Raw genomic sequence first — 56,926 nt, 5'->3', positions numbered from 1 at the left:
CCGCGCAATTGTGCCAGCGCGCCGCGATCGAGCTTGGTAAGGTCGCACTCGCCCACCCGGATAGACCCTTCCGCGATCTTCGCCCCAGGCCTGGCATGGCCCAGCAGCGTCAGCGCGATCGTCGTCTTGCCCGATCCGCTCTCGCCGATCAGCGCCAGCACTTCGCCGCGATTCAGCGCGAAATCAATGTTGCTGACGATCGGGAATATCTCGCCCGCGCCATTGCGCGCGGTAACGGTCAGGCCCTTTACCTCGACATGGGGCGTCGCGCTCATTGGCCTTTGCCCTTGCCTGAAAAGCCGATCGCATCGATCAACAGGTTCACGCCTACCGTCAGCGTCGCAATCGCAACGGCTGGCGCTATGATCGCAAGCGCGCCTTCGCCCAGCCCGGAGATATTCTCGCGCACCAGCGATCCCAGATCAGCGTCGGGGGCTGCACGCCAAGGCCAAGGAAGGACAGGCCCGACAGCAGCAGCACGATGAACACGAAGCGCAGGCCGAAATCGGCCAGAAGCGGGTGGATCATATTGGGCAATATTTCAGCGATCGCGATGTAGAAGCGCCGTTCGCCGCGCGCCTTCGCCACCTGCACATAATCCATCTGCGCCAGATTGACGGCCAGTGCCCGCGCGATCCGGTAATTGCCGGGGATATAGGTGAAGGCCGCGATCAGCAGCAGCAGCCCCAGCGAGGACCCGAATGCAGCGACCAGCACCAGAGAGAATATCTTGGAGGGGATCGAAATCAGCATATCCATGAAGCGCGAAAGCGGCTCATCGACCTTGGCCCCGCCCACTGCCGCCGTCAGCGCCAGCGCCGTCCCGCTGGTGCTCGCCAGCAGGGCCGCCGCCGCCGCCAGCCCCACCGTATAGCGCGCGCCCGACATCAGCCGGCTCAGCACATCGCGGCCCAGATAGTCGCTGCCCAGCCAATACTTCGCTGATTGGCCGTCAAACACGTCATAGGCGACGAACGCGCCGACCGGATAGGGGGCCAGCATGGGTCCGAACAGCGCGACAGCCAGCCAGAAGATGACCAGGGCCAACCCCAGCTTGCCCGACAGCGGTAGGGCTTTGGCCCGTTGAAAGATATCGCCCATCATTGCGACCGCAGCCTTGGGTTGGCCAGGATCGCGGTAACGTCCGCGATCAGCATCAGGATGAGATAGGCGGCGCAGAATATCATGGCGCACGCCTGCAATAACGGCATGTCGCGACTGGTGACCGCATTGACCATCAGGCTGGCAAGCCCCGGATAGTTGAAGATGGTTTCCACGATCACCGCCCCTCCCAGCAGGTAGGACAGGCTCAATGCCATGGCGTTCACGATCGGCGCGATGGCGTTGGGCATGATGTGCCGCAATATGACACGCACCGGCGCAACGCCCTTCAGCACCGCCATTTCGACATAGGGCCGGTCCATCTGGTCGATCACTGCCGCGCGCGTCATCCGCGCCATCTGCGCGATAACGATCACGCATAATGTCAGGACCGGCATGGCCACACCGCGCAGATATTCGCCCCATCCCATGTCGCTTGAAGCCAACGCGATCGACGGCAGCCAGCGCAGCTTCACCGAAAAGATCAGCACGGCGATGGTCGCGACCAGAAATTCGGGTACCGCCACCATGGCGAGCGTCACGACGTTGAGCGCCCGGTCTATCCGCCCGCCGCGGTTCATGGCGGATCCGATGCCGATGGACAGGGCGACGGGGATTGCGACCATGGCGGCCAGAGCGGCGAGCAGCAGGCTGTTGGGCAAGCGCTCCTCAATGACTTCGCCGACCGGCATGTTCGCGACCATCGATTGACCGGGATCGCCCGTCAGCATGCCGCCAAGCCAGCTCACATAACGTACATGGGCCGGGCGATCGAGGCCCATTTCATGGCGCAATGCCGCGACCTGTTCCGGCGTGGCGCTCTGCCCCAGCGCTTCCTGCGCCGCGTCGCCGGGCAATAATTGGGCGATCACGAAGATGGTCATCGACACCAGCAACAGCGTCAGCAAAGATGATGCGAACCGCTTGCCGATCAATGTCAGCGCGGCGCTCATGCCGCTGCGGGAGGATGCGCCCGCCATCAGCCTTCCCACCAGACATGTTCGGCAAATTGGTAACCCATCATGCCCCCAATGGCGATTGGATACATGCCCTTTAACCGCCGGTCATGGGCATCGATCAGGTTGATGAAAACCGGAATGGAAACCCCGCAATAGTCGCGGACCAGCTCTTGCATCTCGCCATAAAGCTGTTTGCGCTTTGCCTGGTTGGCTTCGCCGCGTGCTTCCACCAGCAGGCGGTCGAAGCGCGGATTTTTCCAGCCGCTCTCATTCCACGCCGCATCCGACTTGTAGAACAGGCTGAACATCAGATCGGCGGTCGGACGCGGGTTGGTGTTGCCAAAGCCCATTGGATGTTTCATCCAGTGGGTCGACCAATAGCCGTCGGCGGGCACGCGATTGACGGCCAGATTTAGGCCGATGCGCGATCCATATTCCTGCAGGACCGATGCCATATCGACCGATCCTTCCGCCGCGGGTGACGCATAGATCGGCAGCCGCGTTCCCTTCAATCCTGCCCGTTGTAGGTGCCAGCGCGCCTTGTCCAGGTCGAGCGCCCGCTGCGGCAGATCGGCGCGATAATAGGGGTGGAAAGGCGGGATCGGGTGATCGTTGGCGATCGTTGCATAGCCGCGGAAAAGCGCTCGTTTTATGAGGGGGCGGTCGAACAGATATTTGATCGCTGCAACGAAATGCGGGTTTCCGGTCGGCAGCCGATCCTGTCGCATGATCAGGTTGGTGTGCAGCCCCGATGGTGTCACCATCAGATTGTGGCGGGGCGAGGCATGGATGCGCTTGCTCGATCGCGGGTTGACCGCCAGGATGATGTGGACGTCGCCCGACAGCAATGCGTTGACCCGACTGGTCTCGTCGGGAATGCTGATGAGCTCGATTTCATCCAGATAGGGTTTGCCCGGCTTCCAGAAATTGGGATTGCGCCGCGCCAGCGTACGGACGCCGGGGCGAAATTGTGCGCACAAAAACGGGCCGGTGCCGTTGGCGGTACGGAAATCGCTCGTCCCTTCGCGCAATATCCCGAAATGCGTTTGTGCAAGAATGGCGGGCAGATCGGCATTGGGGCCGGTCAGGCGAATGAACACATCCTGTTTGCTCGTGGCCCGAATCTGGGCAAACTGCTCGGCAATTTGCGCCATTTTCGATCCGGTCGCCGGATTTTTGTGTCGCATCAGGGTCCAGACGACATCCTGCGCCGTCAGCGTTGCGCCATCATGAAATGTGATGCCCTTGCGCAGCCTGATATGCCAGTTGATCTGGTCGCTGCTCTCGATCCGTTCGGCCAGTTCCAACTGGGGGATCAGGTTGCGGTCCAGCTGGGTCAGCAGGCTGTAGAACATGTAGTGACGGATATAATCGCTTGAATTCGCACCTTTGGCGGGATCAAGCGTATCGGCGGTCGATGCCGTCATCCCGGCGGCGCGGATGCGTCCACCCCGACGGGGGCGGCTGGCGGACATCGCGCTATCGGGCAGCAACAGTCCAGCGCCAACGCCAAGGCCAGCGCCGATCAGGCCGCGGCGGGAATAGGGGGACAAGATATCGGTCAATGGATCACATCCTGCCATTTATACCATAGCCCAACCAGCGGCAGGAACCATGGCTTGCCAAAATGCCCCGGCACGCTCGGCCAGTCCAGTTCGGCCCAAGGGTTGGCGTCGGGCTCGCCGCTCATCACGCGCGCCATCTGCTGCCCCATATGGGTCGCCATCTGCACGCCATGGCCGCTGTAGCCCATCGAATAATAAAGGCCGCCCGTCTCGCCCGCGCGGGGCAGGCGGTCGGCGGTCAGGTCCACCATCCCGCCCCACACATGGTCGACGCCCACGCCCTTGAGCGCTGGGAATATCTGCCCCAGCGTCTCTTCCAGAATACGTCCGCTTTTCAAATCCGATCGGGCATCGCTGATGGCAAAGCGCGCCCGCCCGCCGAAGATCAGGCGATTGTCGGGCGCCAGACGGAAATAATTGCCGATATTCTTGCTGGTCACATAATTGCGGCGTCCTGGCAGCAACGTTTCGATCAGCGCGTCGTCCAGCGGCTCGGTCGCGATTACGAAGCTGCCGACCGACACGATCCGGCGACGGAAGAAGCCGAACGGTGCAGCGGCAGGCGCACCGCCCGTGGCGACCAGCACCTGCTTTGCATCGACGGACCCGCGTGAAGAGACAACCCGCCAACCGGTCTGTGTCCGGTCAAGCCCTGTGACCTCGGCCCCTTCGAAAATATGTGCGCCGGCCCTCGTTGCTGCTTCAGCAAGACCCACCCCGAAACGGGCAGGGTGGATTTGCGCGCTTGTGGTCTGGATCAGCGCACCATGAAAGGCGTCGGACCCAACCTCGTCACCGATCCGCGCCGGGGGCACCAGCCGCACATGCTCATCGACTTCCGCGGCCAGCAGGTCATGCGCCCGCGCCAGCTTGTCATAATGTTTGGGCTTGGCCGCCAGCTTTACCCGGCCGCAGCGGGTAAAATTGCAGGCAATCCCTTCCTCGCGAGCCAGCCGCTCGACCGTATCGACCGCGTCGCAATGCGCCCTGTACCAGGCTTTGGCGACCGGCTTGCCGAACCTTGCCGACAATGCGCCATAGTCATGCGCGGTGCCGTTGTTGCACTGGCCGCCATTGCGCCCGGATGCCTCGCCCACGACCTTCCCCGCCTCCAGCAGAACGATGCTTGCGCCGCGCTTCGCCAGCGCTAGGGCCGCCGACAGGCCGGTGAAGCCACCACCGATGATGGCGATGTCAGCCGACCCTTCGACCCCGCCCTTCGCACCGCCCATGAAGGGCGGCGCGCTGGCAAGCCAGTAGGAGAGGGGGGAGGCGTTCATCGAACGATCAGAGGCCCACAACCGCCGGCAGGCAGCCGATATGGGGAATTTCTACGTCGCGGTAGAAGGGGTTGGACGGCTCATGCCCACGCCCCACGAACACGCGGCAGCCAAAATGCAGGTCGGTCGCCGTATTCTGATCGTAGCGGAAGCTGGATGATACGTGCATCATATCTTCCGGATTTGCGCCCAGCTGGTCGAACATATATTCGAACGCCTGCATCCGCGGCTTGTAGGCCTGCGCCATCTGCGCGGTATAGACCGCATGGAAAGGCGCGCCCAGCATCCCCACATTATGATGGATCTGGTCGTTCATCGCGTTGGAGAGGATGACGAGCGGAATCTTGTCGCCGATCTTGGACAGACCGCCAACGACGTCGTCATGCGGACCCCATGTCGGCACCGTGTTGTACACAGCATCGGCATCAGCCTCATTATAGGCCACGCCCCATTTCTTGCACGTCCGGCGCAACGAGTTGCGGATGACCTCCTGATAGGGCTGCCAATCGCCCATCACCTGATCGAACCGATAGGCGCTCCAGTCCTTGCAAAAGGCGGGCAGCTTTTCCGCATCGATGCGATCGGCCATGAAGGCGGTCGCCATTTCGGTCATGCGAAAACGGGTGAGCGTGCCATAGCAGTCGAAGCTGATATATTTGGGCCGGAAATTGGGCATCGGCTGATCATCCTTTGCAGGTTCTTGAAGCGCGGCCTGGCGGCCATGTGACAGGCACATTACGACATGGGCGCGCCGGAACATGAAGCCCATTTCTAAGGGCGCGAACGCATATATCGGGCTTTTATCGCGGCCCATTCGGCATAGATTGCTGCGCTCTCAATAGCCCTTGTCGCGTGCGACCTCCCCCTCCATGGTCGCCCCCGACACGTGGCGGCGGATATTGGCGATCAACGCGCGCGCAGCGCTGTCCGCCCGCGTCATGCTGGCGACATGGGGGGTCATGATGATGCGGGGATGCGCCCACAATGCATGGCCCTGAGGCAACGGTTCGGGGTCGAATACATCCAGCACCGCCCCTGAAAGATGACCTTCGTCCAGCAGCGACAGCAGATCCTGCTCCACCAGATGCCCACCCCGCCCGACATTGATCAGGCCCGCCCCGCGCGGCAGTTGCGACAGCGTTTCGCGGCACAAAATGCCGCGAGTCTCGGTGGTGAGCGGGAGCAGGCAGATCAATATGTCGCATCCCGAAAGGAAGGCGGGCAACGCCGCCGCGCCGGCAAAGCAATCGACCCCTTCCACGGCATGGGCCGACCGGCTCCACCCTGACAGTGGAAAGCCGAACGGTCGCAACGCGCCAAGCACCGCCTGACCCAGAATGCCAAGGCCCATCACGCCGATCCGTCGCTGGCTGGCGGGCGTCAGTTTGATCGGTGCCCAACGACCCTCGCGCTGGGCGATACCATGGTCGATCAGGTTGCGATGCAGCGCCAGCACCGCCATCGTCGCATATTCGACCATGCCCTGCGCGATGCCCGGCTCGATCATTCGCACGACGCGGACATGGGGCGGCAGGCGACTCATGTCGAACTGGTCGATACCGGCGCCGATGGAAAACAATATCTCCAGTGCGGGCAGTGTGGCGATCAGTTCGACTGACGGGTTCCACGCGGCGAGGTAGCGGATCGTGGCGGGGTCATGCGGGTCGGTCGGATCGACAAAGCCGATATCCGCAGCCTCAGCCGCGAAAACATCGCGCCAGGTGCGGCCGCGTTCAGGATCGGAGGTATAAAGCAGGGTCATCATACAGACTTTCTGGCGGGGGCAGGGCGGCGGGCGCGCCTGGCCTGCCACCACATGACTAATCCGGAAACACACAGCGCAGCCAGCGCCAGTGCGGTGATCAGCAATAGGGGCTGGCCGATCGGACCAAAGGCATCGCCCGCATGCAATGGCAGCACGGTCATCCACGAGGCGGGATTGTTCTGCGCACGCATGGCGCTAACGATGCGGGGCTGCGCCAGCGTTACGATGACCCTGTGGATCGCGCGCGCATTATGTTCAGGGGCATTGAAATTGACGATCAGCCGATCGCCATCGATCCGCAGGTCGCGCAGCGTGGCATCGGGGAAGGCCGATTGCGCCAGCATCAGGCTGCGGTCGATCGTGGCGGCCGATGCGGCGGACGGCGCATTGGCGGCACCCTTGCTCAGCAATTCGGGCACCACCAGCAGCAATCCCGTCGTCGCCATGAACAGCAGAAACGCGCTCAGCAAGACAGCTGCCGTGCGATGACATTGGCGCAGAACCAGCTTGGGCGACAATGTCCAGCGTATCGCCAGCGCCTTGCCCATCTTGCCGCGCTTGGGCCACCAATAGGCCAGCCCGCTCGCGACCATGGCCAAAAGGGCGAGGCCGTTCAGGCCGATGACGGCTATGCCGACCGTGCCGGCCATCAACCGATAATGGATTTGTAACGCCGCTTCGACCGGAAAGGCCAGGACATTGCCCGACCGCAGCACCGCGCCGCCCGCGGGATCGACCGACGCATAGCGCACCGCGCCGTCACGATTGCCCATTTGCGCGAAATAGGTGGCCCCATCGGCATCGGGCGCAAACAGCCGCGTTACCGCATAGCCTGCCGTCGTCCGGTTCGCTGTCATGATCACCTCGCCCACCGAAACTGCAGGTCCGGCTTTTCCGCTGGTCATCGCCACCGGATCGATCAGCCGCGCCAGCGGCCCGCGATAGACCAACATCGCGCCGCTCAACGCCTGCACCAGCAGCAATGCCGCCACGGCCAGGCCGATTGTCCGATGCAGGCGCAACATCAGCGCGCGGTTCATGGGGTAGCCCTCAAAAACGAAAAGGGCCGCCAACGACAGGAGGAGGAGGTGTCGTTGACGGCCCGAAGAGGGAGGCGCGAAAGCCTCCCCGGCACCTGTTCTAGAAGTTGAACGTACCTCGTATCGTAAAGGAACGGGGCATGCCTGGCTGTATCCACAGGGCTGCGTAAGAGCTGGCATAATATTTCTTGTCGAACAGATTATCGACATTGGCCGACAGCTTGAACTGGTCGTTGATCGTGACCGATCCCATCAGCTTGGCGATCGTATAGCTGGGCAGGAAGAAGGTCGTTGCCGTCTCGCCCAGACGCTTGCCGACATGGTTTACGCCACCGCCCAGCATGGCTTGATGATCGCCGATCGAAAAATTCTTGAACAGCAGGATATTGCCCTGATGCTTGGGAATGTTGATCAGCGGATCGCCCTTCAGGATCGGCAGGCCGAAATTGGGGTCGAACACGTTGGTGGCCCAGCCCGCATCGGTATAGGCATAGGTCAGGAATAGTTCAAACCCGGCTGGCAGCTTGGCATTGACGTCAAACTCCACGCCCTTGCTGTCGGCGGAACCGACCGGCTTGGAGAAGCCGGGGTTGGCCGGGTCGGTCGACAGCACATTGCTCTTCTTCATTTTGTAGAGCGAAATCGTGCTGGTCAGGCGACCATCTGGGGTAATGAACTTTGCACCGACTTCATAGGATGTGCTGATTTCAGGCTCAAATGGCTGCCCGTCGAAACCAACGCCGCTGTTGGGACGGAAGCCTTTGCCATAGCTGGCATAGAGCGACACGCTGCTGGTCGGTTCGAACACCAGGCCTGCCATCGGGCTGAACTTGCTGTAGCTTTTCTTGGGGTTGGTATTGTTCAGGCGCAGGTCGATATTCTGGCTGAAATGGTCGTAGCGGCCACCAAAGCGCACCTTGAACTGTTCGGTGATCTCGATCTGGTCCTGCGCATAAACGCCCCAGGCCTTCTGCACTTCGTCGGCGTTCTGGATCACGACGTTGGGAACGGGTGCCGGGATGGTATAATCGGGATTGAAGATGTCGATCGAATAGGACTGGTCCGCCGCCACGGGGCGATATCGGGTCTGGAACGTGTCGATCTCGAACTTGTCCCAGTCCGCCCCGACGCGGATATTGTGAACGATCGATCCGGTCTGCGCCTTGCCGCTGATTTCGCCGCGGAAAACCATATGGGTCGTGCTATAATCGCGGTAGCGACGCTGGCGGGTAAGGGTACGGCCGTCATTGTCGATCCGCTGCCGACCAAGGACCAGTTCAGGATCGCTCGAAAAGCCCTTAAACGACGTGTCCTTGTAACCAGCACCCAGCATGACAACCCAATCGTCGCTCAAGTCATGCTGCAACTGCGCCTGGTGGCCCAGCACTTCGACCTTGGTCGGGCCATCATTTGGGTTACCCAGGAAACGGGTATTGGGAATTGCGCCCAGATCATAGGTGATGCCATTGGCCGTTACGGTCGGGATCGCCACCACGCCACGCTCAAACGGCACTTCCTGGTTCACATATTCCAGTTCGTAGGTGAAGATCGTCTTGTCCGACAGCTTCGCCAGGAAGGACGGGTTCAGCACATATTTGCGCGTTTTCACCGTGTCACGGAAGCTTTCCGCATCTTCCACCGCACCAGTCAGGCGGACCGCGACCATGTCGGTGATGGGCAGGTTATAGTCGCCCTCGACGCGGTAGGTATTCCATTTGCCACCGGCGACGGAAAAGCTGCCGCCCTCCTTGAAGGTCGGCTTTTTGCTGACGATGTTGATCGTGCCGCCCGGCTCACCGCGCCCGAACAGCGCGGAATTGGGGCCTTTGAGCACTTCGATGCGCTCGACATTCGATGCGTCGCGCGGGCCACCATAACCGCGGCCACCATTAGAGCGGTTTTCGATCATTCTGGTTCATAGCCGCACGATCTGAAGTAGTTGGCGCATTCCTGAGGCTGGAAGATATCGACGAGTTTGCCGATCAAGCTCCACAGGCCGCTGACCGTTCGCTCGCCCGCTTTGCGGAGCATGGCCTTGAGGCGGGAGAACGCTTTCTCGATCGGGTTGAAGTCGGGGCTGTAGGGCGGGAGAAAGCGCAGGGTTGCGCCTGCGGCCTCGATGAGCACTTGCACCGATGCGCGCTTGTGGCTCGATAGGTTGTCCATGATGACGACGTCGCCGGGCCGCAGTTCCGGGACGAGGACCTGAGCGACGTAGGCTTCGAACCAGTCGCCGTTGATCGGTCCATCGAGCACCATAGGCGCGACCATGCCGGTCATGCGCAGGCCAGCGACCAGGGTGGTGGTCTTGCGGTGGCCGTGCGGGAAGCCCATCCGCAACCGCTCGCCTTTCGGGCAACGACCGTGGCTGCGGGTCATGTTGGTGGCGGTCCAGGTTTCGTCGATGAAGACCAGGCGCTCCGGTTCGAGATCGAGTTGCCCCTCGAACCAGTCCTGACGCTGTTTCAGGACGTCTGGTCGATCTTGCTCTATCGCATGGCCTGTCTTTTTTTGCGCGTCAGGCCACGGCGAACAAAAAAGCGATGTAGCCCGGCCACGGAAACGGCCATGCCCTTGTCCGCAAGCGCCAGACGTAGTTCTTCGAGGGTGATGTCCCTACGCTCCTCCCAAATGGCCAGAATGTCCACTGCCCGCTCTTCCACCCGCCGCGAGCGCATATCCCCGCCGCGCGGCTTTGGGGCAATGTCACCCGTCTCGCGCTGCTGTGCCCGCCAACGGACCGCCGTTGATGGTGCAACACCGAACCGGGCCGCCGCAGCACGGCAACTCGATCCACTGTCCACCGCTGCCAACAGCCGAGTGCGCAAATCCATCGAAAGAGCCATCCATGCCGGCCTCCTTCACCAGCACGGATTCTGAATCAGAAATCGCGCCCGAAGGGAATCCCAGACCGATTCAGAACGGTCGAAAACCGCTCTAAAGCCATTGACCAGAAAGCCACTCGGAAAATTCTCATCCCCCGCAAAGCCGCGGATCGCAAAACTGTCCCACAGACCACCAAAATTATTCTGCTTCGACACACCGCTCGCCAGTTCCAGCGCGGTGTCCAGCCGGGTGATGTTCAAATCATCCAGCAACTCGCCTTCCAGAAATTGAACAGCCTGCGGGATTTCCTTGACCGGCGTGTCACCGAAATATTGGCGCTTCAGACCGGTGACGACGATGTCGCTGGACTCGGCGGCCGGTGCCTGCGCAATCGCGGCAGACGGCAACGCGATAGTGGCGGTGCTGGCGATCAGTGCCAGCCGGAGGGTGGAGAATGGTCGCATGATGAAATCCCCTTTAAAAAATCGCTGTTCTGAACGTCCTGCGAACGGGGCCGACGGGTTTTCATTTCCGACGCGAACTGTTGCTCCTGTCATCGGACGCCGGCCATTGGGTGTTTATTCCACCTCTTCTTGAGTTCGAGGCTAGGATGAGTTCCAGAAATAATCCGTCAAACTTGGCACATCGGACGGCGCAAAATTGTGAATCGGCGGTTGTTACGGCATGAAAATGCTGCGCCCGATCCTTGCAGTAAAGAGGTAAAAATGCCCCGGAAATAGCCGCCTCCAAGGGGGAGGCGACGAGTTGTCGCCTTTACAGATATTTCAGCCACCATATGTCCTTGCGCCGCTGCTTGAGCTGCGCGAACCAGCGGGTGGGAAAGTAAAGCGGCAGGATCAATAGAGCGACCCAAATCCACACCGTGGAAAGATTGTCGACCCCGAACACCGTTCCTTTGGTCGGTCCGTATAGGGCGAGCGCCACATTGTAGATCAGCTTCAGCACATAGAGATGCAGAATATAGAAGAACATCGGCGCCCCGCCCAGCAACGCCAGATGCGGCATGACCGCGCTGTCCTCATATTTCTCGAACAGGGCGAGCAACAGGCAACCGGTGCCCACGGTCGGCATCAGGAACAGTAGGGACGGCGGATATTTGGTCAGTGCCAGGAAACTCATCACCGTACGCAAGGGCGTTTCCCCGACAAACCAGGGCTTGTCGCCGTAAATGTTGAGATAGCGGATCGCAACAAAGCCCAGGATCAGCCCAAGGCCGGTCATCAGCAGGCGGCGCATACGCCGCTGCGGATCGCTGCCCTTGGCAAACCAGGGTCCACAGGCATAGCCCAGCAGGATGACGCCGATCCATGGCAGCACCGGATAGGTGGTCTTGATCGCCGCCCCGCCAAATTCTATGAGCGACCGCTGATGCAAAATCGCCCAGGCGACATAGCCTGGCTGGTCTGCGGTCAGCCGAATGGGATCGAGCAGATTATGCAGTCCCACGATCGCCAGTCCCACCCCAAATTGCGCGGCCCGCGGCAAATGCAGCAGGGCGGCCAGCGCGACCATCGAAATGCCGATCGCCCAGATCACCTGCAACCAGATCGCCGTCGGGGGGAAAGCGGGAGCCTGGGTCGGCCAGGCATAGCCGACCACAGTCACTTCCAGAAAGATCAGGAAAAGCCCCCGCTTGAGCAGAAATTCCGAAACCTGCCCCTTGCTGTGCGACTGGCCATAGAGCCAGGCTGACAGGCCGGTCAGCGCAACGAAGGTCGGCGCGCAGAAGGTGGATAGCAGCCGGGTGAAGAACAGGCCGGGATCGGTCGTGTTGGCATCGACCGGATCGGTCACCTGCATGTAGAGGAAAAAAGTCTCGCGCACATGATCGACCAGCATGAACAGCATGACGAGGCCGCGGAGCGCGTCGATCGCTATCAATCGCGTGCGCGCTTTGGCGGCTGCGACCGGTGGTGGCGCGCTTGTAGTAAATTGGGTGAGGGGCGCGTGGCCTGCAATGCTGCTCATCGTCTGTCCTTCTTTTCCCTGGGTTACTCGCCCTCTGGCGGACGCAGGGTGGAAGCTGTCATGTTGCGATCCGCCGCACGTCTGAGTAGCAAGACTGGCGGCGGATCGCGCTACGCATTTTCCGGCTCCTTACTTCGCCTGGAAGGTGGCGAAAGTCTTGGCGCCGCTTTTGTCGATCAGAGCGACGACAAGCTTCGCGTCTTTGGCGGCTTTGAAGCCCGGTGCGGAGAGTCTGTTGCCACCCGCCGGCGTCAAGACGGCCTCGGTCTTTGCCCCTGCGACAGTTTGGATAAGCTTTGCGGTATAGCCCACTGCTGCCAGCGGTTCATCCTCTTCGCTCAGATAGACGTCCACGCCCTTCGGCCCCGCGACCAGTTCGAACACGGTTTCGCCGGTCATCTGGACCATGCCGCCATGCTGCGGTTTCATGCTGCCATGGGCTTGCAGCATCGCAGGTGCAGCAATCAGGGCGAGTGCGGCGATGCCGCTGCGGATATACTGGATATTCACGGCAAATCTCCGAACAGAATGATGTTATTCCGGCACGTGCGGCAGGACGAAACTCAGCGAAGCGCTATGCTCTATATGGTCCGCCTTCTTGTCATCGGATTTTGCGACATAGATCGCCATCAGCACATTATTGCCCTGGTTGCGGACCTTGATCGTCGCAGTCCCGTCGGCAGCGGTCTTGGCGGGATTAACCTCGTCAGGATCGTTGACATAATCCTGCATTACGGTCGCACCGGCAATCGGCTGGCCCTTATAATAGACCCGCACCTTCATCGGTTCGCCCATCTTCTGCGGAATGGCGGTGCCCACCGGCACGACCTGCAACGTGTGGCCTTCATACAGCGGGATCTGCTTGGTCGGCATCTGCGTCAGATAGACGGCATATTTGAAATTATGTTCGGCCAATGTCGCATTGGGCACTTCGTCGCGGCCCTTATTGTGCCATTCGCCATCCGGCGTCTTGCTCCAATAGCCATAGTCCATAACTGCCGCGACGACGGCGATCGGTTCGTCGCTGTCGACCACCGGAATAGCCCCAGCCGCGCGCAGCGACGTATTGACTGGCGCACCGTCGGAGTCATAGCCGGTCACTGACTTGACCAGCGGCAGGCGCTTGACCATGTCCAGATCGTCTGCGCCAACGCCGTAGATCAACGCGGTCTGCTTGGCGCGCTGCGCGAACCAGATGGCATGCGCGCCAGCGGGTGCCGTGGCGATGATCAGGGTAGATGCCGCAACAGCGGCTGTAACCATATGGGAAAAACGCATCGGGCAGGTTCCTCGACAAAGGGGGCCAATTCCTGGATCGAGGCTATGCTGACGGCACGAACGAAAATTTTGAAAACGTCATTGATGCGACGTAAAAATGTCAAAAAGTTAGGGCCGGAGGAGCGATGTGCTTCTCCGGCCCTTTTTACGACCCGTCGGGATAATGATCAGGCGTCGGCAAATTCCACTGAATTGACGATATGCGCCTGGGTATATTCCAGCAGCCCCGCCTCGCCCAGTTCCGCGCCCAGCCCGGACTGTTTCACGCCCCGGAACGGAATATTGGCATCGATCGCCAGATGCTGGTTCACCCAGACGGTGCCTGTGTCGATCTTCATCGCGACATCCGTGGCGCGGGCCAGATCCTTGCCCCACACCGTGCCGCCCAGCCCATATTCGCTGTCATTGGCGCGGGCGATCACATCCTCAATATCGTCATATTTCAGCACCGGCAGCACCGGACCGAACTGTTCTTCGCGCACCAGGGGCGCATCATCGTCCAGATCGCGAACGATCGTGGGGGGAATGAAATAGCCTGCCCGGTCGAGCGGCGCGCCGCCGGTCATCACCGTGCCACGCGAACGCGCATCCTCGATCAAGGCATTGACCTTGTCGAACTGCATCTTGTTCTGCACCGGACCGATCGTCGTGCCCTGCTTGGCCCCGTCATCGACGATCGCTTCATTGGCAAGCCGGGCCAACTCATCGCAAAATTCGTCATACATCGGGGTGGGGACATAGGCGCGCTTGATGGCGACGCAGATCTGGCCAGCATTGGTCATCGCGCCCTGATAGACTTTCTTCGCCGCCTGCTTGGCGTCGACATCGTCCATCACGATCGCGGCATCATTGCCGCCCAGTTCCAGCGTAACCCGCTTCACCGTGCTGGCCGAGGACGCCATCACCTTCTTGCCGGTCGCGGTCGATCCGGTGAAAGCGACCTTGGCAATGTCGGGATGCCCGGTGATCAGCGCGCCCAGCTCATTCTGGTCGCACACGATGTTGAACACGCCGGGCGGCAGGATGGCCTGCGCCAGTTCGCCGAACAGCAGTGTGGTGAGCGGCGTCGTCGGCGCAGGCTTGGCGATCATCGTGTTGCCGGTCATCAATGCTGGCCCCAGCTTGTTCATCAGCAGAATTACCGGGAAATTCCATGGCGTGATCGACGCAACGACGCCCAGCGGCGTGCGATGTTCGACAACGCGGTTGCCACCTTCGTCCTTCAGCACCTTGGGTTCGATCCGCATCGCGGCAAATCCGCGCAGCGTGAACACGCTGCCCATGATCTCATAGCCAGCCTGATCGAGTGGCTTGCCCTGTTCAGCGGTCAGCAGGCTTGCAAACTCACCGATTCGCGCTTCCAGTGTGTCGGCCAGCTTGTTGACCAGCGCGGCCCGTTCATCGACCGGCAGCGCCGACCATGCAGGCTGGGCGCGTTTCGCGGCGGCGACGGCGCGCTCCAGCATCGCCTCGTCGGCCTTGGGCGCGGAAGCAAAGGCCGCGCCGGTCGCCGGGTTCACCACGTCGAAGGCGCTGACGCCCGGCACAAGTTCACCATCGATCAACAGGCGGTATTCATGATCCATTGTCGCTCTCCTTGAATGCAAGTCCTGATTTCGATCGGCTTTGCCTATCGCTTTGTGCGATGCGAGCCTGTAGCATGTATTTGTGCGCCTGTGATACAATTTTGGCAAGAGGGTAAAGGCAACGATGAAACAGGGGGCGGATCTTCGTGGACTGGTTGGTTATCAGGTCCAGCGTGCGCATCTCTTGATTGATACGGACGCGCGCGCCGCCATGGCGGCGCACGACCTCTCGCCCGCCAAGCTGACGGCGCTCATCCTGATCCGCGACAATCCCGGCTGCGACCAGACTGCCCTGGGTCGGGCACTCAGCATCAACCGGTCGAGCGCGATGAAGCTGGTCAACATATTGGCGGAACGCGGGCTTGTCGAACGGCGGCCGGGTCGCGACTTGCGTACCAACGCGCTGTGGTTGACGGCCGAAGGGGAAGCGAAAGTGCCGGTCATGGTCGATGCGCTGCGCGTATCCGACGCGCGGATGACGGCCCGGCTGAGCGCCGAGGAAGTCCGCACGCTCAGTGCCTTGCTGCGCAAGCTTGGCCCAGTGCCGCGCGCCGCCAGCGCTGACTGACGGCCAAGGTGACGCAAAAGCGGTTGCGTAAATTGTATCACAGGCGCACAATGTTGGCGCGAAACAGCGGTTGATTCGAGCCGCTTCTACTGAAGAATTTCTGGGGAGAGACACGCTTGACCGACATGATCGACCTCGACCGGCCGGCAGTATCCATGGCAGCCCCCTCGCTCGACCGGTTGCTGCGGCCCCGGTCCGTCGCGATCGTGGGTGCGTCGGACAAGCCGGGCGCTCTGGGTGCGTCGGTGCTGGCCAATCTGGTGCGGCAGGGCTTTGCTGGCGACATCCATCTGGTCAATCCCAAGCGTGCGGAAATCGGCGGCCGCCCCTGCGTCGCATCGGTTGATGATCTGCCCGAAGGTGTCGATGCCGCTGTTCTTGCCATCCCGCGCGCGGGCGTGCTCGACACGATGCGCGGCCTTGCCCGTCGCCATGTCGGCGCGGCCGTGATCTTTTCCGCCGGCTTTGCCGAGGATGGCCCGCAAGGTCTCGCCGACCAGCAGGAAATCGCGCGCATCGCCCGCGAAGCCGGTATGGTGGTCGAAGGGCCCAATTGCCTCGGCCTCGTCAACTTCCGCGACAATGTTTCGCTGACCTTCATCGAAATGCCGGAGGCGACGGCCCAGGGTGACCGCCGGGTGGGCATCGTTTCGCAATCGGGCGCCATGGCGGCTGTGCTGGCGACGACGATGATTCATCGCGACGTGCCGCTCAGCTGCTACATCTCCACCGGCAATGAAGCGGCCAGTGGGATCGAGGATTATCTTGCCCATCTGGTAGACGAGCCCGAAACCGCGGTGATCGCGATGATCGCCGAACATGTCCGCGATCCCGCCCGTTTCCTTGCCGCCGCCCGCGCGGCAAGGCTGGCCGGCAAGCAGGTGGTGCTGCTCCACCCAGGCCGCAGCGCGGCGGGCGCGGCCAGCGCTGCCACGCATACGGGCGCGATGGCGGGCGATCATGCCGTCATGGCGGTCCATGTCGAACGGGCGGGCGTCATCCTGGTCGACTCGCTGGAAGAATTGGGTGACGTGGCTGAAATGCTGGCGCGCAACGCGGCAATCGGCGCGGGCGGCACCGGCATCATCGCTGAATCGGGCGCATTCAAGGCGATGATGCTGGACCTCTCCGAAGCGGTCGTGCTTGACCTGCCGACGCTGACCGACGCCGACAGCCCGGCGCTGCGCGCGGCGCTGCCCGATTTCGTTCCCGTCACCAATCCGCTCGATGTCACGGCGCAGGGGCTGGTCGATCCGGGCCTTTACGGTCGCACGCTTGCCGCTCTGGTCGAAGATCAGCGTATCGCCACAATCCTTTTGACCCTGATCCAGACCGACACCGGCACATCCCATGTCAAATTCACCGCCGTGCTGAATGCGCTCGCCACCCTCCGGCCAGACAAGCCCATCATAGTGGGCGGCGTTGATGAAGGCGGCGCAGTGTTTGCGGACGATCTTTCCGCTCTCCGTCAGGCAGGCGTCACCTATCTGCCGACTGCCGAACGCGCCGTGCGCGCGCTCGCCCGGATCAGCGCCGCTGCTGCGCGCGATTTCACGGCGGCCCCGCTGGACGCCGCTCCGGTTGCCGATCTGGCGCAGGTCGGCCATTCTATCCCGGAATATCGATCCAAGGCGATCATGGCGGAACATGGTATCGCCTTCCCTCGCTTCGCCATGGCGCAGAGCGTGGAAGAGGCGATCGCCGCTGCCGAGACGCTGGGCTATCCTGTCGTTCTAAAGGCGCAGTCGCCAGACCTGCCGCACAAGAGCGACGCGGGCGGCGTTATCGTCGACCTTAAAAATCGCGACGAACTGGCCGAAGGCTGGGACAGGCTAGCCGCCAATATCGCAGCGTCCCGCCCCGATCTCGTGCTCGACGGCGTGCTGGTGGAGGGGATGGCCGACAAGGGTGTCGAACTCATTGTCGGTGCGCGGAACGATCCGCACTGGGGCGCGACCGTCCTGGTCGGTTTTGGTGGCGTCGCGGCGGAATTGCTGCATGACGTCTGTCTGCTTCCGCCTGACCTGCCGCGCGACGCCATCATCGCCCGCATCCGCACGCTGCGCATGGCACCCTTGCTCGACGGCTTTCGCGGTGCGCCGGTCATGGACATCGGCGCTGTCGCCGACGTCGTCCAGCGCCTGGGCCGCATGGTCGCCGCAACGCCTGCCATTCGCGAGGTCGATCTCAACCCCGTCATTGTCTATCCCGAAGGACAGGGCGCGTTGGCGCTGGACGCTCTGATCTCGCTCTGATCCTGCCTCTGATCGCTGCGAGTGAAGTCGAAAAACGCCAGGGACTGCCCTGAACGCCTTTCGACTTCGCTCGCAGCGGATGGGTGACGCTGTATTTATGTCAGCGCATAATAGCGCAACACATTGCCATCGGCCCGCCGTTCACCAACGCCTATGAACACATGTTTGGTCAGCCAGTCATGCTTGCCGACAGGACATTCGAAAGTCGGATTGCCGCGCAGATAATAGTCCTGCTGCTCGACAGGTTGCCCTTCGCCAAAGGCCCAGTCCCGCAACTTCGTCATCGTATCGGGCTTGCGCCCCCACAGGAAGCCGCGATTGTTGAGCAGGATCAGCGTGCCGTCCTCCTCCTCCAGCATATAGCGTGCATCGAACACCGCGACATCGTCAGGCCGGAAATAGGCATAATCGCCGCCCGATCCCGGAACGGCCTTGCCCCTGATCCTTGGCCCCTCGAACGTGCCGCCATCGACATAGACGGCGCTGCGATTGCCGCCCATCGGCGTATTCACGATCGTCTGCACCCGCGGAAATTGCAGCCGTACCTCCATCGCAAATTCCAGTCGCGGATTATCCAGCGTCGAAAACATATCCGTCATCCCAATTCTCCATCATCCCAGTTCAAGCGTACCGCCATCGACGAAAAGGTTAGCCGCGGTGATAAAGCTCGCCTCGTCCGACGCCAGGAACAGCACCGCGCGGGCGACTTCCTCCGGTCGGCCCATCCGCTTCATTGGTACGGCATTGATCATCGCCTCGCGCATCGCTGCCACATCGGCCTCGCTCATCCCCGGATTGCGGTGGAGCAGGGGCGTTTCGATGGGACCGGGACTGACCAGATTGACGCGGATACCCTCGCTTACCAACTCGCCGGCAATCACCTTCATCGCTGCATAAAGCCCGCCCTTGGCCGCCGCATAGGCCGTATTGCCCGGTACGAACGCATGGCCCCCGATGGAACCGGTCGCGACGATCGATCCGCCCCGGCGCATCAGTCGCAACGCCTTCTGGATGGCGAACACGCAGCCGCGCAGATTAACGCCATGGACATGATCCCAGTCTGCTGGCGTCATATCGCGCAAGCGGGCAAAGCCGCCGACGCCGGCATTCACGAACAATGTATCGATCCGCCCGTCCTGTGCCGCGATGTCGGCCATCATCGCGTCCATCGCGTCCGGATCGGCAATGTCCGCGCGATAGCCTTTTGCGCCGGGGATGGTTGCCACCGCCGCGTCGATCGTCGCCTGATCGCGTCCGCTTATCCGCACGATCGCGCCCTCGGCGGCAAAGGCCTGGGCGCTTGCCAGACCGATGCCGCTATTGCCGCCGACAACCAGTATGATCTTGTCGCTGAACCGCATCTCGCGCTCCGTCAAAAGGGGGAATTGGGATTGGGGCTGTCGGCCGGTACATCCTGCACCACATCCCAATGCTCGGCGATCAGCCCGTTTTCGACGCGAAAAATGTCGATCACGGCAAAACCAGGATCACCCGGCCGTCGCCGTACATGATAATGGACGATCACATGATCGTCCTCGACAAAGCAGCGCTTGATGTCGTGGACCGCGTCGGGGTTTTCCCCGCGCATCTGCCGCAAAAACGCTTTGAGCGGCTCAGTCCCGGTATCGACCCATTGGTTGTGCTGGATATAATCAGGGGCCAGATAGCGGTCGACCGCGTCGGCATCCATGGGTTTGAGCACATGGTCGAACATCGCCATGACGAGTTTGAGATTGCGCTCTTCCTGCTCTGTGCGGGCCATATCATCCTCATCCCATCTTTTCGCTGGCGTTTGATCGCCCTTTGCCATTACGATAACGATCGTTATTAATATGGCAAGCGGGCAGGCGAAAAATCGCAGTCCCGAAAAGTGGAGAGGCCGATATGAACCGCGCCGATTATGAGCGTTACGCGCACGCCTTCAACCATCGCGATTATGACACGGTGTTCGATTTTTACGCACCCGACGCGAAAATCCAGTTCTTCGGCGTAGACTTGGGCACGCGCGAAGCATTCAAGCGCTTCTACAGTTTCCTCCACGCCCATGTGATCGAAACGCTGACGATCGAACGCTTCGCTGCCAGCGAAAATCTGGTCGCGCTGGAAGGGATCATCCGGGTTGAAGGGATCCGTGACCTGACCGCTGAGGCTTTGCGCGAACAGGGGTTGGATCAATTTGCTCCGATCCGCAAAGGCGAGGTGCAGGAGATGCGCCAATATATCCATTATCATGTCGCCAACGGACACTTCACCAGCGTCGGCTGCGCGATTGTTCCTGCCGCCTGAGCGCGCCTTCTCCCATGCCCGGCTTGACTTGAGGCCCGGCAAATGTCCTATCGGAAAGTCATGTCGAACAGTCCTGCGCCCAAAAGCCCGACCGCATCGCGCAAGTCGCCCCGGTCACGAGCTGACGAAGTCAGCCAATCCGATACGTTGCATCGGATATTGCGGCTGGCCAACAAATTGATGGCGCCCTTCTCCACATATCTGGAGCATCGCTACAAGATCAGCCTCAATGAATTTCGGCTGCTGATGCTGATCGGCCGCTTCCCTGATTCGGCCAGCCATGAACTGGCCGAAATGACCGGGGTGAACCCGATGAGCGTCTCGCGCGCGGTCGCCGCCTTGCAAAAGCATGGCCGTATCACCGTCGAGCGTGACGCCAGCAACAAGCGGCGCAAGACGCTGGTGCTGACAGAAGAAGGCCAGCGCCTCTATGGGCTGATGCGCCCGCAGACCGACAAGGTTGCAGACTATCTGGTGTCCGGCTTGGAAGCGGCGCAGGTCGATACGCTCAACCATTTCCTCGACACGCTGGTTGAAACACTCGAAGCGAAAGACGAGGCTGGCAATAGCCGGTTCCTCGAATCCACCCGCCCGGACGAGGCGGACCTTTAGATTGATCAGGCCCGCGCCTGTCGCGGACCGATCAACCCGGCCGTCACCCACATGATGGCGAAGGCGCCGCCCAGCACACTGACGAGCGGCAATATGGAAAGGGATGGCAGCAGCGACACGATCCCGCTGGCCAGCGCCGTGATCGCCAGTTGCAGCGTGCCTAGCAGGCCTGCCGCCGCGCCCGCGCCACCCGCTGCCGCATCCAGCGCCGAAATCGCAGCTGGCGTAAGGATCAGGCCCGCTATCGCAAATAGCAACATGGAATAGAGCTGGAAAAGCGGCAGCGCGACGGGCTGTTTCATCGCCGCCAGCGCAATCGCAGCGGTGGCGACAAGGGCAATCGTCGCTACGGTCAGCACAAGTCGCCTTGCGCCCAAACGCTTCATCAGGCCCGGCGCGAATTGCGTCGCGATGATCGATGTGCCGGCGTTGAGGGCCAGCAACAGGCTATATTCATGCGCGCTCAGGGCAAAGCCAAGGCTGAATATGAAAGGCGCGGCCGTTACGAAGGCGAAGGGGATGGTCGTCGCTAGCCCGGCGACCAGGGTCCAGCCAATAAAGGCGGGCGTCGCCAGCAAATCCCCATAGGATCGAAGCATCGACTGGCGCGCCTGCCGCCGCTCCGGTGGCAGCGTTTCACGCAGGAACAGCAGCACCGCCAATATGGCAATCAGACCGCCGCCCGCCAGCAGCCCGAACAACCCGCGCCAGCTGGTGAGCTGCAACAAATAGCTCCCCGCAAGCGGAGCCAGTACCGGGGATATGCCAATCACCAGGAATGTGAATGCCATCAACTGCGCAGCGCGATGCCCGCTGTGCCGGTCGCGTATCATGGCCCGCACGCTCGACGTCCCCGCGCACGCGCCCATCCCCTGCAAGAAGCGAAAGACGATCAACTGTTCCAGACTTGTGGCCAGCGCGCAGGCCGTTGACGCGAGGATGAACAATATAAGTCCGCCGATCAGCGGCCATCGTCGTCCGAAACGGTCCCCCAGCGTGCCCAAGGGAATTTGCGCTAGCGCCAGTCCCAGGAAAAAGGCAGACAAGGTCCGCTGCACCGCACCGCTATCCGCCGCCATTTCGCGCGCCATGCCAGGCATGGCGGGCAGATAGAGATCGATCGCTAGGGGGCCAAGCGATGACAAAAGGCCAAAGCCGATCCCCAGCAACAGGCTTGGCTGTGCGCTTTCTCCGGCCATGGTCCGGCTCGCCTCGCCCATAAATATCTGCACCCTCTCCCATTTAATAACGATCGTTACATTCATCATGGGGCTGGTGCAAGCGTGCAGGATCGCCTAATTGTGTCATCAGCATACAAATTCGTCATACGGGCCGCATGGCGCGACAGGAGAGAATGAATATGGCCATCGCCACCCTGCCAGCGGACGATCCGCGCAGCATCATGGCCGACAGCCCGATGCGCCTGCGGCAGATTGTCGCAGTCACTGTCTGCTTTCTCCTGAACGCGCTCGACGGCTTCGATGTGCTGGCCGTTACCTTCGCTGCGCCGGGCATTGCGAAGGACTGGGCGGTCGGGCCGGGGGCGATCGGCATCATCGTGTCGACCGGACTTGTCGGCATGGTCATCGGATCGCTGACGCTGGGCCAACTGGCCGATCGCATCGGTCGCCGCCGCCAGATATTGCTCTGCCTTGGCATCATGACCATCGGCATGTTCGCCTCCGCCTTTGCCATGGGCGTGGTGTCGCTTGGCCTTCTGCGCGTGCTGACCGGCCTGGGGTTGGGCGCGATGCTGGCGGCGATCAACGCCATGTCGGCGGAATTTGCCAATCGCCGCCGCCGCGACCTCGCCGTCAGCATCATGGCGGCAGGCTATCCGGTCGGTGGCATCATCGGCGGCTGGGGTGCGGCGCAATTGTTGCGGACGCACGGATGGGAAGCGATCTTCCTGTTCGGCGGCGTGGCGACGCTGGCCATGGTGCCGCTCGTGCTGGCGTTTCTTCCCGAATCGATCGGCTGGCTGGCGACGCGCGGTGGTCCGAATGCACTGGCGCGGATCAACGCGATCCTGCGACGCCTGGGCCAGCCGCAGGCCGCGCAATTGATCGCGCTTGAGGAACCCAAAGCCTCCATGCGGTCCCTGTTTGCCGATCGCTATCGCGTCGTAACGATCGCTTTGATCGTCATGTATGGCCTGCACATGATGACTTTCTATTATGCGCTTGGCTGGGCGCCCTCGCTGGTGGTGGTGCTGGGTTTCGATCCGTCGCGTGCGACGATCGTGTCGGTATTCATGAATTCGGGCGGCGCGATCGGCGGGCTGGTCCTGGGCCTGCTGTCACCCCGCCTCGGCCTGCGCCCGCTCGTCATCTTTGGTCTTGCGGGCGCAGCGGTGGCGGTCGCCGCCTTCGGCGCCGTGCCACCTGAACTTGTCCTGCTTCAGGGCGCGGCCTTCGTCCTTGGCTTTCTGTCCAACGGGTCGGTGGTTGGCCTCTACGCGCTCATCGCCAATGTCTATCCGACCACCCTGCGCGCGACAGGCACTGGCGCGGTCATAGGCTTCGGGCGCTTTGGCGCTGCCTTTGGCCCCTTCGCAGCGGGTCAGTTGCTCGCGGCCGGGGCAGGGCGGGGGACGACTTCCCTGCTGCTGGCGCTGGGATCGGGCATCGCCGCTTTGGTCCTGCTAGCCTCGCGGATTCGCCCTGCCGACGAAAATTAGGCGCGTTGCACCGTCACCTCGACGCCTGCCAGCCCCCGCGTCAGCGCAAAGGGTTTGTCGACCCTGATCTGCGCCTCGACCACGCAGGCAAACTCCAGGCAGCGCTCGCCCAGCTTCTGCGCGAATGTCTCGATCAGCGGAATGTGGACCAGGGCCAGATCCTCGGCCGCTTGCGCGACCTTGCGATAATCGACCGTGTCGCCGATCCCGTCCACCCGATCGGCAGACAGCAGCAGGTCGACCGAGATTACCAGCGGCTGGCGACGGCCGATCTCGTCAGGGTTGATGCCGATATCGGCCAGCAAGGGCAGGTCGCGCACCTTGACGCGGGTGGTGCAGATTGGCTCAGGCATCTTCGCTCTTTTCGGCTGCCAGCACGGTGTTGCTGAGCAGGCAGGCGATAGTCATGGGTCCGACGCCGCCCGGTACCGGGGTCACGGCCTTGGCATGGTCGAGTTCATGGGTGGCACAATCGCCCACGATTTGCGTGCTGCCGTCATCTCTGGTGATGCGGTTGATCCCCACGTCGATCACGATCGCGCCGGGGCGGACCCAATAGCCGCGCACCAGGTTGGGCGCACCAGCGGCGGCAACGATGATATCGGCCTTGCGTGCAATGTCGGGCAGGTTCAACGTTTCTATATGGGTGACGGTGACTGTCGCCTCCCGTTCCAGCAACAGCATGGCGACAGGCTTGCCGACAATATTGGACTTGCCGATGACCACCGCGTTCAAACCGCGATAATCTTCGATCACGCTGTCGAGCAGCTTCATGATCCCCAGCGGCGTGCAAGGCACCAGCCCCCCGGTCCCGGTGGACAGGCGTCCGACATTGACCGGGTGAAATCCGTCGACATCCTTCGCCGGGTCGATCCGGTCCAGCACCAGCGCCGCATCGATACCGGCTGGCAAGGGCAGCTGTATCAATATGCCATGGACGCCGGCATCTGCGTTCAGCGCGTCGATCAGCGCCAGCAACTCTGTTTGCGGGCAATCGACCGGCAATCGATGTTCGATCGATGTAATGCCCACGCGGCGAGATTCGCTGATCTTGCGGCGCACATAGACATGGCTCGCCGGATCGTCGCCGACCAGCACAACCGCCAGCGCGGGTGGCTGGCCGGTCCGGTCGACCAGCGCCGCCACCCGTGCGGCGGTTTCGTCCGAGAGGGCGCGCGCCATCGCGCGCCCGTCAATGACCTGCGCCATGGTCAGGCCTTGAATACGACGGTGCGGGCGCCGTTCAGGAACACCCGACCTTGCAGATGATGCTGCACTGCGCTTGCCAGCACACGCCGTTCAATGTCGCGGCCCTTGCGCACCAGATCGTCGGGCGTATCGGCATGGCCGATCGCCTCGACATCCTGATGGATGATCGGACCTTCATCCAGGTCCGCGGTCACATAATGCGCCGTTGCACCAATCATCTTGACCCCACGCTCATGCGCCTGATGATAGGGCTTGGCGCCCTTGAAACCGGGCAGGAAGCTGTGATGGATGTTGATGCATCGGCCGGACACGAATCCCGCCAGATCATCGCTCAATATCTGCATGTAGCGTGCCAGCACGATCAGGTCCGCGCCGGTTTCCTCGACGATCGCCTTGATCTGCGCTTCCTGCTCCGCCTTTGTGTCCTTTGTCACCGGCAGATGATGGAACGGGATATTTCCGATCAGCGATATGGTCAGCGCTTCGCGCGGATGGTTGCAGATGATGCCCACGACATCCATGTCCAGTTCGCCAATGCGCCAGCGATACAGAAGATCGCCCAGGCAATGGTCGAACTTGCTGACCAGCAGCAGAACCTTCTGCCGTTCGCTGCGGCGACGCAGGCTCCATTCCATGCCGCGCTTCTGCGCCACATTGGTGAAGGCCGTACGCAACCCGTCCACGCTGTCGTCGGCCGCTTCAAACTCCACCCGCATGAAAAAGCGGTCGGTCAGCTTGTCGTTAAACTGCTGGGCGTCGGTAATATTGCCGCCCTGCTGCGCCAGAAAGCCGGCAACATCGGCCACCAGGCCTGGCCGGTCGTCGCATTGCAGGGTCAGGGTGCAAATCTCGGTCACATCGCTTCTCCGCTCAAGTCTTGCCGCCCTTAGCGGCTTTTTGTGTAATTATTAATCCATTCGACCGTCCGGGCGAGGCCGCCGAACGGATAGAAATGCAGCCGAACCTTGCCATGCTGGCTTCCCAGCCCTTTGCCAAGGGCGTCGACCAGCTTGTCTGGGCCCGCGGTGCCGATCAGCTTGGTGATCGAAATGCCATATTTGGTCAGCACCGAAGCCGAAGCCCCCACGCCGCACCGTGCGGCAAAGCGCATCAACGTCTTGATGCCGGCAGGCCCAGGAATACCTACGCGTACCGGCGCATCTATGCCCCGCCCGCGCAACTCTTCCAGCCAGGACAGCACTGGCGCCGCGTCGAAACTGAACTGGGTGACGATCAGTGGGGCCATGCCGCGCGCTTCGATTTCCGCGCATTTGGCGATCAATATGTCGAAACATTGGTCAGGCGTCATATTGGGATGGCCTTCAGGATGACCCCCGACGCCGATCGCCTTGATCCCGGCGCGCTCGAACGCACCGGTACGGATCAGCGACATGCTGTCTGAATAGGGACCGGCGGCTTCAGGCGGATCGCCAGCGATGATGAAGCAGCGGGTTACGCCTGCTTCGCGCACGACTGCCGCCAGATAGGCCTCGAAATCGTCGCCCGACTCCAGCCTGCGCGCGGAAAAATGTGGCATCGGTTCAAAGCCCAGAGCCCGCACCGTCCGTGCGGCCTCGATTCGCGCCTCCAGCGATTCGCCCGGCAGAAAGGTCACGGCGACTGGGGTTTCAGGGGCCATGGCAGGCGCTGCTTCGCGCAGAGCGTCAATGTCTTTCGCCGTGATTTCCAGCGAATAGCCATCGGTCATGCCCTTTGGCGGCAAATCCCAGTTTGGATGGATCGACGGCAGGCTCATGTCTCTCTCCCGGTAGCGTTCGATCAGGGGCGGCCCGCAAAACGGATGCGGCGTGCCTCTCCCCGGCGCATTTTTCCCCTAGCCTATCCGTAAACATTCGTATAGATGAAAACTTCATGGATACGAAATCATCCTATCGGGGCAGCAAAGCCGCACCGCTCATCATCCTTCCGGGGCTGATGTGCGATTCGCGCATGTTTGCTGAACTGCTGTCGGCTTTCCCCGAAGCCCAGGTGATTGACGGTTTTTATGCCGGCTGCGACCGGATCGAGGCGATGGCAAATTATGTGCTTGCTCGTATGCCAGCGCGCGTCTCGCTACTTGGCCATTCCATGGGCGCGCGCATTGCATTGGAAGTCATGCGCAAGGCGCCTGACCGGGTCGAGCGATTGGCGCTGGTCGATACTGGCGTTCATGGCCCCAAGCCGGGCGAACGCGACGCGCGCTATGCGCTGCGCGATCTTGGCCGCGAACAGGGCATGGCCGCGCTGGTCGCGAACTGGCTGCCGCCGATGATGGGCTTCGCTGGCCTTCGCAACGAACCGCTTATGGACAGTCTCTACGCCATGGCGGTCTCAGCTGGCCTTGCAACGTTCGAGGCGCAGATCGAGGCGTTGCTCAATCGTCCGTCAGTCGATGCGCTGTTGCCGACCATTGCGTGTCCGACTGTCGCCATGGTCGGTCGCCAGGACCAGTGGTCGCCGGTCGTCCAGCATGAAGCGATCGTGGCTGCCATTCCCGGCGCGCAACTGCGCATCGTCGAAGGCGCAGGCCATATGATGCCCGCCGAAGCGCCGCAGGTTTTCAACCAATTGGTCGGGGAATGGCTCGCCATCGCCCCGACCCCATGATTTCCGTCACATTGCACATCATCCCAAAGGAGAGGTTTGAATGACCGACAAGTCCCTGCAACAACTGCTCGACGAAAAGGGCGACATCGTTGAATTCCTGCGTAACCAGCAGGTCGGCCCGAACGCCTATCCGGGCGTTCCGGGCGAATATAGCAACTGGCGCGATGAACAGCGCAGCTGGGCGGAAAGCTCGGTCCTGTTCAACCAGAGCTTCCACATGGTCGACCTGCTCGTCACCGGTCCCGGCGCGTTCGACATGCTGGCCTATCTCGCCCCCAACAGCTTCAAGGGCTTCGTGCCGAACCGCGCCAAGCAGTTCGCTCCAGTCACGCCCGAAGGCTATGTCATCGGCGACGTCATTCTCTTCTATCTCGAAGAAGAAAAGTTCGAGCTGGTCGGCCGCGCTCCCTCGATCGAATGGGTCGAATATTGGGCCTCGACCGGCAAGTGGGACGTAAAGGTCGAACGCGACGAGCGTACTGCGGCCCGCCCGCTCGACCAGCAGGGCTACCGTCGCAACTATCGCTTCCAGCTGCAGGGGCCAAACGCCATGCCCGTCCTGGAAAAGGCGATGGGCCAGACCCCGCCGGATCTCAAATTCTTCCACATGGCGCCGATCATGATCGCGGGCGTCGAAGTGCGCGCGCTGCGCCACGGCATGGCCGGCCAGCCCGGTTACGAGCTGTTTGGTCCCTGGAAGGATTATGACACCGTCCGCAATGCGCTGATCGAAGCAGGCAAGGATTACGGCCTCACCCTTTGCGGCGGCCGCACCTATTCCTCGAACACGCTGGAATCGGGCTGGATCCCGTCTCCGCTGCCCGCCACCTATACCGGTGAAGGCTCCAAGGCGTTCCGCGAATGGCTGCCCGCCAAATCCTATGAAGGCATGTGTTCGCTCGGCGGCAGCTTCGTGTCGGACAATATCGAGGATTATTATCTCAACCCGTGGGAGCTGGGCTATGGCATCATGGTCAAGTTCGACCATGACTTCATCGGCCGCGAAGCGCTGGAAAAGATCAAGGACAAGCCGCATCGCCAGAAGGTGACGCTGGCACTGGACAATGAAGATATTGTCCGCGTCATGAGCTCGATGCTCCAGACCGGCGACAAGGCCAAGTTCCTTGAATTCCCCAGCGCGGTCTACTGCATGCATCCCTATGACGCAGTGCTGAAGGACGGCAAGACCATCGGTCTGTCCACCTGGATCGGTTATACCATCAACGCAGGTCGCTTCCTGGCGCTGGCGATGGTCGATGCCGAGTTCGCCGAACCGGGCACCGGAGTGACCCTGCTTTGGGGCGAACCCAATGGCGGCACCTCCAAGCCGACCGTCGAGCCTCACGTCCAAACCGAAATCAAGGCGATCGTTTCCTCGGTCCCTTATTCGGAAGCTGCCCGTGACAATTATGCCGACGGCTGGCGCACCAAGAAGGCCTGATCACTCCTTGTGAGCGGGAGGAGCGGGGGATGCCGAAAGGCGTCCCCCGTTTCCATTTGGGGCAGATGTCGGTTGGGCCAGAAGCGTCATTGCCGGTGATTTCCGCCAACTACCACTCGCTCAAAAGGGTGGCGCATCCATCATCTGCGCTATCATTCATCCGTTTCCAGAAGCGAGCGACAGGCATCAGACCCGCTTGATCCCTCCGCCCTTTCCAGCGCGTCAAGCGTTGCGGAGGCCATGGCACGATATGGTGACAGGAGAGGGGGGCAGTCCTGTCGCAAGGCGACCAGATGCCCGCCGATCGTTGCTGCGTCGCCGCGCAGCAGCGGACCCGACAGGCCAGCCATGCCCTTTCCGAGCCCATTCGCCAGCGCGGCGCGGGCAAGCGGCGCCAGCAGCGCTGCGGGATCGTCAACGCCTGCCGCCGCCAAGGCTTCTGTGGCGCCGACAATCAGAGTAACCAGATGGTTGGCGCCATGGCAGAGCGCGGCATGGTAGAGCGGTCGGTGCGCTTCGCTGATCTCGACTGGCACGCCGTCCAGCAGCGCGACTATGGCCCGCGCCTTCGCGACAGACTGCGCCGTGCTGGCCGTCACGGCGAAACGCGCGCCGATCATCTGCTGCGCCTCGGCGATCGGATCGCCAGTGAAGGTCATGGCCGGATGGACAGCCGCAGTACCCCAGCCCTTGGCATCGAGCGGGGCCAGTATCCCTGCGCCACTGCGTCCGCTGACATGGAAGGCAAAGGCCGGCGCCGATCCGGCAACCGCTGCAAGTTGATGGATGCAAGGTTCGAGCGCATCGTCCGAGACAGCCAGAATGATCAGATCGCACCCATCGCCTATATCGGCCAACTGCGTCACGGCACTGGCCCGGCCGATTGATGCGGCAAGAGCGGCCGAATTTGCCGGATTATGGCCCCAGATATGGAGTGGGTCGCCAGACTGGCGGACAAGCGCCAGCCCGATTGCCGCAGCAACCCGGCCAGTGCCTATGATCCCGATCCGTCGATAAGGTGCCCGCGCGGCCATGGCCTAATCGACGGCGCGGCGCATGAGCCTGTCGAGCCGCTCCGCAAACGCCCGGACATCGCTCGGCTGCTCACCATCGGCGATCCGCGCCTGATCCAGCAGTAGATGGGCCAGATCGGCCTTCATCGCATTCGCATCATCAGTCGTCGCGAGCTTCTGGATCAACAGGTGGCCGGGATTGACTTCCAGCACAGGCAGGCTTGCCTGTGGCAGCTGCCCGGCATTGGCGAGCAACTTCTCCAATTGTCGATCCATCCCACTTTCCGACGCGACCAGGCAGACCGCGCTGCTTGTCAGCCGCTCCGACACCCGCACGTCGGATACGGATCCGGCGAGCGCCTCTTTGGCAAAGGCAATGAAGCTATCCAGCGCGCCCGCCTCTGCCTGAGGGGACGATGGGGCACCGTCGCTCAGTGGGATGAGGGTAAGATCGGCACCGCCCTGGGTCACCGACTTGAACGGTTTGCCGTCAAAGTCGACACCAATCGAGGTCCAGAAATTGTCGACCTGATCAGGAAGCAGCAACACCTCTATGCCGCGGGCGCGGAAACCTTCCAACTGCGGGGATGTTGAGAGCCGATCCAGATCGCTGCCGGTGGCATAGTAGATGGCCGTCTGGTTCTCCCGCAGGTCCGCGACATAATCTTTGAGCGAACGCCAGTCATCACCAGACGTCGTGGTCTTGAAGCGGGCGAGACCAAGCAGCGTGTCGCGCCGCTCGAAATCCTCATAAAGGCCCTCCTTGAGAACCGGCCCGAAATTCTCCCATATACGCAGATATGCTTCGCTGTCGCTATCGGCCAGTTTCTGCAGCTCGTTCAACACGCGGCCCGTCACGCCCTTTTGAATGGCTGCCAAGACCGGGCTGTCCTGGATCATCTCGCGCGACATGTTGAGCGGCAGATCGGTTGAATCCACAAGCCCGCGTACGAAGCGAAGGTAGCGGGGCAATACAGGTGCTTCGTCCGTGATGAAGACCCGGCGCACATAGAGCTTGATATGCCCTTTGCGGTCGGGATCGAACAGGTCGAACGGCTTGGTCTGCGGAATGAACGTCAGGACCGAATATTCAAACCGTCCTTCGGCCCTATAGTGAATGGTATGTGCAGGTGAATCATATTGCCCGGCAACGCTGCGGTAGAAGTCGGCATAGTCGGCTTCGCTGATCTCCGAACGGGGCTTCAGCCACAATGCAGCGCCATCGGCGACAAGCGCGCCTTCGCTATCGGCCTTTTCGAACAGGGTGATAGGCACGGGCACATGGCCAGACTGCGCCTTGACGATCCGCTCTACGGTTGATCGCTCCGCATAAGATTTGGCATCATCGAGCAGATGGAGGACGACGCGGGTGCCGCGTTGCGGCGCATCGTCCAGGTCCACGGGGGCGATCGTATAGGTTCCCAGCCCGTCGGAACGCCAGCATGCCGCATCGTCAGCGCCTGCCCGGCGGGAAAAGACCTCCACCTCGCGTGCCACCATGAATGCTGAATAGAAACCAACGCCAAACTGGCCGATCAATTGCGAATCCGCCTTGCCTGCGTCCGCTGCCAGCCTGTCCATGAACGCTTTTGTTCCGGACCGCGCGATCGTCCCCAACGTCTCGCCCATGTCCGCTGCGGTCATGCCGATGCCATTATCCTCGATCGTCAACCGCCCCTGGTCAGCATCCAGCGTCAGGCTGATGCGCGGTTGCGGATCGTCCCCCAGCAGCGAAGGCGTGGCAATGGCTTCATAACGCAGCTTCTCACAGGCGTCGGCTGCGTTTGAAATCAATTCGCGCAAAAAGACGTCGCGGTCGGAATAGACCGAATGCACCATCATGTGCAGCAACTTTGACACGTCCGCCTCAAAGGCGTGGGTCTCAGGCCGCGATGCAGTCTCGGTGGTCACGATGTTACTCCCCTTATGTCACGATGCAGCGGGGAGATGGCGGTGACATGGGATTTTTGCAAGATTGGGGCCATCGCTCCGGTATCGTTGCTGCATTGTCCACGACATGGAAGGCGCGATGTCGCCATTGCAGCAACCGACAAATGGTCTGGAACAACTGGCCTGTCACATACCGGGGAACGCTATCGCGTGGCGATCGTTTTGCTATTTCGACTTCCACGCGGGTCTTTGTAATCGAACCACAACAGGACAATGAGACTCCTCTGTTGCCAACGGCTTTCCTCGCTCGGTCCTTCCTGTTGGCTCAGATATGAATCACGCTTTATCCCCGGCCATTGAAGCTAACAGGAACTCTGCATGTACAATATGGCGCGCAATGCGATCGAAAATGATGAAACGCTGATCGATCTGGTCACCCCTGCGCCCGTCTCTGATACAGCCGAATTTCGACAGGCAGTGGTGGAGGGATTGTCCAGACCGGACCGGGCGATCCCGTGCAGGTTCCTCTATGACGCAGCGGGATCGGCAATTTTCGACCGTATTTGCGAACTGCCGGAATATTATCCGACGCGAACCGAGCGGCGGATATTGGAGACGCATGCAAAGGCGATCGCTGAGACGATCCGCGGTAACATACGCTTTATAGAATTGGGCGCAGGATCGGGCGGCAAGGCCGAAATCCTGCTTGATGCGATGGAGCAGGTGCGCGCCTATATCTGTATCGACATATCGCCTGTCCCGCTTGCGTCGGCGGCTGCCGCCGTGCGGACGCGCTATCCCGCTATCGAAGTCGATTCGGTTTGCGGCAATTATCTTGGAGAGCTTGATCTGCCGACGCGCGGGAATTTGCGCGACGTCTGCTTCTTCCCCGGATCGACCATCGGCAATTTCGACCGGGATGATGCGCGTGCGTTTTTGCGCCGATGGAGCCAGCGCCTGGGCCAGGATGGCCTGATGCTGATTGGCGTCGATCTGAAGAAGGACATCGCCCTGCTGGAGGATGCATATGACGATGCACAAGGAGTAACGGCGCAGTTCAGTCTCAACCTTCTGCATCGCGCCAATCGGGAATTGGCCGCCGATTTCGACACTGGCGCCTTTGCGCATCGCGCTCGTTATGTCAGCCAGCCTGGCCATATCGAAATTTCGCTGGTCAGTCGTCGCGATCAGACGGTCAGGCTTGATGGCCGGTCTTTCGATTTCGCGCGGGACGAGGCGATCCATGTCGAAAATTCGCACAAATATACAATCGGCGAATTTGCCTCTCTTGCCAAAGAAGCCGGGTTCGATAGCGTCGACGTATGGACGGACGAGGACGCCTTGTTCAGCGTTCACCTGCTGCGCGTGGCGGGCTGATGGGCGCTGCGCAGGATCGCTACCATTCTGTCCGCAAACTGACCGGAGACCTGGCAAACCCGCTTTCGGACGCGGATGCGACGATACAATCCATGCCCGATGCGTCGCCGGCCAAATGGCATCTGGCGCACACGACGTGGTTTTTCGAAACCTTCATCCTGCGCGACCATGTACCGGGCTATCGCCATTATCGTGCGGACTGGCCGTTTCTGTTCAACAGCTATTATGAAGCTGAAGGCGCGCGACTGGCGCGCGCGGCGCGTGGCATGTTGTCGCGCCCTTCGCTTGCCGACATTCTTGACTATCGCGCCGCGGTGGATGCGGCGATGGATCGCGCAATCGGGCAACTTTCGCCGCAAGTGCTGGCGCTGGTGGACCTGGGGTGTCAGCATGAACAGCAGCATCAGGAATTGTTGCTGACGGATATTCTTCACGCCTTCTCCCTCAACCCGCTGGAGGATGCGCTCTGGCCGCGCGAAAGTGGCGCGCCTCACGGGCAGCCCGGCCCGCTCAGTTGGTTGGACGGTAAAGAGGGGTTGGTCGAAATCGGCGCTGGCACGACCGGGGGCCGGGAATTCGCGTTCGATTGTGAAGGACCGCGCCACACCGCGTTGTTGCATTCGCATCAGATCGCCGATCGACAGGTCACCAACGCGGACTGGCTCGCCTTCATGGCAGACGGGGGATATGATGATCCGCGTCTGTGGCTGTCCGATGGCTGGGCCTGGCGTCAGGCTAACGATATACAGGCCCCTCTTTATTGGGCGGATGGTGAAAATGGCTGGACCAGTTTCGCATTATCGGGCCGCAATCCCGTCGATCCGGCTGCTCCTGTCTGTCATGTCAGCTTTTATGAAGCGGATGCCTTTGCCACCTGGGCTGGAGCGAGGCTGCCGACCGAAGCCGAATGGGAAGCGGCGGCTGCGCAGCATGATCCAGATCGCGGCAATTTGCTGGATAGGGCCGGGGACATCCGCCCGCGTCCGGCGCAAGATGCCCCTTCCTTCTTCGGCGATGTTTGGGAATGGACCGGCAGCGCCTTTCGTCCCTATCCCGGATTTCGCGCTGCCGATGGCGCGATTGGCGAATATAATGGCAAGTTCATGAGCGGACAGTGCGTGTTGCGCGGCGGCAGTTGCGCGACACCCCGCGGCCATATGCGCGCAAGCTATCGCAACTTCTTCTATCCCCATCACCGTTGGCAATTCATGGGACTGCGGCTGGCCAGAGACATGGCGTGACTGCCCCCACCGAACCCATTCCCCGCCGTTCCATGATAGCCGTTGCTCTGTCCACGGTGGTGGAATGGTATGATTTCACACTCTGTCTCTATTTTGCGCCGACCCTGGCGCGAGTGTTTTTCGGGGCTGGTGGCGAAAGTCTGGGCAAAACGCTCGCGGGATTTGCCATCGCTTATCTGATGCGCCCGCTTGGGGCGATCGCCTTCGGTCAGTTCGGTGACAGACGGGGCCGTAAGCCTACCCTGCTCCTATCGATGACGCTGATGACGGTTTCCATGCTGGTATTGGCGCTGCTTCCGACCCACGCCCAGATCGGCGCCAGTGCGGGCTGGTTGCTGATCGTGATGCGCTGCCTCATGGGCTTTAGCGTGGGCGGCGAGTATCCAGCGGTCGTGACCTATTTGTTCGAGACAGCACCCAAACACCGGCGCGGTCTTGTGACGTCCAGCGCGGCAGCCGCGAGCGAAATTGGCGGGCTGCTGGCTGTCGGGCTCTGCGCCTGGCTCACCAACGCGCTGCCGCAGGAAAGCCTTGATAGCTGGGGCTGGCGCATACCGTTCCTTTTTGGTGCCGCCCTGGCTGCCGGGATTTGGCTGGTCCGACAGATGATTCCCGAACCGCCTGCCTTCATATCGGATAGAGGTTTGAATGCCTCAAGCCGTTCGCCGATGGGCGACGCCTTGCTGAACCAGCGCCGGGGCATCGGCATCGGCTTTGCGATATCGGCGATCGGTTCGATTTCCTATTATGTCGGCATTACCTATGTTCCTTCCTTCGTCAGTCTGGTCCAATCGGCGGACGAAGCGGCGGCGCTGGAACTTTCGACCGTTGCGGCGCTCGTTGTCATCCTGGTGACGCCCTGTATCGGATGGTTGTCCGATCGCATTGGCCGCAGGCCGGTTTTACTGGGCTTGTGCGGATTATGCGCCACGCTGTCGGTGCCGATGTTCTCGCTCATTGCCCATGGCGACCGGATGCCCGCCCTGCTCGCCGTCATGTTGCTGGCCGCGCTGGCAGGCGGGGTGAGCGCCGTGGGTGCCGTGGCAACGGCTGAGCAATTTCCCGCGCGCGTCCGCCTCAGCGGCTTGGCGCTGGGTGCAACCACCGCGACGGCTGTGTTCGGCGGTGCCGCCCCCTATGCGGCATATCTGCTTCAGAACTGGTCAAATTCGCCTGCAACACCGGGCGTGATGATTGGCGCGGTCGCTGTCGCGTCCGGTCTGGTACTGGCCAGAACGATGCAGAGCGCGGGAACAACTGCGCCCGCGGCTCGATAGCTGCCGCCCGTCCAGAGTGTCATTCGCAATATGAGGTAAGGATCGGTTCCGTCATCGACTGTCCGACGTCTAGAATTCAGGATGAGGTTCCATGCTCGGCCCGCATTGAGCTGTAACAAGCCGACGGCGGCATTGCACGGCGCGCCTCTGCCGGATGGCCTTTTCTCTCACTATGCTGGCGTCTCCGCCGCGGCGAAAAGACCGACGGTCTGCTCCAGTTTTTGAACCACGCGGGCTTCCAGCTCCGCGGTAAAGCGGGGCAGGGGGATGGCGACAGCAAAGGCGCCGACCGCCATGCCATCGACCAATGCCGCCATACCAAGGCCGCAAATGCCCGGCGTATACTCCTCCCGCGTGCGCCCAACGCCCGTCGTGCGGATCGCTGCCAGTTCCTTTCGCAACGCCTTCTCGTCTGTCACGCTATGGGGCGTGAACGGCTCCAATCGCACTTGTGCGAAATAGGCGTCGATTTCATCGCCGGACAGCGTAGCCAGCAATGCCTTGCCCGCCGCCAGGCTGTGCATGGGAATCCGCGTTCCCACGCTGATCGAATAGCGCAGCGACTGTTCCGCTGTTTCCGTGACAATGGCTTCCAGTTGCCAACCGTCCCGCACAAAGAAAGACGCGGTCTCGTTGGTCTGTGACCGCAAGGATTTGACCAGCGGCCGCACCCTGTCCGCCAGCGACAGGGCCATGCGTGGCGACACGAGCCGGGCCAATGCCGGGCCGGGCAGGTAGCGCCGCCCGACCCGCGCCAGATACTGTCGCTCGACCAGCGTTGCGAGCAGATAGGACAGGCTGCTGACTGGAATGGTAAGGCCCGCCGCAATCTCCTGCGCCACCACGCCTGCCGGCCGCGCGACGACATATTCTATGATGTCGATCGTCCGCATCGCCGATTTGACAGTAGATGGCGTGGTGCCATTCATGGGCAGTTAGCTCCCCTGGAAAGTCAGGCTACCCCGCCGCTCGGCAAAGCGCCATCCCGCCGCGCCCAGGACGAAGCGGTCGTGAAACGATCCGACCTTAGGCGCGCTATCGCCCGTGAACAACAGCATCGCGCTTTCCCCCACCGCCTCGGTCGCGCTCAGCACGTCGATCACGACATTGGAACAAATGTGCCGCGTCACCCGCGCCGGGCGGGCAAGGAACGCTGCCAGGATGGCGTCGCGCCCCTCCACCCAGTCGTCGGGGGCCGTTGGCCGCGCCATCCGTCCGTCCGGCGCGTAGAGGGCCGCCACGCCCTGCCAATCGGCGGCATCGTTCAAATTGGCATAGAGCGCGATCAGCCGCGCGCAATCCGCCTCGATGTCGCGTCGTTCATCCGCCGTCACAGCCGTGCGTCCGCCAGATCCGCGCCCGCGCGCAGCGACCGCAATTTCTTCCACGTCACTGCCGGGTCGATCTTGCCATAGCCAGCAAATGTACCGAACCCGCAATCGGTGCTGCCGATCACCCGATCCTTGCCGACGATCCGCGCAAAGCGCTCGATCCGCTGGGCGATCAGTTCGGGATGCTCGACATAGTTGGAACAGGTGTCGATCAGGCCCGGCGCCAATATCTTGTGATCGGGAATGGTCGCATCGCGCCACACCGTCCATTCATGTTCGTGGCAGGGATTAGCGCCCTCGAACAGGATGGTCGCCGGACGGGCGGCAAGGATGATGTCGATCACCTTCTCCAGCGCAATGTCATGGTCATGCGGGCCTTCATAATTGCCCCAGCAAATATGCATCCGCATCCGTTCCGGCGGAATATTTGCGGTGGCAGCGTTGAGCGCCTCGACATTGGCCGCGGCAATTTTCAGAAATTCTTCTTCACTGGCGTCCTGATAGCCAGTGTGCCGCGACATCGCTAGGTCGGGGCAATCGAGTTGCAGGTCGAAGCCTGCCGCGACGATCGTCTCATATTCCTCCCGCATCGCGTCGGCCAGATCGGCCAGATAGGCTTCGTGGCTTGGATAATGGCGATTGACCTGAAAGGCAGTGATCAGTCCTGGCGAGGCTGCGTTTATGAACGCCCGCACGCCATCCCCATGGGGCGCCAGCGCGGCCTTGAACCGGCGGATATCGTCATGCAGCGGTTCCAGCGTCACCTTGCGCACCGGCCCGATGCAGGACGCGCGGGTAAAATCCTGACTGCCCATGATCGCAGCCAGCTTCTGCCGCAGTTCCGGCAAGGGCGCGAGGTCGGCGGCAGGCCTGCGGTCGGTATGACCGCCAAAACCCGACAATCGCTCGATCATGTAGGTGGAATAGCCAACCTTGCCCAATTCGCCATCGCTCACGATCGATACTCCCGCCTCGATCTGGGCGGTCACGGCTTCGCAAACGGCGGCTTGCACCAATGTGTCGAACGCTGCAGCGTCATAGGGCTCCCCCTTGTCGCGGGCCAGCAGCAGCGGGGTCAGTGCGTCACCACGCGGCAGGCTGCCCACATGGGTGGTGGCAATGGACATAAAGATCCTCCTCCTGTTTGGAGCACCCTGCCACAGTTTCGCGGATATGGATATATCGCGGATATGAAAAAATAGGCGCCGAACATTGTCCGGCGCCCGTCAGGAGGGTTAGGGGAATCAGGCTGCGCTGTCAGCGTTCGCCTTGGCCTTGGACAGGTCATAGGCGCCCAGGCCCGGCTTGTAGCTCTTCTCGTCGATGAACTGGCGGATGCCTTCCTTGCGACCTTCAGTCTTGTCGTGGAAATTGGCTGCTTCCTGCATGCGCACCAGATAATCCTCGGCCTCGTCATAGGTCATGGTGTTGACGCGACGGACTGCATCCTTGGCGAATTTGAGAGCGACCGGATTCTTCGACAGCAGCTTGTCGGCAACCGCGCGGGTGCGGTCTTTGAGCTGGTCGAGCGGCACGCTTTCATTGACCAGTCGCATGGCCGACGCCTGCTTGCCGTCGATCAGGTCGCCGGTCAGCGTCAGCCACATGGCGTCGCGCATCGACAGCAGGTCGACCACCACCTTGGTCACGCCACCGCCGGGCAATATGCCCCAGTTGATTTCGGACAGGCCGAACTGCGCTTCATCCGCGCAGATGGCGAGGTCGCAGGCGAACAGCGGGCCAAAGCCACCGCCAAAGCACCAACCATTGACCATCGCGATGGTCGGCTTCTGGAACCAGCGCAGGCGGCGGAACCAGCCATAGCTTTCGCGCTGCGACTTGCGCACACCGCGCAGGCCATCGGCCTCGGTCTCGCGGAAATATTCCTTCAGGTCCATGCCCGCTGACCAGGCCGTGCCTTCGCCGCTCAACACCAGTACGCCGACATCGTCGCGGAATTCCAGTTCGTCCAGCACTTCCATCATGCGCCGGTTGAGCGTCGGGCTCATCGCGTTGCGCTTGGCGGGGCGGGCGAAATTCACCCAGGCGATCCGGTCCTCAACATGCACCGATACGACGTCTTTTTCGTTTTCCATCATCCTGCTCCCTGGCTGGTCCTGTGAAAGGCGGGCCGGGGGCGGCCTCACCGAATATGTATGCTAGGGATACAATATCGCAGGGAGAATTGGCAAGCGAATTTTATGATCCTGCCTATCGGCCCGCCCGGCGCTGGCTTGACAACGCCGTCGACCCGCTAGATGATAACGATCGTTATTAAATCGTCGACATGAACGGCGGAGCGAGGCGGGATGAACGTGAACGGCAAATTGGCGCTCGTGACCGGGGGCGCATCGGGCCTGGGCGAAGCCTTGGCGCATGCGCTGCGCGACGCAGGAGCGCGGGTCGTCGTGCTCGATCGACATCCGGCTACCCTGACCGGGATCGAATCGATCCCTTGCGACATCACGGACGAAGCGGCGGTAGCGGCTGTCATCTCGGCCATTGTCGATCGCCATGGCCCGATCGCGATATTGGCCAATGTGGCTGGCATCGGCGGCATCGGTTCGATCGCATCGCCCGCTGGTCCGGGGGACATCAGCGCTTTTCGGCGGGTGATCGACGTCAACCTGATCGGCGCGGTTGCCGTCACTGCCCATGTTGCCCATTCCATGATTGCCAATATGCCCGATGGCCCTGATGGCGAACGCGGCATCATCCTCAACGCCTGCTCGATCGCCTCGTTCGAGGGGCAGGAAGGGATGGACGCTTATGGCGCGTCGAAGGCGGCGCTGGCTGCGCTGACGCTGATTTGGGCGCGCGACCTGTCGCGCCATGCGATCCGCTGCGTGGGGATAGCGCCCGGCTTTTTTGCAACGCCGATGACGGCGCCCATGCCCGATGCGCTGGTCGACGAATTGATCGACGGCATGGAATTTCCCCGCCGCGCGGGCACCGCGCAGGAATTTGCCGATGCCGCCATGTTCCTGATCCGCAGTCCGATGATCAACGCTGAAATATTGCGGCTCGACGGTGGTGCGCGCCCGCCGGCCCGCACCCGCTGGACCGCGGCGGCCTGAATTTCTTTCCAGTCACAAGGCACAACAATATGGCCCAACCCCTTTCGCCCTCCGTCATCGCCGCCTTCGCTGCGATCGTTGGCAAGGATAATGTGTTCTTCGATGAAGCGGACCAGCTTGCCTATCAGGACAAGTTCGCCATCGACGATGCCTTGCATCATCCCGCCGGTGCGGTCGCGCCCACCACGGTGGAACAGGTGCAGGCGATTGTCCGCGTCGCGTCGGAACGTGGCCTGTCGCTCTGGCCGATCAGCCGGGGGAAGAATCTGGGCTATGGCGGCTCCGCGCCGCTACTGGCGGGTTCTGTCGTCCTCGACATGAGCCGCATGAAGAAAATCGACTATGACGAGGCGAACGGCACAGTACTGCTGGAACCGGGGGTAGGCTTCTACGATCTTTATGATTTCCTGAAGTCGAGGGGCATGAAACATTGGCTGTCGGTGCCCGGCAACAGCTGGGGATCGGTGGTCGGCAATGCACTTGACCGGGGGTGGGCTACACGCCCTATGGCGAACATGCCGCGCGCATCTGCGGCATCGAAGCGGTGATGGCCGACGGGCTGGTCGTGCGCACGGGCATGGGCGCACTGGACGGCGCCCCCACTTGGCAACTCTATCGCTTCGGCTTTGGTCCAAGCTGGGATCAGATGTTCGTCCAGTCCAATTTCGGCATCGTGACCAAAATGGGCCTGTGGCTGATGCCTGCGCCGGAATCGCTGATGGGCATGGATCTGGAATTTGACCGGCCAGAGGATTTGGGACCGCTTATCGATGCGATCGCGCCATTGCGACGCGAAGGGCTGTTGCAGCAGTCGCCCACCATCGGCAACTGGCTGCGCGCAGCCGCTGTGTTGACGACGCGCGATCAGTGGACCGACAAGCCCGGCGCTCTGGGCGATGACGTGATTGCCGCTATTCGCAAGAAATTCAATGTCGGCTGGTGGGGCGTGAGCCTGCGCCTTTATGGTCGCGAGTCGGTGAACAAGGCGGCCTATGCCGTGCTGGAACAGGCGATGTCCGCGCTCAAGCCCATGGCGATGCGCCCGACAAGCTGGAAGACGGGCGAGCCGATGGAGGCGAGCGGTTGGACCGGCACGCCGCTGACCATGCCGATGCAAAATGCCAATTGGCATGGCGGACGCGGCGGCCATGTCGGCTTCTCGCCCATCCTGCCGCAATCGGGCGCAGCGGCGATGGCGCAGTTTCAGCGCACCTATGCCCGCTACAAGGAATATGGCATGGATTATCAGGCCAGCTTCGCCTTTGGCGAACGCCATCTCATCAACGTCAATGCTGTGCTGATCAACAAGGATGATCCTGCCTTGATGGGCAGGGTCGATCCCTTCCTCAAACAGTTGATCGCTGACGCCAAGGCGCAGGGCTATGGCGAATATCGCACCCATCTCGACTATATGGATGCGGTCGCTGCCACCTATGATTTCAACAAGGGGTCGCTTTGGCAGATCAACCGCAAGGTCAAGGACGCACTTGATCCCAACGGCGTGATCGCGCCGGGCAAGAGCGGCATCTGGCCCACGCGGAAAGCAGGAGGGCGGGCATGATGCGGCGCGGATGGATGACTTTGGCGGCATCCGCCATGGTGCTGGCCGGGGCGGCGTGCGGCCGCGCGAATGAAAGCGCGGCGCCACCGGCAGAAGCGTCCAAGGGGCCACCACCGCTGCCCGCGCCGGAAACCGTCTCCTCCCGGCCCAAGGCAGGACCGGGCGAGCGGCTCTATCTGGAAAAATGCGCAATGTGTCACGGCCCAGGCGGCATGGGAACAGGCCTGCTTGCCCGCCGGACGGATCAACCACTGCTGGAAAAGCGCACGGACCTGACCGTCGATTATGTCGTGCAGGCGGCGCGCATGGGCATTGGCAACATGCCCGCCATTCCGCGTGGTGAAGTGAGCGACGCCGACATGAACCTGATCGCCAGGCATCTGGCACGCGCCGGGGAGGGGGGACAATGACGATCGTGACAAGACGCGACTTTCTGGCGAGCGCGGCGGTTGCTTCCGCGCTCGCTGGTTCTGGCGGCGCTATGGCTGCGCGAACTGGCGGGCCGCTGCTGCTGCATGATTCCGGCCTTGGCGCAGGACATCGGTTCGCCGTGCGGGCGGCGGCGCTGGGCGGCACATCGCTTGCGCTGGAGGGCGACCGCGTCCGCCAATTGCGCGGCCTGCTGGTCAGCGAGCCGGCATCGATCTTCGGCGTCACCCGGCGTAGCGATGAACTGCTGATCGGCGAAATCGCGGCAGAGGCAGGCTATCGCCGCATCGCGCTGGTCCTGCATCGCCCCGTCGGCGTCATGGTGCCGATCTGCGCGCCCGATGGCGCGACCATCGGCACGCTGGCGCGGCTTGCGGGCGCCCGTTGGCCCGAAGCCTTTGCCGAACTGGCGCTGGGCGGTGTGGAGAAATGCGCCGTCGTCCCGGCTACGGGGATGGCGGAACCGGCGCTCAGCTGGGTGCTGATCCGGTCCCGCTAAATCCTTAGCGCTTGATGATGAGCGAGTCGGGGCGCTTGCGCGGCACCCACTCGCCCCGGCCAGGAAATTTGCTCAGCACCGCGCCGTCCCAAAGGCGCACGGTACGACGATGGAAACGCCACTCGCCATCATCGCCCTTGACCGCATGATCGTCATACCAGCCTGCAAAGCGCAGCAGATAGGGCGGCTCGCCTTCACATTCCGTCACGAAAGCGAAGGACCGCATCATGCAACTGCCATCCGCCTGCGGCATATATTGAATTTGGCTCACATGATGCTGGCGACCGGGGAAGCCTGGCGCATTGCGATAATGTTCGGCAATCCCCCGAATCCCGTCATGCCCTTCCCAGATGTCGGGATCGTCAAACACTTCCTCCACCATCCGCGCATCGGGCGTGAAGCAGGCGACCAGCGCATCGACATCGCCGGTATCCAGCGCCCAGCTATAAGCGGCGATCAAATCCTGCAGGGCGATCCGGTCTTCGATGGGCAGGCTTGGCATGATGGTCACTCTCCTGTTTTCACTCTCTTGACGCAACAATAACATTCGTTACTATCATGCGCAACCGTCGATAAGAAAGACAGATGAGGGGCTGCATGGGAAAGATCATTATTTCAGGGGCTTCCGGCGCATTTGGCCGCGCCGCCGCGGCGCTGTTGCTGGACAAGGTCGCTCCGCAAGACGTCATCCTGCTATCGCGCACTCCTGCTAGGTTAGCCGACTTTGCCGCCAGGGGCGCTGACGTCCGCTTCGCCGATTTCGATGATCCCGCGACCCTTCCCGCCGCCATGGCTGGGGGCGAACGGATGCTTTTGATCAGCACTGCTCGCGTCGGCACGCGGGTCGGCCAGCATCGTAACGCGGTGGAGGCAGCGGTCGCGCAGGGCGTGCGCCATATCGTCTACACCTCGATCATCGCCGCAGACGAACCGGGCAATCCCGCCATCGTCAAATATGATCACCGCGCGACCGAAGAGATTATCGAGGCGTCGGGCGCTGCCTGGACCCATTTGCGCGACAGCCAATATGCCGAGGCGGTTGCCGCGGCGATGGTCATTCCCGCGTTGATGGCCGGGACGAAACCGGACAATTGCGCCGATGGTGCGGTGGCCTTTGTCAGCCGCGACGATTGTGTCGCCACCGCCGTTGGCGTGCTGACTCAGCCGGGCCATGAGAATAAGGCCTACACGCTGACCGGCCCGGATCTCATTACCATTCCGCAGGCCATGGCCATGGCCAGCGACATGGCCGGCAAGCCGATCATCGTCGAACCAGTCGATGACGATGGCATGTTCGCCTATTTCGATTCTCTGGGCATTCCCCGTCACGCGTCGGACATCATGCCTGATGGACCAATCCCCTGGTCGAGCGATGACATGGTCACCTTTGGCCAGTCGATCCGCGAAGGCTATTTTGCCCAGGCGACCGATTGCGTCGAACGGATCACGGGTCGCAAACCCAAATCGCTGCGCGAGGTCATGCTGGCGCACAAGGCAAGCTGGCCGCTGTGAGAGGCGCGCTATTTGCCCTGCTGATGCTGGCGGGATGCGCGAGCGGGGGCAGCAAAGGCGGTGCGGGTGACGACTGGCCCTTTACCGGCGGCGATGTCGGCGGCAGCCATTTTTCCCGCCTGACCGATATCGATGCTAGCAATGTCGCGCGGTTGGGCCTGGCCTGGTCGCATGACCTTGGTACCAACCGGGTGCAGGAAGCCACGCCGGTCGTGGTCGACGGCATCATGTACACCAGCGGCAATCTCGGCCGGGTCTATGCGCTGGATGCTGCAACGGGAGCGTCGCTCTGGACCTTCGAGCCGGAGGTCGACATGCAGGCCAACCGTTCGGCCTGCTGTGATCAGGCCAATCGCGGCGTTGCCGTCGCCGATGGCAAGGTTATGGTCGGCGCGCTCGACGGAAAGCTCTACGCGCTCGATGCCAAGACCGGCGCGATCGTCTGGAAGGTCGATACGATCATAGATCATACGCGCGGCTATACCAGCACAGGCGCGCCAGAGGTTGCGGGCGACCTTCTCATCATTGGCAATGCAGGCGCGGAATATGACACGCGCGGCTATGTTACTGCCTATCGCATCGCTGATGGCAAACAGGCATGGCGCTTCTTCACCGTGCCCCACGATCCCAAAGCCGGTCCGCAGGAAAATCCCGCACTCGATGCCGCGCTCAAGACCTGGGACAAGGACAGCCGTTGGGACATTGGCGGCGGCGGCACTGTATGGGACGCGATCAACTACGACCCCGCCTTCGACACTGTCTATATCGGTGTCGGCAATGGTGGACCCTATTCGATAAAGACCCGCTCGCCCAAGGGTGGAACAAATCTCTACCTCTCGTCCATCGTCGCGCTGGATCGCAAGACGGGGACGGTCAAATGGCATTATCAGGAAACGCCGGGCGACAGCTGGGACTTTACCGCGACCCAGCCGATGGTGCTGGCCGATGTCGAGGTGGACGGAAAGGTCCGCCCCGCCATCCTCCATTCGCCCAAAAATGGCTATCTGTTCGTGATCGATCGGGAAACCGGCAAGCCGCTGCGGATCAATGCTCTGGTACGCGCCAACTGGACCAGGGGCTTCGACAAGGATGGCGTTGCGCAGATGACGCCCGGCAATGTCGACTTTTGGAACGGTCCGCGCATCGTCTATCCAGCCTCGGCTGGCGCGCGCAACTGGTACCCCGCAGCCTATGATCCGACGCGCAAACTCTATTTCGCGCATGTGCTGGACATGGGCAATCTCATGTTCGGGCCGCCACCCGGCACGCCTGAACAGGCCCGCCGCGCGAGGGCGCTCAATGTCCAGACCACGCTGATCTTCACGCCGATGTTGCAACAGGTGCTGCCGACGCTACCGCCGGCGGTTCGCGATCAGGTCGAAAAGCTGCCGGAAATGCAATGGGTCAAGGACAAGCCCTATAGTTCCGAACTGCGCGCCATCGACCCGTTGACCGGCAAGGCAAAATGGACTGTTCCGACCCAGGGGTGGCAGGACCGGATGGGAACGCTCGCCACCGCGTCGGGACTGGTCTTTCACGGGACGATCGGCGGCAAGCTGATGGTCAGGGATGCCGATACTGGCAGGCTGCTCAAGGAAATCGATACCGGCAGTTCGATTATGGCCGCGCCGATGACCTACCGGGTCAAGGGCGTGCAATATGTCGCTGTCGCAACCGGCTTTGGCGGTGGCGGCTGGGGCTATGTGCCCGACTATGCCGCGGCCTATCGCTTTGGCAATGCCAACCGCCTGTTGGTGTTCAAACTGGACGGCGGACCGGTGAAGAAGCCCGATCCGCTGCCGCCGCTGGAGGTCGCAGCTGCGCCCCCGGCGCAGAAGCCCGGCGTTACTGCGGCCATGATCGCGCGGGGGCAGGGCCTCTTCTTCCAGAATTGCGCCATCTGTCACAGCAACCAGTTGCGCTCGACCGCGCCGGACCTGCGCCGGATGCAGCCTGCGACCCATGATGTATTCGGCGCGATCGTGCGCGATGGTCTGTTGCTGCCGGGCGGAATGCCGCGCTGGGACGATATTCTGTCGACGCAGGACGTGGATGCGATCCATGCCTGGCTGATCGCCGAGCAGGGCGCGCTGCGTGACCGGGAAATGAAACTCAAGGCGGCGGGCAAGCCGCTCGATGCACCCAGCATCGCCGTCATGTCCAATTTTTAGGATCATACATGGAACAGAGCGATATCATCGTGGTGGGCGGCGGATCTGCCGGGGCTGCGATGACCGGGCGGCTGGCGGAAGCCGGGCTGGCCGTCACCCTTATAGAAGCGGGCAAGACCGACCGGCATATGCGTTCGCGCGTCCCTGCGCTGACCAGTTCGATCGTCCAGAATCCGGACTATGACTGGTGTTATCAGGTCGAACCGGATCCGTCGCTGGGCGGACGGGCCGACATCTGGCCGGCTGGGAAACTGCTGGGCGGGGGAAGCGCACTCAACGGCATGATGTTCATTCGCGGTCACCGCTGGGATTATGACCGGTGGGCGGCGTTGGGTGCCGATGGCTGGGACTATGCGTCCGTGCTGCCCTATTTTCGGCGGATGGAGGATAATGAACGCGGTGCGGATGCGTGGCGCGGGACCGGCGGACCGATCGCCGTGTCGGAAGGGCGCGCGCGCTATCCGATCACTGACCAGTGGATTGCGGCTGCGCAACAGGCTGGCATCGCCCGCTCGACGGACCTGAACGGCGAAAGCGCCGAGGGGGTCGATTATGTCCAGGTGTCCCAGCGCAACGGCACCCGCTGCTCTTCGGCACGCGGCTATCTGCATGAACGGCGTGGTGGCAAGACGCCGACGATCCTGCTGGAGGCGCAACTGCTTCGGCTGCTGATCGAGGATAATCGCGCGGTCGGCATCGTCTATCGTCAGGATGGCGTCGAAAAGACATTGCGTGCGCGCCATGGCGTCATATTGTCGGCCGGGGCGATGAACACGCCGCGCCTGCTGATGCTGTCGGGCATCGGCCCGGCCGATCATCTGGCGGAGATGGGCATAGACCTGGTGCGCGACCTGCCGGGTGTCGGCCGCAATTTGCAGGATCATGTCGGCACCCATGTCGTCAATGAAGTCGATGGCGCGACGCTGAACAGCGACGCACAGGGGTTGCGCGGCGCGTGGCAGGTGCTGCGCTATGCGCTGGCGAAGCGCGGCGCGCTGACCACGGCGATTGGCCACGCGCAGGCCTTCGTCAAAAGCCGGGCGGATTTGCCTGTGCCCAATCTCCAGATCAGCTTTGCCGCCTTCGCCTTCGATTTTGATGAGCGGGGTCGGTTGATGCTGCGCAAAAATCCTTCCGTCTCGACGCTGGTGGGGCTGATGCGGCCCAGCCATCGCGGGCGGATCACGCTGCGTTCGCCCGATCCGTTGGCGCCCCCCGTCATCGCGCATCGGCAACTCGACAGTGAACTGGACATAGAACAGATCGTCGAAGGCATCGTCATCGCCCGCGATATTTTGCGCCAGTCCGCGATCGCGCCCCATGTGAAAAGCGAACTGCGACCGGGCGCGGCGCTGGCCGGGACGGAGCAACTGCGCGACTATGTCAAGATGGCGTCCATCCCGCTCTATCACCCCGTCGGGACCGCGCGGATCGGTCGTCGGGACGATCCCGCTGCGGTGGTCGATCAGGATTTGCGCGTCATTGGTGTGGAGGGGCTGTGGGTCGCCGATGCTTCGGTGATGCCGTCGCTGCCGGCGGGTAACACCAATGCGACGGCAATCATGATCGGCGACAAGGGGGCCGATCATGTCCTCAAGACGCTACGTCGCAACATGAAGCCACCAGGATGATGGTTGCCCCGGCATACATTCTGCGCTTGCAATAATAGTAACGAATGTTAGTATGTGCGTCAGGAGAGAATAAGGAACCCAGGGCGATGCCAAACTATCCCCAGACCATCCATTTCGTCGGACTGAATACGCCCGTGGGCATCGAATGGTCCGCCCGCAATCTGGACGTCATCGGGACGATCCCCGCGGAAATTGACGGCGCCTTCTTCCGCGCCGTGCCGGACCCTGCCCATCCGCCGATGTTTGACGATGACATCGTGCTGTCGGGCGATGGAATGGTCGCGAAATTCGCGATCCATGATGGCAAGGTCGATTATGCGATCCGCTATGTCGAAACCGAACGATACCGGCTGGAAAAGGATGCGCGGCGCGCCCTGTTCGGCCAGTATCGCAATCCCTTTACCGATGACGCCAGCGTGGCGGGTCGCGATCGCACCGTGGCGAACACCACCCCGGTCTGGCACGGCGGTCGGTTGCTGATGACCAAGGAGGACGGCCTGGGCTATCAGGTCGATCCCGACACGCTGGAGACGCTGGGCCGCTTTGACTATTATGGTGCGCTCAAATCCCAGACCTTCACGGCCCATCCGCGCGTCGACCCGGAAACCGGGGAAATGTTCTTCTTCGGCTATGAAGCCGATGGTCTGTGTTCGACCAAAATTTCCTATGCGATCGCTGATCGCGACGGGAAACTGATCAGTGAACAATGGTTCGATCAGCCCTATTGCTCGACCATCCACGATTTCGCGATCACCGAACATTACGCCATTTTCCCGATCTTCCCCACCACGGCCGATCTCGACCGCTTGAAAGCGGGCGGCGCGCACTGGGCGCACCAGCAGGATCTGGAAAGCTGGGTCGGCATCATGCCGCGTTATGGCAAGGTGGAGGAGATGCGCTGGTTCAAGGGACGCAATGGCGTCTCTGCCTTCCATCTTGTGAACGCCTATGAGGAGGATGGTTTCGTCCATCTCGATCTCTGCCTGTCGGACACCAATGCCTTCGGCTTCATGCGCGAGGCGGGTGGCATCCAGCGCGACCAGCGGGATATACAGGGCGGGTTGACCCGCTGGACCTTCGACCTGTCGAAGGAGGGCGACATGTTCGAGGAGCGTCTGGTTGGTCCGCCCGGCGACATGCCACGGCTGCGCGACGCGGATCAGGGAAGGCCTTATCGGGCGGCCTGGTATCTGTCGATGAACCCGCAAGGCGGGCCACCTTTGCCCGGCGGACCTGTAGGGGTTGCGTTCAACGCGCTGTTGCGGATCGAACCAGGCAATGGTCGTATCGACATGATGGGGCTGGAGCCGGGCATGGCGATCAGCGAACCGGTCCATGTGCCATCGACGCAGGATGAACATGAAGGCTGGCTGTTGATGGTCGTCGACCGGCAGGCGGGCGAGGCGGATTTCAAGTCCGAACTTTGGGTGGTGGAGGCTGGCGCAATTGCGGCCGGGCCGATCGCTCGCGTGCCCATGCCCATGCCGATGCGCGCGCAGGTTCATGGCGCATGGGTATCGGCCCGGCAATTGGCGAATGCGCGCCAGAATGTGGACAGTGAAGCCGCGTGACGGCTTGACAAATCGTAACGATCGTTATTTATTGAAGAGGAGGGGGTGGGCCTTATCCGTCGCCCCCTCCAAAAATACTGTCAGAGCAGAACAGTCGGGCAGGCAGGATCAGAGGACGGCAGGAAGGGCAGACGCATAAGCGTCGCCTGGACCGGCATCGCCTATGGGCGGTCCGGTGATCCTCCCCTTTGCCTTGCTGACTGACAATAGGGAGGAAAATAATGTCACATATCTGGAAGTCTGCATTTCGCAGCAATGCCGCCTGCATTGCGATGATGGCCGCGATGGCCGCTGGTCCCGCTTTGGCCCAGGACGCATCCGCGCCGGAACAGGCGGCCGATCAGTCGAACCAGTCCGCCGACATCATTGTCACTGCCCAGTTTCGCCAGCAGAATTTGCAGGACACGCCGATCGCGATCACTGCGGTGTCCAGCGAAACCCTTGCCGCGCGCAGCCAGACCAGCGTCACCGACCTTGGCCAGTTCGCCCCCAACGTGGCTCTGGCCCCGGCAACCAGCCTTCAGGGTAATTCGGTCGCGGCCTTCATCCGTGGCGTAGGCCAGCTGGATTCCAGCTTCGCGCTGGAGCCGGGCGTGGGCATCTATATCGACGATATTTATTATGGCACGACCTATGGTGCGGTGATGGACCTGACCGATCTGGAGCGGGTCGAAGTGCTGCGCGGCCCGCAGGGAACGCTGGCTGGCAAGAACAGCGTCGGCGGTGCGGTCAAGCTGTTCAGCAAGAAGCCCGACGCAACAGCGGGCGGCTTCATCGAAGCGACCTATGGCAGCTATGACCGGCTGGAACTGCGCGGCAGCGCCAACATCCCGTTGAGCGATAGCCTGTTCCTGCGCGTGTCGGGCGTGTCGAAAAATGTCGACGGCTATATGAAACTGCTGGACTATGGCTGCGCCAATCCCGCGTCGGGCATCGCGCCCACCGGCACCAATGACAAGGGGTGCCAGGTCGGCACCGAAGGCGGCATCGACGTCATGGCCCTGCGCGCCGCGCTGCGCTTTGCGCCGGTCGGCTCGCCGCTGGAAGTCAACATCGTTGCCGACGTGTCGAAGGATAATAGCGAAGCGGTCGCGACCAAATTGCTCTATGCCAACAACCCGCTGGTGCGCAGCTATGTGCCGGGCAATCCTACGGCCGGCATTCCGTTCGACAGCCGCTTCATCACTGCGTCGAAGAGCTACACCTCCTACGCCAATTATGCGACCGGCGGCAATTACACGACCGTGTTCGGCATCCCGACCCAGGTCGCACCCGGTGGCTTCTCCGCCAGCCCGACCAGTTCGGTCAAAAGCTGGGGCATTGCCGGGACGATCGACTATGATCTGTCCGACATGCTCAAGCTCAAATCGATCACCGGCTATCGCAAGGCGGACGGCACCAGCGCGATCGACGTGGATGGCTCGCCGCTCGCCATATTGCTGCAGCAGTTCAACTACAGCCATGAACAATTCACGCAGGAACTGCGCCTGAGCGCCAATTTCAACGATGCGGTCGACCTGACCGTGGGCGGCTTCTATTACAAGGCGACCGATCTTCTGTCGGGGCGCAGCGCCATCCCGACGCTCCTGTTCGATTTTCTGGTGGATGACGTGGTCAAGAACCGCAGTGCATCGGCCTTTGCCCATGCCGAATTCCATGTCACCGATGCGTTCAACGTGATCGCGGGCCTGCGCTACACTGACGACAAGAAAACCTATAATTATTCGCGCCGGAATATTGACGGCAGTCTGCCCAGCGGCGCCTTCTTCACGCCCAACTTCCTGCTGGCCGGTCTTGACGGACTGTCGGGCACGTTCAAGGGCGATCGCCTCGATTACCGTCTGGGCGTGAATTATCGCTGGAACGACCAGTTGATGACCTATGCGCAGGTGTCGACCGGCTTCAAGGGCGGCGGCATCAACCCGCGTCCTTCAGCCCCCGACCAGGTGCAGACTTTCGGCCCGGAAAAGCTGACGACCTATGAAGCCGGTTTCAAGGCAGACCTGATGGGTCGGATGCTACGGTTGAACGGCGCTGTGTTCCTCAATGATTACAAGGATATGCAGCTGGTCCGCTATCAGTGCCCGGAAAGCGTCGTATTCTCCTGCTCGGTCCCGTCCAACGCGGGCGACGCGCGCGTCCTTGGCTGGGAACTGGAAGCTTCGCTTCGTCCCACTGACGGCCTGTCGATCGATGCGTCCGCGGGTTATCTCGACTTTGACTATAAGAAGATCACCAATCCCGCGACGCTGGTGACGAAGAATATGATCGCGCCGTTCATCAGCAAATGGCAATTGTCGGCGGGCATCCAGTATGAAGCGGATCTGGCCGGATCGGGCACGCTGACACCGCGTATCGACTGGTCCTGGCGCTCCAACTATTTTTACAATGCCATCAACAATGCCTTCAATCAGATCAACCCGCCGCATCTCGTCAATGCGCGCCTGACCTATCAGGGGCCGGACAAGGACTGGTCGCTCAGCCTTGGGGTCACCAATCTGCTCGATAGCTATTATTATGCTGGCAAGGCGGAAAATGTCGGCAGCTTCGGCGTCGTTTCCGGCGTGGTCGGTCGGCCGCGCGAATGGATGATCACCGCGAAAAAGAGCTTCTGACACAGGCATCAAAAATGGCCGGTCGCCGGACAAGGCGACTGGCCATTGCCGTGCATGACAGGCCGATGCCGCGATGGCTTTGGTCGGGCAGGGCGGCAGGATATGCTGCTACCGGCCCCATGAATGCGATTTACGATGGCGCTTTGCGATCGACAGAGACTTGTGCCGCCCTGCTTGGCTGGATAGGCTGACGCCATGCCCGCCTTGCGCTTCTCCCTGCATGCTCGCCTGGTCGCATTGCTGTGCATTGCGCTGCTGGCCCTGTTTGCGGGCATGGGCCTTTCGCGGATGATCGATAAGGTGCAGCATGCGCCCGGCGCGGCCCAGGCCCATGGGCATCTCCTGTTAAGCGCTCTGACTGTGGAAGAGGCGCATGACGCCGACCATGATGTCAATGGCGAACAGGATGAAGGGCAGTCCGATCGCTTGCCCGACAGCCATCACCATCATGGCGATAGCGGGTCCGGTATCATCCTGCTCACGCAGGCAGGACTCGCTGCGCCCTCGTCGCGCTTTGCGCCGCCTGCCATGATGATTGATCAGGTGGAGCCGGACTCCGCCTTTCAGGGGCAAGAGCGCCCACCCAGGCTGTTCGCTTTCCGCGTCTGAGCCTGCGGCCGCCATGCGGCGCGGGTTGATCCACGTCGCATAGCGAAAGCCTGTTTCATGTCTCCATATTTCAGGGCGCGCGCTGTTCCGCGCCTGACCATCATGCTGCTTGCCAGCGCTCTCTTTCCCGCTCCGCCATTGGCAGCGCAGGGGTTGACGCTTGCCGATGCGCTGTCGCGCGTGGCGCAGGCCGATCCCGGCGTTGCCGTGACTGCCGCCCAACATGACGCGGCGAGCGCCGCCATAAAGCAGGCGGAGGTCCGGCCCCAGGATGTCGTCACGGTCGACCTGGAGGATCTGGCCCGCACGGATCCCTACACGCCGATCGCCAGCACCCAGACGACTGCCTGGTATGAGCGGACCTGGGAACGTGGTGGCAAGCGGGAGGCGCGGATCGGCGCGGCGCGGCTGAACCGCGATGTGACCGAGCAACGCGGCCGCCTGCGCCAGCTCGACATATTGGCACAGGCGCAGACCGCCTGGGTGGAGGCGCTGGCGGCGGAAGCCGAAATCCCTGTCGCGCTGGAACGGCTGACGCTCGCCCAACGACTGGAGCGGGAAGTGGCGCGCAGGGTCGCGCGCGCGCTCGATCCCCTGTTCGCGCTGGAACGCGCCCGCACCGCCGTGGCACAGGCCCGCATCGCCCATGAACAGGCGATTGAGGCTGCCCGGATTGCGCGCATGTCGCTGGCCGCATGGTGGGGCGCGCAGGGCGACGTGGAGATCGATAGCAGCAGCTTTTCCCGCCTGGCACCCGATCCGGCCGCCGACGCACAGCCCATAGATGTCGCACTGCTCGATGCAGAGCGTGATGCGGCGGCGGCGCGCGCGCGGCTGGCGGAGGCGAACAGCGCTGCCGATCCGGTCCTGCGCGCGGGGCTGCGCCATTATGGGCAGGGCAATGATGTCAGCATCGTGGTCGGCGGCTCCATCCCGCTTGGCGGTCGGCGCGCCCAGCGCGGCAATGTCGAGCAGGCGCAAGCCGAACGTCGTGTCGCCGAAGCCGAAATTGCGGTGCTGCGGGTGCAGGCGACGCGCGACATAAACCGGCTGCTGGCGCAGCGCGCGACGATCGTGCGCGAAATCAACAAGATCGACAATGTGGTTCTGCCCAGCGCCGAACGCGCGGTCGTGCTGGTGCGCGACGGCTATAATCGCGGCGGCACCGCTTTCACTTTCCTGGAAGTCACGCAGGCACAGGAGGCGATGATCAATGTCTATGATCGCCGCATCGCCCTGCTCAAATCCTACCATCTCGACGGCGCGCGGCTCGATCGGCTGACCGGTCGCCATGCATCCCTTCTTGCCAGCGCGGAGAATCGCTGATGTCCCCCTTGTTGAAATTTGCGGCCCTGCTGCTCGCCCCCACCTGGCTTGCCGGGTGTAGCGAAACCCCGCCCTCGCACGATCATGAAGAGCATGGCGCGGAAGAGGCCGAGGAAGAGCGCGGTCCCCATCGCGGTCGGATGCTGCGCGACGGCAATTTCGCGGTTGAAATCACCATCTTTGGAGATGGCGCCGAACCCGAATTCCATGTCTACGCCTATCGTGACGACAAGCCGGTCAGGCCGCAAGATGTTCAACTGAGTGTCGAACTGACCAGGCTGGGCGGCAAGATCGATCGATTTGCCTTCTCCCCGCAGGATGATTTTCTGCGTGGTCGCGGGGCTGTGAAAGAACCGCATAGTTTCGATGTAAAGGTCATGGCTGCCGAAGCTGGCCGGACGCATAAATGGAGCTATGCGTCCTATGAAGGCCGAACCACCATCGCCGCGGACGCTGCGCGGGCGGGCGGGGTGCGGTCCGAACGGGCAGGGCCAGCCTCGATCGCCGAATTGATCGACTTGTCGGGCCGCATTGAAATCACGCCTGAAGGCAAGGCCGACGTCCGCGCCCGACTGCCTGGGCAGATCATGTCGATGAACGGCGAACTGGGCCAGACTGTGCGGCGGGGCCAGGCACTGCTGCGCGTCGAATCCAGCCATTCGCTCCAGACCTATGCCGTCACTGCGCCGATCAACGGCATCATCGTGGAAAAAAATGCCAATATTGGGGACATGACCGGGGACCGGGCGCTGTTCGTGATTGCCGATCCGGCCAAGCTGCATGCCGAATTTTTCGTCTATCCGCGCGATGCTGAAAGGGTGCGGGTAGGGCAGAAGGTCGCGCTACGCAGTCTGTCGGGTGCGGCCCGGCTGACCGGCGCAGTGGAAGCGATATTGCCGACCGCAGACCTGGCCAGCCAGACCTTGCTCGCCCATGTCCATCTGCCCGAATCCGCAGCCGATCAGTTCCGCCCCGGCATGGGAGTGGAAGGCGCCTTCGCCGTTGCCGAAACGCAGGCGAAGCTGGCGGTGCGGACCAAGGCGATCCAGCGCTTCCGCGATTTTGATGTCGTCTATGCCAAGGTCGGCAACAGCTATGAAGTACGCATGCTCGAACTGGGCCGCAGGACGCCGGAATGGACAGAAGTGCTGGACGGGCTGGAGCCCGGCACCGAATATGTCACTGATGGCGCTTTCCTGATCCGCGCCGACATCGACAAGTCGGGAGCCAGCCATGACCATTGAGGCCATCGCCGCCGGCCAGCCCCCGCTGCTCGAACGTATCGTCACCACCTCCATCCGCTTGCGCTGGGCGGTGTTGGCAGCCGTGCTTGTGCTTTGCGCACTTGGCATATGGAGCTTTCAGCGGCTGCCGATCGACGCGACGCCGGACATCACTAATGTCCAGGTGCAGATCAACAGCGAAGCCGTCGGCTTTTCGCCGCTGGAGGCGGAACAGCGGGTCACCTTTCCGATCGAAACGGCGATCGCGGGCCTGCCGGGGCTGGACTATACACGCTCCATCTCCCGCTACGGCCTGTCGCAGGTCACTGCCGTCTTTGCCGATGGCACCGACATTTATTTCGCGCGCCAGCTGATCAACGAACGGTTGCAGACCGCGCGATCGCAATTGCCGCCCGGCGTCGAACCGGAAATGGGGCCGATCGCGACCGGCCTTGGCGAAATTTTCATGTACACGCTGGAGGCCAGACCGGGCGCGCGCAAGGCGGACGGCACGCCCTATAATGCGGAGGATTTGCGCACCTTGCAGGATTGGGTGATCCGCCCGCAATTGCGCAACACGCCGGGCGTCACTGAAGTCAACAGCATTGGCGGCTATGAACGGCAATATCATGTCACCCCGTTGCCGGACCGGATGGCGGCCTATGGGCTTGCGCTCGATGATGTGGTCGAGGCGCTAGGCCGCAACAATGCCAATGTCGGCGCAGGCTATGTCGAACGCTATGGCGAGCAATATCTGGTCCGGGTGCCGGGGCAGGCGGGGGGCGTTGAAGACCTCAAATCCATCATCGTCACCAATCGCGGCGGCGTGCCGATCCGCATCAATGACGTCGCCGATGTCGGGATGGGTCAGGAATTGCGTACCGGTGCCGCCACAGAAAACGGGCAGGAAGTCGTGCTGGGCACAGTCGTCATGCTGGCGGGCGAGAATAGCCGCGTGGTCGCGCGCGCAGCGGCGGAGCGACTGAAGCAGGCCGCCAAGGCGCTGCCCGCCGGGGTTGAGGCGGTCGCGATCTACGACCGGACCGATCTGGTCGAACGGGCAGTCTGGACGGTCGAGAAAAACCTGCTCGAAGGCGCGTTGCTCGTCATCGTCGTGTTGTTCCTGCTGCTCGGCAATGTCCGCGCCGCTCTCATCACCGCGGCCGTCATTCCCATTGCGATGCTGATGACCATCACGGGCATGGTGCAGGCGGGGGTGTCGGGCAATCTCATGAGCCTTGGCGCGCTCGATTTCGGTTTGATCGTCGATGGTGCGGTGATCATCGTGGAAAATTGCCTGCGCCGCTATGGCGAGGCGCAGCACGGCCTTGGCCGCCTGCTCGACCGCGACGAGCGCTTCGCGCTGGCCGCCTCTGCCACGTCGGAAGTGATCCGCCCATCGCTGTTCGGCGTCCTCATCATCGCATTGGTCTATGTTCCCATTTTCGCGCTTACCGGGGTAGAGGGCAAGATGTTCCATCCCATGGCGATCACCGTCGTCATGGCGTTGACAGCCGCGCTTATCC

53 protein-coding genes and 1 pseudogene (2 of these 54 cut by a window edge) are annotated in these 56,926 nt (G+C 62.0%); 24 read left to right on the top strand and 30 right to left on the bottom strand.

The genetic code is table 11. The features are described 5' to 3' along the window. The 15 genes and pseudogenes from CJD35_RS16520 to CJD35_RS16450 all read right to left on the bottom strand — a co-directional run. On the bottom strand, nt 1–275 hold the start of the coding sequence (locus tag CJD35_RS16520) for an ABC transporter ATP-binding protein (protein ID WP_095687265.1). Its footprint begins 1,534 nt before the window's first position; only the first 275 of its 1,809 coding nucleotides appear in the window; it begins with the start codon at nt 273–275; its stop codon lies beyond the left edge, outside the window. Beyond that, nucleotides 272–1,104, bottom strand: a pseudogene (locus CJD35_RS16515) (ABC transporter permease). Before CJD35_RS16515 ends, CJD35_RS16520 begins: the two are co-directional and overlap by 4 nt. Continuing rightward, entirely contained in the window at nt 1,101–2,081 is a 981-nt protein-coding gene (locus CJD35_RS16510) for an ABC transporter permease (protein ID WP_086012001.1), read from the bottom strand. The pseudogene CJD35_RS16515 and the gene CJD35_RS16510 overlap by 4 nt, the downstream one beginning before the upstream one ends. Next, complete coding sequence (locus CJD35_RS16505; RefSeq protein WP_017181861.1) at nt 2,081–3,625, bottom strand: ABC transporter substrate-binding protein; 1,545 nt, start codon at nt 3,623–3,625, stop codon at nt 2,081–2,083. Before CJD35_RS16505 ends, CJD35_RS16510 begins: the two co-directional genes overlap by 1 nt. Continuing rightward, nucleotides 3,622–4,905 carry an NAD(P)/FAD-dependent oxidoreductase gene (locus CJD35_RS16500; protein WP_017181860.1) on the bottom strand — a complete coding sequence of 428 codons (1,284 nt, stop codon included), beginning with the start codon at nt 4,903–4,905 and terminating at the stop codon, nt 3,622–3,624. The genes CJD35_RS16505 and CJD35_RS16500 overlap by 4 nt, the downstream gene beginning before the upstream one ends. Before the next feature lie 7 nt (nt 4,906–4,912). Then, on the bottom strand, nt 4,913–5,719 hold the full coding sequence (locus CJD35_RS16495; protein ID WP_017181859.1) for a haloacid dehalogenase type II: 807 nt from the start codon (nt 5,717–5,719) through the stop codon (nt 4,913–4,915). 21 nt (nt 5,720–5,740) lie between these two features. Next, nucleotides 5,741–6,670: a 2-hydroxyacid dehydrogenase gene (locus CJD35_RS16490; protein WP_017181858.1), complete on the bottom strand. Its 930-nt coding sequence runs from the start codon at nt 6,668–6,670 to the stop codon at nt 5,741–5,743. Next, nucleotides 6,667–7,710: a PepSY-associated TM helix domain-containing protein gene (locus CJD35_RS16485; RefSeq protein ID WP_017181857.1), complete on the bottom strand. Its 1,044-nt coding sequence runs from the start codon at nt 7,708–7,710 to the stop codon at nt 6,667–6,669. Before CJD35_RS16485 ends, CJD35_RS16490 begins: the two co-directional genes overlap by 4 nt. A gap of 100 nt (nt 7,711–7,810) precedes the next feature. Continuing rightward, nucleotides 7,811–9,619 carry a TonB-dependent siderophore receptor gene (locus tag CJD35_RS16480; protein WP_244917309.1) on the bottom strand — a complete coding sequence of 603 codons (1,809 nt, stop codon included), beginning with the start codon at nt 9,617–9,619 and terminating at the stop codon, nt 7,811–7,813. Continuing rightward, nucleotides 9,616–10,556 (bottom strand): IS630 family transposase gene (locus CJD35_RS16475; RefSeq protein ID WP_244917217.1). Its coding sequence is split into 2 segments (ribosomal slippage): nt 9,616–10,211 and nt 10,211–10,556, totalling 942 coding nucleotides; the frame shifts between segments, so codons are not numbered across the junction. The genes CJD35_RS16480 and CJD35_RS16475 overlap by 4 nt, the downstream gene beginning before the upstream one ends. Before the next feature lie 15 nt (nt 10,557–10,571). Continuing rightward, nucleotides 10,572–11,093, bottom strand: a complete 522-nt coding sequence (locus CJD35_RS16470) for a TonB-dependent receptor plug domain-containing protein (protein WP_095687264.1) — start codon at nt 11,091–11,093, stop codon at nt 10,572–10,574. Between the two features lie 217 nt (nt 11,094–11,310). Continuing rightward, entirely contained in the window at nt 11,311–12,525 is a 1,215-nt protein-coding gene (locus CJD35_RS16465; RefSeq protein ID WP_017181855.1) for an acetyltransferase domain-containing protein, read from the bottom strand. 129 nt (nt 12,526–12,654) lie between these two features. Further along, the gene (locus tag CJD35_RS16460; RefSeq protein ID WP_017181854.1) at nt 12,655–13,035 is read right to left on the bottom strand and encodes a hypothetical protein; all 381 of its coding nucleotides are present in this window, start codon (nt 13,033–13,035) and stop codon (nt 12,655–12,657) included. A gap of 24 nt (nt 13,036–13,059) precedes the next feature. Beyond that, complete coding sequence (locus CJD35_RS16455) at nt 13,060–13,803, bottom strand: DUF4198 domain-containing protein (RefSeq protein WP_017181853.1); 744 nt, start codon at nt 13,801–13,803, stop codon at nt 13,060–13,062. 167 nt (nt 13,804–13,970) lie between these two features. Beyond that, nucleotides 13,971–15,389: an aldehyde dehydrogenase family protein gene (locus CJD35_RS16450; protein WP_017181852.1), complete on the bottom strand. Its 1,419-nt coding sequence runs from the start codon at nt 15,387–15,389 to the stop codon at nt 13,971–13,973. Nucleotides 15,390–15,513: 124 nt separating this feature from the next. Between CJD35_RS16450 and CJD35_RS16445 the strand changes: the two genes are divergently transcribed. Both CJD35_RS16445 and CJD35_RS16440 read left to right on the top strand, forming a co-directional pair. Then, the gene (locus CJD35_RS16445; RefSeq protein ID WP_017181851.1) at nt 15,514–15,957 is read left to right on the top strand and encodes a MarR family winged helix-turn-helix transcriptional regulator; all 444 of its coding nucleotides are present in this window, start codon (nt 15,514–15,516) and stop codon (nt 15,955–15,957) included. 125 nt (nt 15,958–16,082) lie between these two features. Beyond that, nucleotides 16,083–18,212 carry an acetate--CoA ligase family protein gene (locus CJD35_RS16440; RefSeq protein ID WP_017181850.1) on the top strand — a complete coding sequence of 710 codons (2,130 nt, stop codon included), beginning with the start codon at nt 16,083–16,085 and terminating at the stop codon, nt 18,210–18,212. A 95-nt stretch (nt 18,213–18,307) separates the two neighbouring features. Here CJD35_RS16440 and CJD35_RS16435 read toward each other — a convergent pair whose 3' ends face one another. From CJD35_RS16435 to CJD35_RS16425, 3 genes are read right to left on the bottom strand one after another with little or no spacing between them, the layout of a single operon-like run. Next, entirely contained in the window at nt 18,308–18,811 is a 504-nt protein-coding gene (locus CJD35_RS16435) for a DUF3237 domain-containing protein (RefSeq protein ID WP_017181849.1), read from the bottom strand. A gap of 12 nt (nt 18,812–18,823) precedes the next feature. Further along, on the bottom strand, nt 18,824–19,573 hold the full coding sequence (locus tag CJD35_RS16430; RefSeq protein ID WP_017181848.1) for an SDR family NAD(P)-dependent oxidoreductase: 750 nt from the start codon (nt 19,571–19,573) through the stop codon (nt 18,824–18,826). An 11-nt stretch (nt 19,574–19,584) separates the two neighbouring features. Beyond that, nucleotides 19,585–19,974, bottom strand: coding sequence for a nuclear transport factor 2 family protein (locus CJD35_RS16425; protein ID WP_095687315.1), 390 nt, complete (start codon nt 19,972–19,974; stop codon nt 19,585–19,587). Between the two features lie 122 nt (nt 19,975–20,096). Between CJD35_RS16425 and CJD35_RS16420 the strand changes: the two genes are divergently transcribed. Both CJD35_RS16420 and CJD35_RS16415 read left to right on the top strand, forming a co-directional pair. Then, nucleotides 20,097–20,498 carry a nuclear transport factor 2 family protein gene (locus tag CJD35_RS16420; protein WP_017181846.1) on the top strand — a complete coding sequence of 134 codons (402 nt, stop codon included), beginning with the start codon at nt 20,097–20,099 and terminating at the stop codon, nt 20,496–20,498. A gap of 60 nt (nt 20,499–20,558) precedes the next feature. Then, the gene (locus CJD35_RS16415; RefSeq protein WP_229380684.1) at nt 20,559–21,110 is read left to right on the top strand and encodes a MarR family winged helix-turn-helix transcriptional regulator; all 552 of its coding nucleotides are present in this window, start codon (nt 20,559–20,561) and stop codon (nt 21,108–21,110) included. A 5-nt stretch (nt 21,111–21,115) separates the two neighbouring features. On the opposite strand, the gene CJD35_RS16410 is transcribed toward CJD35_RS16415, so the two are convergent. Further along, on the bottom strand, nt 21,116–22,342 hold the full coding sequence (locus CJD35_RS16410; RefSeq protein ID WP_241763589.1) for a Bcr/CflA family efflux MFS transporter: 1,227 nt from the start codon (nt 22,340–22,342) through the stop codon (nt 21,116–21,118). Nucleotides 22,343–22,470: 128 nt separating this feature from the next. Here CJD35_RS16410 and CJD35_RS16405 point away from each other — a divergent pair, with 128 nt between their 5' ends. Continuing rightward, nucleotides 22,471–23,790: an MFS transporter gene (locus CJD35_RS16405; RefSeq protein WP_241763588.1), complete on the top strand. Its 1,320-nt coding sequence runs from the start codon at nt 22,471–22,473 to the stop codon at nt 23,788–23,790. Here the strand turns inward: CJD35_RS16405 and CJD35_RS16400 are convergent. The 4 genes from CJD35_RS16400 to CJD35_RS16385 are packed head-to-tail and all read right to left on the bottom strand — an operon-like array spanning nt 23,787 to nt 26,755. After that, nucleotides 23,787–24,143, bottom strand: coding sequence for a dihydroneopterin aldolase (locus tag CJD35_RS16400; RefSeq protein ID WP_017181842.1), 357 nt, complete (start codon nt 24,141–24,143; stop codon nt 23,787–23,789). The two genes, CJD35_RS16405 and CJD35_RS16400, sit on opposite strands and share 4 nt — an antisense overlap. Then, a complete protein-coding gene (locus CJD35_RS16395) occupies nt 24,136–24,999 on the bottom strand; it encodes a bifunctional methylenetetrahydrofolate dehydrogenase/methenyltetrahydrofolate cyclohydrolase (protein ID WP_017181841.1) in 864 nt (287 codons plus the stop codon). The genes CJD35_RS16400 and CJD35_RS16395 overlap by 8 nt, the downstream gene beginning before the upstream one ends. Before the next feature lie 2 nt (nt 25,000–25,001). Continuing rightward, nucleotides 25,002–25,856, bottom strand: a complete 855-nt coding sequence (gene purU / locus CJD35_RS16390) for a formyltetrahydrofolate deformylase (RefSeq protein ID WP_017181840.1) — start codon at nt 25,854–25,856, stop codon at nt 25,002–25,004. Between the two features lie 29 nt (nt 25,857–25,885). After that, nucleotides 25,886–26,755 (bottom strand): methylenetetrahydrofolate reductase, encoded by an 870-nt coding sequence (locus CJD35_RS16385; protein ID WP_017181839.1) that lies wholly within the window; start codon nt 26,753–26,755, stop codon nt 25,886–25,888. Between the two features lie 116 nt (nt 26,756–26,871). On the opposite strand from CJD35_RS16385, the gene CJD35_RS16380 reads away from it, so the two are divergent. Further along, nucleotides 26,872–27,606, top strand: coding sequence for an alpha/beta fold hydrolase (locus CJD35_RS16380; protein WP_017181838.1), 735 nt, complete (start codon nt 26,872–26,874; stop codon nt 27,604–27,606). 40 nt (nt 27,607–27,646) lie between these two features. Continuing rightward, the gene (gene desA, locus CJD35_RS16375) at nt 27,647–29,047 is read left to right on the top strand and encodes a syringate O-demethylase (RefSeq protein ID WP_017181837.1); all 1,401 of its coding nucleotides are present in this window, start codon (nt 27,647–27,649) and stop codon (nt 29,045–29,047) included. A 152-nt stretch (nt 29,048–29,199) separates the two neighbouring features. Here the strand turns inward: desA and CJD35_RS16370 are convergent, their stop codons facing one another. Beyond that, complete coding sequence (locus CJD35_RS16370; RefSeq protein WP_095687263.1) at nt 29,200–30,081, bottom strand: Rossmann-like and DUF2520 domain-containing protein; 882 nt, start codon at nt 30,079–30,081, stop codon at nt 29,200–29,202. A 3-nt stretch (nt 30,082–30,084) separates the two neighbouring features. Continuing rightward, nucleotides 30,085–31,971 (bottom strand): molecular chaperone HtpG, encoded by a 1,887-nt coding sequence (htpG, locus tag CJD35_RS16365; protein WP_026002170.1) that lies wholly within the window; start codon nt 31,969–31,971, stop codon nt 30,085–30,087. Between the two features lie 357 nt (nt 31,972–32,328). On the opposite strand from htpG, the gene egtD reads away from it, so the two are divergent. Genes egtD through CJD35_RS16350 form a run of 3 tightly spaced genes read left to right on the top strand, consistent with a single transcriptional unit; the run spans nt 32,329 to nt 35,845 of the window. Continuing rightward, complete coding sequence (egtD, locus tag CJD35_RS16360; protein WP_017181834.1) at nt 32,329–33,327, top strand: L-histidine N(alpha)-methyltransferase; 999 nt, start codon at nt 32,329–32,331, stop codon at nt 33,325–33,327. Then, nucleotides 33,327–34,568 carry an ergothioneine biosynthesis protein EgtB gene (gene egtB, locus CJD35_RS16355; protein ID WP_095687262.1) on the top strand — a complete coding sequence of 414 codons (1,242 nt, stop codon included), beginning with the start codon at nt 33,327–33,329 and terminating at the stop codon, nt 34,566–34,568. Before egtD ends, egtB begins: the two co-directional genes overlap by 1 nt. Nucleotides 34,569–34,600: 32 nt before the next feature. Next, nucleotides 34,601–35,845: an MFS transporter gene (locus CJD35_RS16350; protein WP_019054645.1), complete on the top strand. Its 1,245-nt coding sequence runs from the start codon at nt 34,601–34,603 to the stop codon at nt 35,843–35,845. A gap of 170 nt (nt 35,846–36,015) precedes the next feature. Here the strand turns inward: CJD35_RS16350 and CJD35_RS16345 are convergent, their stop codons facing one another. The 4 genes from CJD35_RS16345 to CJD35_RS16330 all read right to left on the bottom strand — a co-directional run bounded on the left by CJD35_RS16345 (nt 36,016) and on the right by CJD35_RS16330 (nt 39,275). Next, on the bottom strand, nt 36,016–36,774 hold the full coding sequence (locus CJD35_RS16345) for an IclR family transcriptional regulator (RefSeq protein ID WP_019054646.1): 759 nt from the start codon (nt 36,772–36,774) through the stop codon (nt 36,016–36,018). Nucleotides 36,775–36,780: 6 nt separating this feature from the next. Continuing rightward, nucleotides 36,781–37,179 (bottom strand): nuclear transport factor 2 family protein, encoded by a 399-nt coding sequence (locus CJD35_RS16340; RefSeq protein ID WP_241763587.1) that lies wholly within the window; start codon nt 37,177–37,179, stop codon nt 36,781–36,783. After that, the gene (locus CJD35_RS16335) at nt 37,176–38,303 is read right to left on the bottom strand and encodes a cobalamin-independent methionine synthase II family protein (protein ID WP_017181829.1); all 1,128 of its coding nucleotides are present in this window, start codon (nt 38,301–38,303) and stop codon (nt 37,176–37,178) included. Before CJD35_RS16335 ends, CJD35_RS16340 begins: the two co-directional genes overlap by 4 nt. Before the next feature lie 117 nt (nt 38,304–38,420). Then, nucleotides 38,421–39,275 carry a p-hydroxycinnamoyl CoA hydratase/lyase gene (locus CJD35_RS16330; RefSeq protein WP_017181828.1) on the bottom strand — a complete coding sequence of 285 codons (855 nt, stop codon included), beginning with the start codon at nt 39,273–39,275 and terminating at the stop codon, nt 38,421–38,423. 210 nt (nt 39,276–39,485) lie between these two features. Between CJD35_RS16330 and CJD35_RS16325 the strand changes: the two genes are divergently transcribed. Genes CJD35_RS16325 through CJD35_RS16310 form a run of 5 tightly spaced genes read left to right on the top strand, consistent with a single transcriptional unit; the run spans nt 39,486 to nt 42,742 of the window. Further along, nucleotides 39,486–40,253, top strand: a complete 768-nt coding sequence (locus CJD35_RS16325) for an SDR family NAD(P)-dependent oxidoreductase (protein WP_017181826.1) — start codon at nt 39,486–39,488, stop codon at nt 40,251–40,253. Between the two features lie 29 nt (nt 40,254–40,282). Next, complete coding sequence (locus CJD35_RS23135; protein WP_244917308.1) at nt 40,283–40,801, top strand: FAD-binding oxidoreductase; 519 nt, start codon at nt 40,283–40,285, stop codon at nt 40,799–40,801. Continuing rightward, nucleotides 40,744–41,814 carry an FAD-linked oxidase C-terminal domain-containing protein gene (locus CJD35_RS16320; RefSeq protein ID WP_244917307.1) on the top strand — a complete coding sequence of 357 codons (1,071 nt, stop codon included), beginning with the start codon at nt 40,744–40,746 and terminating at the stop codon, nt 41,812–41,814. Before CJD35_RS23135 ends, CJD35_RS16320 begins: the two co-directional genes overlap by 58 nt. Further along, a complete protein-coding gene (locus CJD35_RS16315) occupies nt 41,811–42,224 on the top strand; it encodes a c-type cytochrome (RefSeq protein ID WP_017183569.1) in 414 nt (137 codons plus the stop codon). Before CJD35_RS16320 ends, CJD35_RS16315 begins: the two co-directional genes overlap by 4 nt. After that, complete coding sequence (locus CJD35_RS16310; RefSeq protein WP_017183568.1) at nt 42,221–42,742, top strand: hypothetical protein; 522 nt, start codon at nt 42,221–42,223, stop codon at nt 42,740–42,742. Before CJD35_RS16315 ends, CJD35_RS16310 begins: the two co-directional genes overlap by 4 nt. Nucleotides 42,743–42,746: 4 nt before the next feature. Here CJD35_RS16310 and CJD35_RS16305 read toward each other — a convergent pair whose 3' ends face one another. Next, on the bottom strand, nt 42,747–43,244 hold the full coding sequence (locus CJD35_RS16305; protein ID WP_017183567.1) for a nuclear transport factor 2 family protein: 498 nt from the start codon (nt 43,242–43,244) through the stop codon (nt 42,747–42,749). 95 nt (nt 43,245–43,339) lie between these two features. Here CJD35_RS16305 and CJD35_RS16300 point away from each other — a divergent pair, with 95 nt between their 5' ends. The 9 genes from CJD35_RS16300 to CJD35_RS16260 all read left to right on the top strand — a co-directional run. Next, a complete protein-coding gene (locus CJD35_RS16300) occupies nt 43,340–44,254 on the top strand; it encodes an NAD(P)H-binding protein (protein ID WP_017183566.1) in 915 nt (304 codons plus the stop codon). Beyond that, entirely contained in the window at nt 44,251–46,425 is a 2,175-nt protein-coding gene (locus CJD35_RS16295) for a PQQ-dependent dehydrogenase, methanol/ethanol family (RefSeq protein ID WP_017183565.1), read from the top strand. The genes CJD35_RS16300 and CJD35_RS16295 overlap by 4 nt, the downstream gene beginning before the upstream one ends. An 8-nt stretch (nt 46,426–46,433) precedes the next feature. Next, nucleotides 46,434–48,056 carry a GMC family oxidoreductase gene (locus tag CJD35_RS16290; RefSeq protein WP_086486119.1) on the top strand — a complete coding sequence of 541 codons (1,623 nt, stop codon included), beginning with the start codon at nt 46,434–46,436 and terminating at the stop codon, nt 48,054–48,056. A gap of 86 nt (nt 48,057–48,142) precedes the next feature. Then, a complete protein-coding gene (locus tag CJD35_RS16285) occupies nt 48,143–49,627 on the top strand; it encodes a lignostilbene-alpha,beta-dioxygenase NOV2 (RefSeq protein WP_017183563.1) in 1,485 nt (494 codons plus the stop codon). 221 nt (nt 49,628–49,848) lie between these two features. Further along, nucleotides 49,849–52,242, top strand: coding sequence for a TonB-dependent receptor (locus CJD35_RS16280; RefSeq protein ID WP_095687261.1), 2,394 nt, complete (start codon nt 49,849–49,851; stop codon nt 52,240–52,242). Nucleotides 52,243–52,437: 195 nt separating this feature from the next. Then, nucleotides 52,438–52,851 (top strand): hypothetical protein, encoded by a 414-nt coding sequence (locus tag CJD35_RS16275; protein WP_017183562.1) that lies wholly within the window; start codon nt 52,438–52,440, stop codon nt 52,849–52,851. A gap of 57 nt (nt 52,852–52,908) precedes the next feature. Next, nucleotides 52,909–54,177 (top strand): TolC family protein, encoded by a 1,269-nt coding sequence (locus CJD35_RS16270; RefSeq protein ID WP_017183561.1) that lies wholly within the window; start codon nt 52,909–52,911, stop codon nt 54,175–54,177. Beyond that, a complete protein-coding gene (locus CJD35_RS16265) occupies nt 54,177–55,421 on the top strand; it encodes an efflux RND transporter periplasmic adaptor subunit (protein WP_095687260.1) in 1,245 nt (414 codons plus the stop codon). Before CJD35_RS16270 ends, CJD35_RS16265 begins: the two co-directional genes overlap by 1 nt. Next, nucleotides 55,411–56,926: the 5' portion of an efflux RND transporter permease subunit gene (locus CJD35_RS16260; protein ID WP_017183559.1), read on the top strand. Its footprint extends 1,643 nt past the window's final position; only the first 1,516 of its 3,159 coding nucleotides appear in the window; it begins with the start codon at nt 55,411–55,413; its stop codon lies off the right edge, out of view. Before CJD35_RS16265 ends, CJD35_RS16260 begins: the two co-directional genes overlap by 11 nt.

The organism is Sphingobium xenophagum (genome assembly GCF_002288285.1).
GTDB lineage: Bacteria > Pseudomonadota > Alphaproteobacteria > Sphingomonadales > Sphingomonadaceae > Sphingobium > Sphingobium xenophagum.
This window is presented reverse-complemented; position numbering and strand designations above follow the sequence as displayed.

What these genes read in the sequence shown, in the direction of transcription:
- CJD35_RS16420 (WP_017181846.1), top strand. Translation starts at nt 20,097, where the DNA reads ATGAACCGCGCCGATTATGAGCGTTACGCGCACGCCTTCAACCATCGC.
- CJD35_RS16470 (WP_095687264.1), bottom strand. Translation starts at nt 11,093, where the DNA reads ATGACAGGAGCAACAGTTCGCGTCGGAAATGAAAACCCGTCGGCCCCG.
- CJD35_RS16265 (WP_095687260.1), top strand. Translation starts at nt 54,177, where the DNA reads ATGTCCCCCTTGTTGAAATTTGCGGCCCTGCTGCTCGCCCCCACCTGG.
- CJD35_RS16350 (WP_019054645.1), top strand. Translation starts at nt 34,601, where the DNA reads ATGATAGCCGTTGCTCTGTCCACGGTGGTGGAATGGTATGATTTCACA.
- CJD35_RS16395 (WP_017181841.1), bottom strand. Translation starts at nt 24,999, where the DNA reads ATGGCGCAGGTCATTGACGGGCGCGCGATGGCGCGCGCCCTCTCGGAC.
- CJD35_RS16450 (WP_017181852.1), bottom strand. Translation starts at nt 15,389, where the DNA reads ATGGATCATGAATACCGCCTGTTGATCGATGGTGAACTTGTGCCGGGC.
- CJD35_RS16485 (WP_017181857.1), bottom strand. Translation starts at nt 7,710, where the DNA reads ATGAACCGCGCGCTGATGTTGCGCCTGCATCGGACAATCGGCCTGGCC.
- desA (WP_017181837.1), top strand. Translation starts at nt 27,647, where the DNA reads ATGACCGACAAGTCCCTGCAACAACTGCTCGACGAAAAGGGCGACATC.
- CJD35_RS16385 (WP_017181839.1), bottom strand. Translation starts at nt 26,755, where the DNA reads ATGAGCCTGCCGTCGATCCATCCAAACTGGGATTTGCCGCCAAAGGGC.
- CJD35_RS16425 (WP_095687315.1), bottom strand. Translation starts at nt 19,974, where the DNA reads ATGGCCCGCACAGAGCAGGAAGAGCGCAATCTCAAACTCGTCATGGCG.
- CJD35_RS16345 (WP_019054646.1), bottom strand. Translation starts at nt 36,774, where the DNA reads ATGAATGGCACCACGCCATCTACTGTCAAATCGGCGATGCGGACGATC.
- CJD35_RS16285 (WP_017183563.1), top strand. Translation starts at nt 48,143, where the DNA reads ATGCCAAACTATCCCCAGACCATCCATTTCGTCGGACTGAATACGCCC.
- egtD (WP_017181834.1), top strand. Translation starts at nt 32,329, where the DNA reads ATGTACAATATGGCGCGCAATGCGATCGAAAATGATGAAACGCTGATC.
- CJD35_RS16305 (WP_017183567.1), bottom strand. Translation starts at nt 43,244, where the DNA reads ATGCCAAGCCTGCCCATCGAAGACCGGATCGCCCTGCAGGATTTGATC.
- CJD35_RS23135 (WP_244917308.1), top strand. Translation starts at nt 40,283, where the DNA reads ATGGCCCAACCCCTTTCGCCCTCCGTCATCGCCGCCTTCGCTGCGATC.
- CJD35_RS16290 (WP_086486119.1), top strand. Translation starts at nt 46,434, where the DNA reads ATGGAACAGAGCGATATCATCGTGGTGGGCGGCGGATCTGCCGGGGCT.
- CJD35_RS16325 (WP_017181826.1), top strand. Translation starts at nt 39,486, where the DNA reads ATGAACGTGAACGGCAAATTGGCGCTCGTGACCGGGGGCGCATCGGGC.
- CJD35_RS16455 (WP_017181853.1), bottom strand. Translation starts at nt 13,803, where the DNA reads ATGCGTTTTTCCCATATGGTTACAGCCGCTGTTGCGGCATCTACCCTG.
- CJD35_RS16405 (WP_241763588.1), top strand. Translation starts at nt 22,471, where the DNA reads ATGGCCATCGCCACCCTGCCAGCGGACGATCCGCGCAGCATCATGGCC.
- CJD35_RS16500 (WP_017181860.1), bottom strand. Translation starts at nt 4,905, where the DNA reads ATGAACGCCTCCCCCCTCTCCTACTGGCTTGCCAGCGCGCCGCCCTTC.
- CJD35_RS16310 (WP_017183568.1), top strand. Translation starts at nt 42,221, where the DNA reads ATGACGATCGTGACAAGACGCGACTTTCTGGCGAGCGCGGCGGTTGCT.
- CJD35_RS16435 (WP_017181849.1), bottom strand. Translation starts at nt 18,811, where the DNA reads ATGACGGATATGTTTTCGACGCTGGATAATCCGCGACTGGAATTTGCG.
- CJD35_RS16270 (WP_017183561.1), top strand. Translation starts at nt 52,909, where the DNA reads ATGTCTCCATATTTCAGGGCGCGCGCTGTTCCGCGCCTGACCATCATG.
- CJD35_RS16480 (WP_244917309.1), bottom strand. Translation starts at nt 9,619, where the DNA reads ATGATCGAAAACCGCTCTAATGGTGGCCGCGGTTATGGTGGCCCGCGC.
- CJD35_RS16415 (WP_229380684.1), top strand. Translation starts at nt 20,559, where the DNA reads ATGTCGAACAGTCCTGCGCCCAAAAGCCCGACCGCATCGCGCAAGTCG.
- CJD35_RS16430 (WP_017181848.1), bottom strand. Translation starts at nt 19,573, where the DNA reads ATGCGGTTCAGCGACAAGATCATACTGGTTGTCGGCGGCAATAGCGGC.
- CJD35_RS16490 (WP_017181858.1), bottom strand. Translation starts at nt 6,670, where the DNA reads ATGATGACCCTGCTTTATACCTCCGATCCTGAACGCGGCCGCACCTGG.
- CJD35_RS16315 (WP_017183569.1), top strand. Translation starts at nt 41,811, where the DNA reads ATGATGCGGCGCGGATGGATGACTTTGGCGGCATCCGCCATGGTGCTG.
- CJD35_RS16510 (WP_086012001.1), bottom strand. Translation starts at nt 2,081, where the DNA reads ATGGCGGGCGCATCCTCCCGCAGCGGCATGAGCGCCGCGCTGACATTG.
- CJD35_RS16335 (WP_017181829.1), bottom strand. Translation starts at nt 38,303, where the DNA reads ATGTCCATTGCCACCACCCATGTGGGCAGCCTGCCGCGTGGTGACGCA.
- CJD35_RS16300 (WP_017183566.1), top strand. Translation starts at nt 43,340, where the DNA reads ATGGGAAAGATCATTATTTCAGGGGCTTCCGGCGCATTTGGCCGCGCC.
- egtB (WP_095687262.1), top strand. Translation starts at nt 33,327, where the DNA reads ATGGGCGCTGCGCAGGATCGCTACCATTCTGTCCGCAAACTGACCGGA.
- CJD35_RS16465 (WP_017181855.1), bottom strand. Translation starts at nt 12,525, where the DNA reads ATGAGCAGCATTGCAGGCCACGCGCCCCTCACCCAATTTACTACAAGC.
- CJD35_RS16280 (WP_095687261.1), top strand. Translation starts at nt 49,849, where the DNA reads ATGTCACATATCTGGAAGTCTGCATTTCGCAGCAATGCCGCCTGCATT.
- CJD35_RS16440 (WP_017181850.1), top strand. Translation starts at nt 16,083, where the DNA reads ATGATCGACCTCGACCGGCCGGCAGTATCCATGGCAGCCCCCTCGCTC.
- CJD35_RS16495 (WP_017181859.1), bottom strand. Translation starts at nt 5,719, where the DNA reads ATGGGCCGCGATAAAAGCCCGATATATGCGTTCGCGCCCTTAGAAATG.
- CJD35_RS16370 (WP_095687263.1), bottom strand. Translation starts at nt 30,081, where the DNA reads ATGGCCGCGCGGGCACCTTATCGACGGATCGGGATCATAGGCACTGGC.
- CJD35_RS16400 (WP_017181842.1), bottom strand. Translation starts at nt 24,143, where the DNA reads ATGCCTGAGCCAATCTGCACCACCCGCGTCAAGGTGCGCGACCTGCCC.
- CJD35_RS16445 (WP_017181851.1), top strand. Translation starts at nt 15,514, where the DNA reads ATGAAACAGGGGGCGGATCTTCGTGGACTGGTTGGTTATCAGGTCCAG.
- CJD35_RS16275 (WP_017183562.1), top strand. Translation starts at nt 52,438, where the DNA reads ATGCCCGCCTTGCGCTTCTCCCTGCATGCTCGCCTGGTCGCATTGCTG.
- CJD35_RS16330 (WP_017181828.1), bottom strand. Translation starts at nt 39,275, where the DNA reads ATGATGGAAAACGAAAAAGACGTCGTATCGGTGCATGTTGAGGACCGG.
- CJD35_RS16380 (WP_017181838.1), top strand. Translation starts at nt 26,872, where the DNA reads ATGGATACGAAATCATCCTATCGGGGCAGCAAAGCCGCACCGCTCATC.